Origin of the sequence: Streptomyces sp. BBFR2 (assembly GCF_044497305.1) — a bacterium.
GTDB lineage: Bacteria > Actinomycetota > Actinomycetes > Streptomycetales > Streptomycetaceae > Streptomyces.
In genome coordinates, this window is record NZ_CP172415.1 from 5,824,446 (window position 1) to 5,882,116 (window position 57,671).

38 protein-coding genes (1 of these 38 only partly in view) are annotated in these 57,671 nt (G+C 72.5%); 20 read left to right on the forward strand and 18 right to left on the reverse strand.

Translation table 11 applies throughout. The annotated features are described in order from the left end of the window. Positions 1-497 precede the first annotated feature (497 nt). The 3 genes from ACGH2B_RS23790 to ACGH2B_RS23800 all read left to right on the forward strand — a co-directional run bounded on the left by ACGH2B_RS23790 (position 498) and on the right by ACGH2B_RS23800 (position 3,466). Complete coding sequence (locus ACGH2B_RS23790) at positions 498-1,628, forward strand: hypothetical protein (RefSeq protein ID WP_399093481.1); 1,131 nt, start codon at positions 498-500, stop codon at positions 1,626-1,628. Beyond that, a complete protein-coding gene (gene mycP / locus ACGH2B_RS23795; RefSeq protein WP_399093484.1) occupies positions 1,625-2,809 on the forward strand; it encodes a type VII secretion-associated serine protease mycosin in 1,185 nt (394 codons plus the stop codon). The genes ACGH2B_RS23790 and mycP overlap by 4 nt, the downstream gene beginning before the upstream one ends. 135 nt (positions 2,810-2,944) lie before the next feature. Further along, positions 2,945-3,466 (forward strand): cupin domain-containing protein, encoded by a 522-nt coding sequence (locus ACGH2B_RS23800; protein ID WP_399093487.1) that lies wholly within the window; start codon positions 2,945-2,947, stop codon positions 3,464-3,466. 100 nt (positions 3,467-3,566) lie between these two features. Here the strand turns inward: ACGH2B_RS23800 and ACGH2B_RS23805 are convergent, their stop codons facing one another. Further along, positions 3,567-4,007, reverse strand: a complete 441-nt coding sequence (locus tag ACGH2B_RS23805; protein ID WP_399093490.1) for a PPOX class F420-dependent oxidoreductase — start codon at positions 4,005-4,007, stop codon at positions 3,567-3,569. 167 nt (positions 4,008-4,174) lie between these two features. On the opposite strand from ACGH2B_RS23805, the gene ACGH2B_RS23810 reads away from it, so the two are divergent. Beyond that, positions 4,175-4,909, forward strand: a complete 735-nt coding sequence (locus ACGH2B_RS23810) for an SseB family protein (RefSeq protein WP_399093493.1) — start codon at positions 4,175-4,177, stop codon at positions 4,907-4,909. 114 nt (positions 4,910-5,023) lie between these two features. Continuing rightward, on the forward strand, positions 5,024-5,761 hold the full coding sequence (locus ACGH2B_RS23815; RefSeq protein ID WP_399093496.1) for an MIP family channel protein: 738 nt from the start codon (positions 5,024-5,026) through the stop codon (positions 5,759-5,761). 87 nt (positions 5,762-5,848) lie between these two features. Here ACGH2B_RS23815 and ACGH2B_RS23820 read toward each other — a convergent pair whose 3' ends face one another. Further along, positions 5,849-6,229, reverse strand: coding sequence for a DUF1844 domain-containing protein (locus ACGH2B_RS23820; RefSeq protein WP_384600618.1), 381 nt, complete (start codon positions 6,227-6,229; stop codon positions 5,849-5,851). Positions 6,230-6,809: 580 nt separating this feature from the next. On the opposite strand from ACGH2B_RS23820, the gene infC reads away from it, so the two are divergent. From infC to ACGH2B_RS23870, 10 genes are all read left to right on the forward strand, one after another. Further along, on the forward strand, positions 6,810-7,493 hold the full coding sequence (gene infC, locus ACGH2B_RS23825; protein ID WP_399093500.1) for a translation initiation factor IF-3: 684 nt from the start codon (positions 6,810-6,812) through the stop codon (positions 7,491-7,493). 118 nt (positions 7,494-7,611) lie between these two features. Beyond that, on the forward strand, positions 7,612-7,806 hold the full coding sequence (rpmI, locus tag ACGH2B_RS23830) for a 50S ribosomal protein L35 (protein ID WP_040254989.1): 195 nt from the start codon (positions 7,612-7,614) through the stop codon (positions 7,804-7,806). A gap of 99 nt (positions 7,807-7,905) precedes the next feature. Beyond that, a complete protein-coding gene (gene rplT / locus ACGH2B_RS23835) occupies positions 7,906-8,289 on the forward strand; it encodes a 50S ribosomal protein L20 (RefSeq protein WP_143942134.1) in 384 nt (127 codons plus the stop codon). 117 nt (positions 8,290-8,406) lie between these two features. Further along, positions 8,407-9,261, forward strand: a complete 855-nt coding sequence (locus ACGH2B_RS23840; RefSeq protein ID WP_399093504.1) for a TrmH family RNA methyltransferase — start codon at positions 8,407-8,409, stop codon at positions 9,259-9,261. An 86-nt stretch (positions 9,262-9,347) separates the two neighbouring features. Then, the gene (locus tag ACGH2B_RS23845) at positions 9,348-10,463 is read left to right on the forward strand and encodes an ATP-binding protein (RefSeq protein WP_399093507.1); all 1,116 of its coding nucleotides are present in this window, start codon (positions 9,348-9,350) and stop codon (positions 10,461-10,463) included. A gap of 181 nt (positions 10,464-10,644) precedes the next feature. Further along, positions 10,645-11,769: a phenylalanine--tRNA ligase subunit alpha gene (pheS, locus tag ACGH2B_RS23850; RefSeq protein ID WP_399093510.1), complete on the forward strand. Its 1,125-nt coding sequence runs from the start codon at positions 10,645-10,647 to the stop codon at positions 11,767-11,769. A 1-nt stretch (position 11,770) separates the two neighbouring features. Then, a complete protein-coding gene (gene pheT, locus ACGH2B_RS23855) occupies positions 11,771-14,296 on the forward strand; it encodes a phenylalanine--tRNA ligase subunit beta (protein WP_399093513.1) in 2,526 nt (841 codons plus the stop codon). Between the two features lie 457 nt (positions 14,297-14,753). Continuing rightward, positions 14,754-16,031 (forward strand): PP2C family protein-serine/threonine phosphatase, encoded by a 1,278-nt coding sequence (locus ACGH2B_RS23860; RefSeq protein ID WP_399093516.1) that lies wholly within the window; start codon positions 14,754-14,756, stop codon positions 16,029-16,031. 123 nt (positions 16,032-16,154) lie between these two features. Then, a complete protein-coding gene (locus ACGH2B_RS23865) occupies positions 16,155-17,492 on the forward strand; it encodes a transcriptional regulator (RefSeq protein ID WP_399093519.1) in 1,338 nt (445 codons plus the stop codon). Between the two features lie 57 nt (positions 17,493-17,549). After that, positions 17,550-18,080 carry an NUDIX domain-containing protein gene (locus ACGH2B_RS23870; RefSeq protein ID WP_399093522.1) on the forward strand — a complete coding sequence of 177 codons (531 nt, stop codon included), beginning with the start codon at positions 17,550-17,552 and terminating at the stop codon, positions 18,078-18,080. Between the two features lie 126 nt (positions 18,081-18,206). On the opposite strand, the gene ACGH2B_RS23875 is transcribed toward ACGH2B_RS23870, so the two are convergent. The 7 genes from ACGH2B_RS23875 to ACGH2B_RS23905 all read right to left on the reverse strand — a co-directional run bounded on the left by ACGH2B_RS23875 (position 18,207) and on the right by ACGH2B_RS23905 (position 26,426). Beyond that, the gene (locus ACGH2B_RS23875) at positions 18,207-18,464 is read right to left on the reverse strand and encodes a hypothetical protein (RefSeq protein ID WP_399093525.1); all 258 of its coding nucleotides are present in this window, start codon (positions 18,462-18,464) and stop codon (positions 18,207-18,209) included. A gap of 376 nt (positions 18,465-18,840) precedes the next feature. Continuing rightward, positions 18,841-19,467 (reverse strand): hypothetical protein, encoded by a 627-nt coding sequence (locus ACGH2B_RS23880; protein WP_399093528.1) that lies wholly within the window; start codon positions 19,465-19,467, stop codon positions 18,841-18,843. Positions 19,468-19,774: 307 nt separating this feature from the next. Beyond that, positions 19,775-22,510 (reverse strand): EF-hand domain-containing protein, encoded by a 2,736-nt coding sequence (locus ACGH2B_RS23885; RefSeq protein WP_399093531.1) that lies wholly within the window; start codon positions 22,508-22,510, stop codon positions 19,775-19,777. Beyond that, entirely contained in the window at positions 22,507-22,917 is a 411-nt protein-coding gene (locus tag ACGH2B_RS23890) for a hypothetical protein (RefSeq protein ID WP_399093534.1), read from the reverse strand. The genes ACGH2B_RS23885 and ACGH2B_RS23890 overlap by 4 nt, the downstream gene beginning before the upstream one ends. Before the next feature lie 129 nt (positions 22,918-23,046). Further along, positions 23,047-24,384, reverse strand: coding sequence for a DUF6801 domain-containing protein (locus ACGH2B_RS23895; RefSeq protein ID WP_399093537.1), 1,338 nt, complete (start codon positions 24,382-24,384; stop codon positions 23,047-23,049). A gap of 501 nt (positions 24,385-24,885) precedes the next feature. Continuing rightward, positions 24,886-25,074 (reverse strand): hypothetical protein, encoded by a 189-nt coding sequence (locus ACGH2B_RS23900; RefSeq protein WP_399093540.1) that lies wholly within the window; start codon positions 25,072-25,074, stop codon positions 24,886-24,888. 482 nt (positions 25,075-25,556) lie between these two features. After that, positions 25,557-26,426: a 3-hydroxybutyryl-CoA dehydrogenase gene (locus tag ACGH2B_RS23905; RefSeq protein WP_399093543.1), complete on the reverse strand. Its 870-nt coding sequence runs from the start codon at positions 26,424-26,426 to the stop codon at positions 25,557-25,559. Between the two features lie 163 nt (positions 26,427-26,589). Here ACGH2B_RS23905 and ACGH2B_RS23910 point away from each other — a divergent pair, with 163 nt between their 5' ends. Further along, complete coding sequence (locus tag ACGH2B_RS23910; RefSeq protein WP_399093546.1) at positions 26,590-27,846, forward strand: glycoside hydrolase family 10 protein; 1,257 nt, start codon at positions 26,590-26,592, stop codon at positions 27,844-27,846. Positions 27,847-28,043: 197 nt separating this feature from the next. Here the strand turns inward: ACGH2B_RS23910 and ACGH2B_RS23915 are convergent, their stop codons facing one another. Further along, complete coding sequence (locus ACGH2B_RS23915; RefSeq protein ID WP_399093549.1) at positions 28,044-28,244, reverse strand: DUF1918 domain-containing protein; 201 nt, start codon at positions 28,242-28,244, stop codon at positions 28,044-28,046. A 568-nt stretch (positions 28,245-28,812) separates the two neighbouring features. Next, complete coding sequence (locus tag ACGH2B_RS23920; protein ID WP_399093552.1) at positions 28,813-29,943, reverse strand: EamA family transporter; 1,131 nt, start codon at positions 29,941-29,943, stop codon at positions 28,813-28,815. Between ACGH2B_RS23920 and ACGH2B_RS23925 the strand changes: the two genes are divergently transcribed. From ACGH2B_RS23925 to ACGH2B_RS23940, 4 genes are all read left to right on the forward strand, one after another. Next, positions 29,942-31,405, forward strand: a complete 1,464-nt coding sequence (locus ACGH2B_RS23925; RefSeq protein WP_399093555.1) for a PLP-dependent aminotransferase family protein — start codon at positions 29,942-29,944, stop codon at positions 31,403-31,405. The genes ACGH2B_RS23920 and ACGH2B_RS23925 overlap by 2 nt on opposite strands. A gap of 64 nt (positions 31,406-31,469) precedes the next feature. Then, a complete protein-coding gene (locus ACGH2B_RS23930; protein ID WP_399093558.1) occupies positions 31,470-31,922 on the forward strand; it encodes a GNAT family N-acetyltransferase in 453 nt (150 codons plus the stop codon). A gap of 146 nt (positions 31,923-32,068) precedes the next feature. Then, complete coding sequence (locus ACGH2B_RS23935) at positions 32,069-33,184, forward strand: hypothetical protein (protein ID WP_399093561.1); 1,116 nt, start codon at positions 32,069-32,071, stop codon at positions 33,182-33,184. 80 nt (positions 33,185-33,264) lie between these two features. Continuing rightward, positions 33,265-33,456: a DUF1059 domain-containing protein gene (locus ACGH2B_RS23940; protein WP_399093564.1), complete on the forward strand. Its 192-nt coding sequence runs from the start codon at positions 33,265-33,267 to the stop codon at positions 33,454-33,456. 480 nt (positions 33,457-33,936) lie between these two features. On the opposite strand, the gene ACGH2B_RS23945 is transcribed toward ACGH2B_RS23940, so the two are convergent. The 7 genes from ACGH2B_RS23945 to ACGH2B_RS23975 all read right to left on the reverse strand — a co-directional run. Then, the gene (locus ACGH2B_RS23945; protein WP_399093567.1) at positions 33,937-37,401 is read right to left on the reverse strand and encodes a right-handed parallel beta-helix repeat-containing protein; all 3,465 of its coding nucleotides are present in this window, start codon (positions 37,399-37,401) and stop codon (positions 33,937-33,939) included. Positions 37,402-37,456: 55 nt separating this feature from the next. After that, positions 37,457-38,983 (reverse strand): hypothetical protein, encoded by a 1,527-nt coding sequence (locus tag ACGH2B_RS23950; RefSeq protein ID WP_399093570.1) that lies wholly within the window; start codon positions 38,981-38,983, stop codon positions 37,457-37,459. A gap of 94 nt (positions 38,984-39,077) precedes the next feature. Then, on the reverse strand, positions 39,078-54,248 hold the full coding sequence (locus tag ACGH2B_RS23955; protein ID WP_399093573.1) for a hypothetical protein: 15,171 nt from the start codon (positions 54,246-54,248) through the stop codon (positions 39,078-39,080). Beyond that, positions 54,245-54,577: a hypothetical protein gene (locus tag ACGH2B_RS23960; protein WP_399093576.1), complete on the reverse strand. Its 333-nt coding sequence runs from the start codon at positions 54,575-54,577 to the stop codon at positions 54,245-54,247. The genes ACGH2B_RS23955 and ACGH2B_RS23960 overlap by 4 nt, the downstream gene beginning before the upstream one ends. 117 nt (positions 54,578-54,694) lie before the next feature. Then, positions 54,695-54,994, reverse strand: coding sequence for a YbaB/EbfC family nucleoid-associated protein (locus ACGH2B_RS23965; protein WP_399093579.1), 300 nt, complete (start codon positions 54,992-54,994; stop codon positions 54,695-54,697). Further along, positions 54,951-57,083 (reverse strand): WXG100 family type VII secretion target, encoded by a 2,133-nt coding sequence (locus ACGH2B_RS23970; protein WP_399093582.1) that lies wholly within the window; start codon positions 57,081-57,083, stop codon positions 54,951-54,953. The genes ACGH2B_RS23965 and ACGH2B_RS23970 overlap by 44 nt, the downstream gene beginning before the upstream one ends. A gap of 74 nt (positions 57,084-57,157) precedes the next feature. Then, a protein-coding gene (locus ACGH2B_RS23975) for a hypothetical protein (RefSeq protein ID WP_399093585.1) crosses the window boundary here: on the reverse strand, positions 57,158-57,671 show its 3' portion. 29 nt of this gene lie beyond the right edge of the window; 514 of the gene's 543 nt are visible here — the last part of the coding sequence; the start codon falls outside the window, past its right edge; its stop codon occupies positions 57,158-57,160.

Here is a 57,671-nt window from a genome sequence, read left to right on the forward strand (position 1 = left end):
CAGCCGCGGCGCCCGGTTCCACCGGCCCGTCGGGCTCCGCCTCCGGACCGGCCCACGCCCCCGACCAGCCATCCGCCCCGTCCACCCCGCCCCCGGCGCCCGCCTCCCCGCCCCCGTCCGACGACCCGTCCGACGGCCCCCGCCCCTCCGGCACCCGTATCCCGTCGCAGCCGCAGCCGTCCGCGCCCGGCCCCGTGCCTCCCGGTGAGGACGAGGAGACGGCCGTGCTGCGCCGGGTGCCCGCCGGGCCTGTTGGCGGGCCGGGCGGCGGGGACGGAGCGGGGCCGGACTCCGCCCCGGTACCCGCGCCCGCGGCGACGTCCGCCTCGGTCTTCTCGGCCTCGGCGGAGGCGGAACCGGCGTCCGCGCCGCCCCGGCCGTCGCCCGCACCCGTACGGACCTCGGCCTCGGCGACCCCGGCGCCGGATCCGGCGATCCCGGTGCGCGGGCCGGACGGTGCCCTTCCGGTGCCGCCGCGGCCGAAGGCGCCGCCCGTCATGCCCCCGGCGGACACCGCCCCGCGCCCGGGGCGCACGGACGCCACCGCGCGCCCCGCCGCCGCGCCCACCGCACCGGCGCAACCCACCGTGCCGCCCGCCCCCACCGCGCCTCCGCGCCCGGCGGCCGCGCCCGCCGCCGCACCGGGTTTCCGGGACACCGCCGCCTACCACCTGGCCCGCAGCCAGGGCCTGTGGGCGCCCCGCGAGGGCGCCGCGCACCGAGCCCGCGCGGCCACCCCGGCCCCGGCCCCGGGCGCCGCCCCGCCCCCGGGGCGCTCCGGCGGCCCGTTCCGTCCGCGTACCCCGCTGCCGCCGCAGGCCGCCACGCCGCTGCGCCCCGCCCGCCCGCTGTCCGCGCCGCGCCGCCCCGTCTCCCGGGCGTTCGCCGCCGCGGCCTGTCTCGTCCTGGGCACCGGGCTCATCTGCGGCGCGGTGGCCGGAAGCTGGCTCACCGAGGGCGCCGACACCCGTACCGCCGCCCAGATCGCGTACGACAACGGCCGCGACGCCTGGCACAACGCCTCCGTCGACGCCCTCTTCCCGCCGGTCGTCGACGGTCTCGGCGCCGGGCCGGGCGGCTCCGACCGGCGCTGGACCCGCGTCGCCGTCGCCCCGGACAGCTCCTGCCGGGGCGCCGAGAACCCGGAGCTGACCAAGGCCCTCGCCCCGGCCGGATGCGTACGCCAACTGCGCGCCACCTACCTCGACGCGACCCGCACCGACCTCATCACCGTGGGCGTCCGGACCGCCAAGGCCGACCAGGACACCATGAAGGCGCTGCGCCACCGCTTCGCCGCCAGGAGCCGCACCGGCGACGCGGACCTCATGCCCCGCACCTACGCACCCGAGGGCACCCCGGCCGCCCTCTTCGGCGCCGACCAGCGCGCCACCTGGACCGTGCGGGTGCTCACCGACATCCCCGTCGTCGTCACCGCCGTCGCCGGGTTCGCCGACGGCCGCACCGTCCCGACGCCGCAGCCCGCCGCGGACGCCGTCCGCCCCGGCACCACCACCGTGGCCGCCGAGGCAGGACTCGGCCACGACGCCAAGGGCCTCGCCGACCGTATCGAGGCCACCTTCCGCGCCGCGGCCGGCAGCACCACCCGCACCACGGAGGCATCCCCGTGACCCGAGCCCCGCGCCGCGCCGCCGCCGCGCTGACCGCCCTGACCGCCTCCCTGACCCCGCTGCTGACCGCCGCCCCGGCCCGCGCCGACGGCATCCGCGCCCAGGAGTGGGCGCTGGAGGCCCTCCACGCCCAGGACGCCTGGAGGACCACCAAGGGCAAGGGCGTCACCGTCGCCGTCCTCGACACCGGCGTCGACACCGACCACCCCGACCTGCGCGGCTCGGTCGACCCCGAGAAGGACCTCATCGGCTTCGGCGCCGGTCCCGGCGACCCCCAGTGGGCCGTCCACGGCACCGGAATGGCCGGGATCATCGCAGGTCACGGCCATGGCCCGGAGAAGAGTGACGGAGTGCTCGGCATCGCCCCTCAGTCCCGGATACTCCCGGTCCGGGTGATCCTGGAGGACGACGACCCGGCCCGGAAACGCGCCCGCGCCGAACGCGCCGGGGCCCTCGCCGACGGCATCCGCTACGCCGCCGACCACGGCGCCGACGTCATCAACCTCTCCCTGGGCGACGACAGCGTCTCCGCCCACCCCGAACCCCGCGAGGACGCCGCCGTCCAGTACGCGCTCGGCAAGGGCATACCCGTCATCGCCTCCGCGGGCAACGGCGGCGAGGAGGGCAACCGCGCCTCGTACCCCGCCGCCTATCCGGGCGTCATCGCCGTCACCGCCGTCGACCGCTACGGCAACCGCGCCGACTTCTCCACCCGTCACTGGTACGCCACCGTCGCCGCCCCGGGCGACGAGGTCGCCACCGCCAACCCGGACCGCACCTACTACGAGGGGTGGGGCACCAGCCCCGCCGCCGCCTTCGTCTCCGGCTCCGTCGCCCTCATCCGCGCCGCGCACCCCCGCCTGAGCCCCGCGCAGATCCGGCAGCTCCTCATGGACACCGCGCGGGACCGCCCCGACGGCGGCCGTGACGACGACCGCGGCGCGGGCACCGTCGACCCGGCCGCCGCCCTCGAAGCCGCCGCCGACCTGGAGCCCACCGCCCAGAAGCCGGTCCCCGCCGCCCACACGGCGCGCCACTTCGGCCCCGGCCCCACCCCCGAGAGCCACGGCACCGCCCCCGCGGGCTGGTTCCCCTGGACCGCCGCGGCCGCGGGCACCGCCCTCCTCGCCGCCGCCGCGGCCCTCTGGCGCGACCGCCACCCCACCCGCCTCTTCCGCTAGCCGCCACGCCCTCCCGGCCCGCCGCCTAGGTCTCCGGACCTCCTCCGGTGGCCCGCGGTGATCGTCCGCGGGCCCGATGCCGCGCCCCGCCGCGCAGATCACCCTTGTGGTGTACCTGCCGATAAGGAGCGCACGATGACGTACATCGAGAACATGCGGTACCCCGAGCCCCGCTACCACGGCGCCGAGGGCGAGGTGAGCGCCTCCTTCCGCCCGGCCACCGCCCCGCCGGAGGTCTCCTCGCCCGGCGGATCCACCAGCTACCTCGCCACCCAGGAGTCCACCGGCGGCGAATTCGGGCTCTACAAGGGGGTGCTGGGCCCGCGCTCCGCCGGAGCCAAGACCCACTTCCACCGGGCGATGTCGGAGTCCTTCTACGTCCTCTCCGGCGAACTGGAGCTGTTCAACGGCGACACATGGGTCACGGGCCGTGAGGGCGACTTCCTGTACGTCCCCGCCGGCGGCCTGCACGCGTTCAAGAACGTCACCGACGAACCCGTCTCCCTGCTCATGCTCTTCGCCCCGGGCGCCCCGCGCGAGGAGTACTTCGAACGGGTCGCGGAGATGTCGCAGCGCAGCCCCGAGCAGCTCAAGGAGTTCCGCCTCCGGCACGACAGCTACTTCACGGAGGACTTCAGGACGGACCACACCCGGTAGCCGCCGACCGGGCCCGGACCTCCCGCCGGGGACGGAAAGGGACCCGGCCCCGTACGGAACGACGGGCCCGGACCCCTGCGGGACGCCCCGGAGATGTCCCCTACCTCCGCGCCCCCGGAGCCCCCGCGGGCAGCGGTTCGACGCCCGCGACGCGGCGCGCCCGGTCCGGCTCGATCAGCACCATCACGCGCCGTTCGCCGGGGACCAGCCACTCGTACCGCTCGGTGCCCCGGTACACGCGCGCCAGCCGGTCCATGTTCCGGTCCGCCTCCGGGCCTTCGACGAAGCGGACGGCACGGCCGCGGATCTGCACCCGGTCGTAGAGGTCGGCCGGGTCCGCGTGGGAGAGGCAGATCCGGGGGTCGCGGCGGAGATTGCGCTCCTTGACCCGGCCCACGGAGGTGTTGATCAGCAGCAGGTCTCCGTCCAGCCCCACCCACATGGGGCTCACATGCGGCGCCCCGTCGCCGCCCACCGTCCCGACGTACCAGATGTGCGCCGCCTCGACCCGCCGGCGGATGTCCTGCGAAAGCTTGATCATGCCGCCCATCCTGCCCGGGCACATCCGGCATACGGGGCGTGAGCGACACGATCGATACCTCCCGAATTGGTGTGCCCCGTCCCGCGCGGCCAGGGGGCCGCCCACCCGGGAAGCGCGGCCCCGCACCCGCCCCCGGCCGCCCGCTCCCGTGCCGCTAGGCTCGCCCCGTGGCGCAGAAGAACATCCCGGACCCCGGTTTCTCCGACGACGACGGCTCCGCCGACCCGGCCCTCGCGGCCGCGCTGGCCGCCTACGACCGTGACCGGAGCGCCGAACCGCGGCTCCTCGCGGCCCTCTCCGGTGCCCGCGTACTGGTACCCGTCGTCGCCGTCCTCGGCGAGAGCGAGACCGGCCCCGACGGGCTGCGCCGCGAGAAGACCAGCGATATGGCCGTCCCCACCCTCCAGGCACCCGACGGCCGCCGCGCGCTGCCCGCCTTCACCTCCACGGCCACCCTCCAGCGCTGGCGCGCCGACGCCCGTCCGGTGGCCGTCCCGCTCCGCCAGGCGCTGCTGGCCGCCTCCCACGAACAGGCCGACACCGTCGTCGTCGACCTCGCCGGGCCCGTCACCTACCAGCTCACCGGCCCCGCGCTCCGCGCCCTCGCCGAGGGCCGCCAGGACGCCGACCCGCGCACCGACCCGGCCGTCCTCGACGCGCTGCGCGCCCTTCTCGCCGCCGAGCCCGCCGTCCGCCTCGCCCACCTCGCGCCCTCCGCCGAGACCGACGCGACCCTCGCCCTGGGACTCGACCCGGACGCCTCCGCCCCCGGCATCGCCCACCGACTGGCCCAGTCCCTCGCCGCCGACGAGGAACTGCGGGCCCGGCTCGTCCGCGGCCTCGACCTGGCACTGCTGCCGCCCGGCGCGGACGCGCCCGAGGAGCCCTTCTACCGCCGCTGACCCCGGCGGCCGGCCCCTCCGCCCGGCCCCGGGCCGCGTCCGCCCGACGGGCGCGCCGCTCTCCCCGGCCGCACAATGCGAGGACAGCTCGGGAGTCACGCGAGGAGAGCCTCCATGGAGACCACGCAGACCCGCACGATCCTGTCCGAATTCCTCGGCACCCTGCTCCTGGTGTTCTTCGGCGTGGGCGCCGTGGTCCTGGCCGGTGAGTACATCGGGACCTTCGGCATCGCGCTGAGCTTCGGCTTCGTCATGCTGGCCATGGCCTACTCACTCGGCCCGATCTCCGGCAGCCACATCAACCCGGCGGTGACCCTGGGCATGCTGCTCTCCCGCCGTATCGACCTGCGGACGGCCGTCGAGTACTGGATCGCGCAGGTGCTGGGCGCCATCGTGGGCGCGGCGGTGCTCTTCCTCGTCGCGAAGCAGATCCCGGGCCTGAAGACGAGCGAGTCCTTCGGCTCCAACGGCTGGGGCGACCGCTCCGCCGTCCACCTCAACACCGGCGGCGCCTTCGTCGCCGAGATCGTGTTGACCTTCGCCTTCGTCTTCGTGGTGCTGGCCGTCACACACAAGGTCGCGGTCGTCGGCTTCGCCGGTCTGCCCATCGGCCTGGCGCTGGCCATGGTCCACCTCGTCGGCATCCCGCTCACCGGGACGTCGGTCAACCCGGCGCGCAGCATCGGCCCGGCGCTCTTCGCCGGCGGTGCCGCCATCACCCAGCTCTGGCTGTTCATCGTCGCCCCGCTGATCGGCGGCGCCCTCGCCGCAGCGGTGCACCGCTGCACCCACCCGCCCTACGCCCCCGCCCTCGTCGCCGACGAGGTCGCCGCGACCCCGGACAAGGACTGACGGCGCGGGTACGAAGAGGCCCGTACGCGAGGAGCCCCGGACCGCGGTGCGCGGTCCGGGGCTCCTCGCGTACGGCGGGCGGCCCGGTCAGCCGTAGACCGGCCCGGTGAACTTCTCGCCCGGCCCCTGACCCGGCTCGTCCGGGACGACCGACGCCTCACGGAAGGCGAGCTGCAGCGACTTCAGCCCGTCCCGCAGCGGCGCCGCGTGGTACGAGCCGATCTCGGTGGCGCTGGCCGTCACCAGACCCGCCAGCGCGTGGATGAGCTTGCGCGCCTCGTCGAGGTCCTTGTGCGCGTCGCCCTCCTCGGCGAGCCCGAGGTTGACCGCGGCGGAGCTCATCAGATGCACGGCGACGGTGGTGATCACCTCGACCGCCGGGACGTCCGCGATGTCGCGGGTCATCGCGTCGAAGTCCGGTTCCGACGCGTGCGGGGCGTCGGGCTGCTGCGGGGTCTGGTCACTCATGTCGGGGCGCTTCGCTTCCTGCTGGGACGGGATCGGGTCCAGCCTAAGTGGTCGGCCCCGGACGCCCTCCGGGGGCCGTCCCGGGCCCGAGCGTCCCGGACCGGTCGGCCGTAGCGGGCTCCTGGGGCAGAGCGCCGCAGCCGCCGGAGCCTCCCCGGGCCTGGTGCTGCACCACTTCGGCTCGAAGGCAGGACGGGCTCCGGGAGGAGGCGGACCGGTGCCGCGCGGTCGGACGCCATCTGCCCTTCGTGCGCCTCGGCCCGCGCCGGACGTGAAGTCCGGGGCCCCGGCCCACCGGGGCGGCCGGCCGCCCCCACGGGCACGCCCGCCTTCCGCACGGATGTCCGCATCCGCCTGGGGGTCACCTCTTGACTCGTGTATTCTGGTGTTCCGACCGGCCGGACACCCAGGTGACCGGCCCACAAGTGGAGGCTCCGATCTCCCACCCGGCCGACCTCACGGTTGGCGGGTCAACGGTCCGGCTGCGCCCCGCGGAGACCTTCGCGGCGGTGCTCCTGAACCCTTTCACGGAGCCCCGCCTTGTGTCCCGTCCGGGGCGTTTTTCGATGCACCGGCGCGGTTGGTCACACCGAAACAGAACGCGGCAGTCCGCCAGGCCGTCGCGTGGTGCTACCGAGGAGGATCCATCAGCGCCGAGCCCCGCATCAACGACCGGATTCGCGTCCCCGAGGTGCGACTCGTCGGTCCCAGCGGCGAGCAGGTCGGCATCGTGCCGCTTGCCAAGGCCCTGGAGCTTGCGCAGGAGTACGACCTCGACCTGGTCGAGGTGGCCGCGAACGCACGTCCGCCGGTCTGCAAGCTCATGGACTACGGAAAGTTCAAGTACGAGTCGGCCATGAAGGCCCGTGAGGCGCGCAAGAACCAGGCGCACACGGTCATCAAGGAGATGAAGCTCCGGCCGAAGATCGACCCGCACGACTACGACACCAAGAAGGGTCACGTCGTTCGGTTCCTCAAGCAGGGTGACAAGGTCAAGATCACGATCATGTTCCGTGGTCGCGAGCAGTCCCGCCCCGAGCTGGGCTTCCGACTGCTGCAGCGGCTCGCGGCCGATGTGGAGGACCTCGGCTTCATCGAGTCGAATCCGAAGCAGGACGGCCGGAACATGATCATGGTCCTCGGTCCGCACAAGAAGAAGACCGAGGCGATGGCCGAGGCCCGTGAGGCGCAGGCCGCCCGCAAGGCGGAGCGCCAGGGTGGAACTCCCGCCGAGGAGTCCCACGAGGAGCCCGCCGAGGCGTGATTCCCGGGCGAGTCCCGGACGTCGCGCCGGGCACCCGTCCCGGACACCAACCGATACATCTGACGCTCCCGTGCCGGCCCGGCCAGCGGGAGCGCCACTGACGAGGAGAGAACGGCGCATGCCGAAGAACAAGACCCACAGCGGTTCCAAGAAGCGCTTCAAGATCACCGGCTCCGGCAAGGTGCTCCGCGAGCGCGCCGGCAAGCGCCACCTGCTCGAGCACAAGTCGTCCCGCGTGACGCGTCGCCTCACCGGCAACGCCGAGATGGCCCCGGGCGACGCCGCGAAGATCAAGAAGCTTCTCGGCAAGTGAGTCGTCGCGCCCCCGCCGGGTGGCGCGCGACCAGGACCGGGACTAAATCGAACCGGGCCGTGTGACGACCTCCACGGCCCCGCTACAAGGAGTTAAGAAGTGGCACGCGTCAAGCGGGCGGTCAACGCCCACAAGAAGCGCCGGGCGATCCTGGAGCAGGCCAGCGGTTACCGTGGTCAGCGCTCGCGCCTGTACCGCAAGGCCAAGGAGCAGGTGACCCACTCCTTCGTCTACAACTACAACGACCGCAAGAAGCGCAAGGGCGACTTCCGTCAGCTGTGGATCCAGCGCATCAACGCCGCTGCCCGCGCCAACGGCATGACCTACAACCGCTTCATCCAGGGTCTGAAGGCCGCCAGCATCGAGGTCGACCGCAAGATCCTCGCGGACCTGGCTGTCAACGACGCGAACGCGTTCGCCGCGCTCGTCGAGGTTGCCCAGAAGGCGCTCCCGAGCGACGTCAACGCCCCGAAGGCCGCCTGAACACCGGCCTGACGACGTGACGAGCGGACCCGCAGGCACCGGCCTGCGGGTCCGCCGCCTTTTCACCGGACGCCCCCGCCCGTCCCCGCACCGAACCATAGAAGCGAGCCGCCGCCCATGGGCACTCCCGAGCTGATCTCCCCGCGCTCCCCGCGCGTCTCCGCCGCCCGGCGGCTGGCGCGCCGCGCCTTCCGGGCCCGGGAGCGCCGGTTCATCGCCGAGGGCCCGCAGGCCGTACGCGAGGCCATCGCGCACCGCACCGGCGGCGAGCCCACCCTCGTCGAGCTGTTCGCGACCGTCGAGGCGGCGGAGCGGCACGCCGAGATCATCGCCGCCGCGCACGCCGCGGGTGTCCGCGTCCACCACGCCGACGACCGCACCGTCGCCGACATCTCCCAGACGGTCACCCCGCAGGGCCTGGTCGGCGTCTGCCGTTTCCTCGACTCGCCGTTCGACGCGGTCCTCGCCGCCCGCCCGAAGCTGATCGCCGTCCTCGCCCACGTCCGCGACCCCGGTAACGCCGGTACGGTCCTGCGCTGCGCCGACGCCGCGGGGGCCGACGCGGTGGTCCTCACGGACGCCTCCGTCGACCTCTACAACCCCAAGTCCGTCCGCGCGTCGGTCGGCTCGCTCTTCCATCTGCCGGTCGCCGTCGGCGTCCCCGTCGAGCAGGTGATGGCCGGGCTGCGCGGCGCCGGGGCGCGGCTGCTGGCCGCCGACGGCGCGGGCGACCGCGACCTCGACGCCGAACTGGACGCCGGCGCCATGGGCGGCCCCACCGCCTGGGTCTTCGGCAACGAGGCGTGGGGCCTGCCGGAGGAGACCCGCGCCCTGGCCGACGCGGTCGTACGGGTGCCCATCCACGGCAAGGCCGAGAGCCTCAACCTCGCCACCGCCGCCGCCGTCTGCCTCTACGCCTCGGCCCGCGCCCAGCGCACCGCGGGCGGCTGCCGCGCCGTCCCGTCCGCCTGATCCCGTCCGCGGCCCGGCGCAACCCCCGGCCGCCCGCCGGTGTTGTCAGTAGGGTGACGGGCCGGGGCCGGAGGGGGCTGGTGGAGATGGACACGTGGACAGCGGGCGGGACGGGCGGCGGGCCGCCGGGGCAGGGGCCGCGCGAGGCGGCGGACGGGCCGCTGGTGGCGCCGGACGAGTTGCCGGACGGGCTGGTCGTCGCCGATGCCGGGGCCACCGTCATCTGCTTCAACGCCGCCGCCGCGAAGATCACCGGCATCCCGGCGGCCGAGGCCCTCGGCCGCCCCCTGGACGAGGCGTTGCCGCTCCAGGACATCGAGGGCCGCCGCTGGTGGCGGCTGACCGATCCGTACGGCGGTCTCGCCATCCGGCGCGGGCAGCCGGAGCGCAATCTGCTGCTCGGCGGGCGTGAGGTGCTGGTCTCGGCCCGTTACCTGCGCGACGGGCGGACCGGGCCGGTCCGCCGGCTCGTCGTCTCGCTGCGCGGTACCGAGGCCCGGCGGCGTACGGAGGTCAGCCATGCCGAGCTGATCGCGACCGTCGCCCATGAACTGCGCTCGCCGCTGACCTCGGTGAAGGGGTTCACCGCCACCCTGCTGCGGAAGTGGGAGCGGTTCACCGACGACCAGAAGCGGCTGATGCTGGAGACCGTCGACGCCGACGCGCACCGGGTGACCCGGCTCATCGCCGAGTTGCTGGACATCTCCCGGATCGACTCCGGGCGGCTGGAGGTGCGCCGCCAGCGGATCGACATGGTCGCGGCGGTGCGGCGCCACGTCCAGGCGCAGATCACCGCGGGGCGCGACCCCGGCCGTTTCATGATGCGGGTCCGCGGGGCGCTGCCCGACCTCTGGGCCGATCCGGACAAGGTCGACCAGGTGCTGAGCAACCTGCTGGAAAACGCGGTGCGGCACGGCGAGGGAACCGTCACCATCGACGTGACGGCGGCCACGGTGACCAGCGGGGAGGGGACGGCGGTGACGGTGAGCGACGAGGGGGCCGGGATCCCGGAGGACTCCATGGGCCGGGTCTTCACCCGCTTCTGGCGCGGCAGCAAACGCGGCGGCACCGGCCTCGGCCTCTACATCGTCAAGGGCATCGTCGAGGCGCACGGCGGCACCATCACCGTCGGGCGGGCCCCCGCGGGCGGTGCCGAGTTCCGATTCGTCCTGCCCGCCGCCACCCCGGCCTTCATGGCCTGACCGCGCGGCGGCGGGCGCCCGCCCGGGGCACGGACCGGCGCTGTCGGCCCGTCCCCTTAGACTTGCCCTTTGGCACCTTTGGCGCACAAGCATCGCGGGCACAGCGCGGGCTCGGCATCCGAAGTTTGTGATCGAAGAGGCGAAGTGAAGCCAAGCCAGACCACCGGAAGCACGGGAAGAGATGTCCGCACCCAATAAGTCGTACGACCCTGTCGAGGTCGAAGCCCTGAAACCGGAAGAGATCGCCGCCCGGCTGGACGAGGCGCTGGCCGCCATCGCCGCCGCGGGCGACCTCGAAGCGCTCGCCCAGGCGAAGATCGCGCACACCGGTGGCACCTCGCCGCTCGCCCTCGCCAACCGCGAGATCGGCGCCCTGCCCCCGCAGGCCAAGGCGGAGGCCGGCAAGCGCGTCGGCCAGGCCCGCGGCCGGGTGAACCAGGCGCTCAAGGCCCGCCAGGAGGAGCTGGAGGCGGAGCGCGACGCCCGCGTGCTGGTCGAGGAGGCGGTGGACGTCACCCTGCCGTACGACCGCACGCCCGCCGGCGCCCGCCACCCGCTGACCACTTTCATGGAGCGGGTCGCCGACGTCTTCGTCGCGATGGGCTACGAGGTCGCCGAGGGCCCCGAGGTCGAGGCGGAGTGGTTCAACTTCGACGCGCTCAACTTCGTGCCGGACCACCCCGCGCGCCAGATGCAGGACACCTTCTTCGTCCAGGGCGAGGGCACCAAGGGCGACGAGTCCGGGGTCGTGCTGCGCACCCACACCTCGCCGGTCCAGGCCCGTACGCTGGTCGACCGTGAGCCGCCGGTCTACGTCGTCTGCCCCGGGCGCGTCTACCGCACCGACGAGCTGGACGCCACGCACTCCCCGGTCTTCCACCAGATCGAGCTGCTCGCCGTCGACGAGGGCCTGACCATGGCGGACCTCAAGGGCACCCTCGACCACATGGTCAAGGCGCTCTTCGGCCCGGACATGACCACCCGCCTGCGGCCGAACTACTTCCCGTTCACCGAGCCGTCCGCCGAGATGGACATGGTCTGCTACGTCTGCCGCGGCGCCTCCGTCGGCAACCCGGACCGCCCCTGCCGCACCTGCTCCAGCGAGGGCTGGATCGAGCTGGGCGGCTGCGGGATGGTCAACCCCCGGGTGCTGACCGCCTGCGGTGTGGACCCGGAGAAGTACAGCGGGTTCGCGTTCGGCTTCGGCATCGACCGGATGCTGATGTTCCGGCACAACGTGGAAGACATGCGCGACATGTTCGAGGGCGACGTCCGGTTCACCCGGCCGTTCGGGATGGAGATCTGAGATGCGTGTCCCGCTTTCCTGGCTGCGGGAGTACGTCGACCTGCCGGCGTCCGAGACCGGCCGTGACGTACAGAAGAAGCTGATCGCCGTCGGCCTGGAGGTCGAGACGGTCGAGAAGCTCGGCGAGGGGCTGACCGGCCCGCTGGTGGTCGGCCAGGTGCTGACCATCGAGGAGCTGGAGGGCTTCAAGAAGCCGATCCGCTTCTGCACCGTCGACGTCGGCGACGCCAACGGCACCGGCGAGCCGCAGGAGATCGTCTGCGGCGCCCGTAACTTCGCCGTCGGCGACAAGGTCGTCGTGGTCCTGCCCGGCGCCGTCCTCCCCGGCGACTTCAAGATCTCCGCGCGCAAGACGTACGGCAAGAAGTCCCACGGCATGATCTGCTCCGGCGACGAGCTGGGCATGGGGGACGACGGCAGCGGCGGCATCATCGTGCTGCCCCCGGAGACCGAGGTCGGCACCGACGCCATCGCGCTGCTGGAGCTGGTCGACGAGGTGCTGGACATCGCCGTCACCCCCGACCGCGGCTACTGCCTGTCGCTGCGCGGCGTGGCCCGCGAGGCCGCCACCGCGTACGGCCTGCCGCTGCGCGACCCGGCGCTGCTGGACGTCCCGCCGCCGAACTCCGGCGGGTACGCCGTGAAGGTCTCCGACCCGATCGGCTGCGGCCGCTTCACCGCCCGTACGGTCAGTGGTCTGAGCCCCGAGGCGCGCTCGCCGATCTGGCTCCAGCGCCGGCTGCAGAAGGCCGGGATGCGCCCGGTCTCGCTCGCCGTCGACATCACCAACTACGTGATGCTGGAGCTGGGCCAGCCGCTGCACGCCTACGACCGCGCCACGGTCCAGGGCCCGATCGGCGTCCGCCGCGCCACCGGCGGCGAGGAGATCACCACCCTCGACGGCGTCAAGCGTGTGCTGGACACCGAGGACCTCGTCATCACCGACGACCGCGGTCCGATCGGCCTGGCCGGTGTCATGGGCGGTGCCAACACCGAGATTGCCCGGGGCGTCAGCGACCCGGAGACCGGTGAGGTGCGCGGCACCACCGATGTCGTGATCGAGGCGGCGCACTTCGACGCGCTCTCCATCGCCCGTACGGCCCGGCGGCACAAGCTGTCGTCGGAGGCGTCGCGGCGCTTCGAGCGCGGGGTGGACCCGCAGGCGGCCTCCGCCGCGGCGCAGCGCACCGTCGATCTGCTGGTGCTGCTGGCCGGCGGCACCGCCGACCCGGGCGTCACCGAGATCGTCTCGCCCAGCGCCCCGCGCACCCTCACCATCCCCGCCTCGCACCCGGACGAGGTCGCCGGTGTCACCTACGGCCGGGAGACCGTCGTCCGCCGCCTCCAGCAGGTCGGCTGCGACGTCTACGGCCAGGATGAGCTGGTCGTCACCGTGCCGTCGTGGCGTCCCGACCTCACCGACCCGAACGACCTCGCCGAAGAGGTCATCCGGCTGGAGGGCTACGAGAACCTGCCCGCCACGCTCCCGCTGCCGCCCGCCGGCCGCGGGCTGACCGAGCGGCAGCGGCTGCACCGCCGCGTCGGCCGGGCGCTGGCCGGCGCCGGGTACACCGAGGCGCTGAACTACCCGTTCATGGGGGCGGCCGTCCTCGACCAGCTCGGCATCGAGCCGGGCGACGCCCGCCGCCGCACCGTCACCCTCGTCAATCCGCTCTCCGACGAGGAGCCCGATCTGCGTACGACGCTGCTTCCGGGCCTCCTCGGCGCGCTGCGGCGCAACGACGGCCGGGGCACGCACGACCTCGCGCTCTTCGAGACCGGCCAGGTGTTCCTGCCGACCGGTGCGGAGAAGCCCGCGGTCCGGCTGCCCGTGGACCGCCGTCCGACCGACGCGGAGATCGCGGAGCTCAACGCCGCGCTCCCGGCGCAGCCGCGCCGCGCCGCCGTGGTGCTGGCCGGCGCCCGCGAGCAGGCCGGCTGGTGGGGCAAGGGCCACCCGGCGACGTGGGCGGACGCCGTCGAGGCGGGCCGGAGCGTCGCCCGGGAGGCCGGTGTCGAGCTGACCGTCCGTCAGGACCAGTTGGCTCCGTGGCACCCCGGCCGCTGCGCCGCGCTCGTGGTGAGCGTCGGCGGTACGGAGGAGACCGTCGGCCACGCCGGTGAGCTGCACCCGCGGGTCATCAAGGCGCTGGGCCTGCCGGAGCGCACCTGCGCGATGGAGATCGACCTGGACCGCGTCGAGGCCGCCGCCGATGGCCCGCTGCGGGCCCCGCGGATCTCGTCGTTCCCGGTGGCCACGCAGGATGTCGCGCTGATCGTCGACGCGTCGGTGCCGTCCGCCGCCGTCGAGGCCGCGCTGCGCTCCGGCGCGGGCGAACTCCTGGAGTCGCTGCGGCTGTTCGACGTCTTCAGCGGCGAGCAGGTGGGCGCCGGGAAGAAGTCGCTGGCGTACGCGCTGCGCTTCCGCGCCGCCGACCGCACGCTGACCGCCGAGGAGGCGTCGGCCGCCCGTGACGCGGCGGTCGCGGCCGCCGCCGAGCACACCGGGGCGGTGCTGCGGGGCTGACGGTGGACCGTGCCGTTGACGGCACGGGACACACGAAGGAGTGAGGGCGCGACCGGCTTCATCGCCGGTCGCGCCCTCTCCTTTTCCCGGGGTGCGCGGCGCCCTCCCGCAGGCCCGTGCGCAGGGCCCGGAAAGGCTCGCGCCGGGCGGTGACACCTCCCGCGCGGCAGGTGGTGTACCGGTTCTTCAGCCACCCCGCGCCACCCCGCTCCGGGCGCCTCGCGCACCGCCGCGGGGCGCATCCGCGCAGGTCCGGACGCGCCCGTGCGCGCGCCCTGTACCACCTCACCCGATGGAGTGATACAGATGCGCACCGTGGGGGCCCGAGCACGTAACGTCGACACAATCGTTGCGGCCGACACGGCCCGCCGCCCGCGCGGCGGGGGTGGTGCGGCCGCCGCGCTGCCCGCTGTGGGATCCACAGGCAAGGGGGACCAACGGCATGATCCGTAGTCGGGTGAATGACGGAGCGCGCGCGGATGCCACACGCGTCCGGTGGACCTTCGTCCTCGCCCTGCCCGGCCTGTGGGTGTTCGCGGTGCTGGCCTGGGAGCTGTCCTGGCCCAGCAGCGGACAACTGCTCCAACTGCTCGCCGCCGCCCCGGCCATCGCCTGCGCCGCCACCGGCCGCCGGCTCTGCGTGGTGATGGGCGGCGCCTGCGCCCTCCTCGCGCTCGTCCCGTTCGACGGCGCCCCGCCGATCGGCCCCGGACTGCCCGCCCGCGCCGTCAACTGCGCCGCGATCCTGGCGGTGGTGGGCGCCAGCTATCTGATGGCCGGGCGGCGGCTGCGGCTGCTGCGGGAGCTGGAGCGCGCCCGGGAGGTGGCGGCCACCGCACAGCGGGCGCTGCTGCCCCCGCTGCCGCCGCGCATCGGCACCGTGATCCCCGCCGCCGTCCACCTCTCCGCCGACGAGGGCGCCTCCATGGGCGGCGACCTCTACGACGTGGTGGCCACCCGGCACGGCGTCCGGGCGGTGATCGGCGATGTGCGCGGCCACGGTCTGGCGGCCCTCGCGACGGTCGCCGCGATGCTCGGCTGCTTCCGCGAGGCCGCCCATGACGAGCCCGAACTGGACGGTGTGCTGCGGCGGTTGGAGCGCGCCCACGCCCGTCATCTGGCGGGCCGCGACCCGGCGGTGGCGCCCGGTCCGTTCGCCCCGGACGCCGAGGAGTTCGTGACCGTCCTGCTGCTGGAGATCGCGCCGGACGGGTCGGTCCGGGCGCTCAACTGCGGGCACCCGTGGCCGTACCGCGTCGCGCCCGGGGTGGTGGAGCCCGCGGCCTGCGGTGAGCCGTTGCCGCCGCTGGGTCTGTTCCCGCTGCCGTGCGCGCTGGAGACGGTGGCGTGCGGGCGGCTGACGCCCGGTCACGGGCTGCTGCTCCACACCGACGGCGCGCACGACGCGCGGGGCGTGGACGGCGGGTTCTTCCCGCTGGTCGAGACGGTGCGGCAGTTCTCCGGGGCGCGGGCGGACGCGGTGGTCGGCGGGGTGCACGACGCTCTGCTGCGGCACGCCCGGGGCCGGCTCACCGACGATGTGGCGCTGGTGATGCTGAGCGCCGCGCCGCCGCGCCCGGACGGCCCGGCGCCGGCTGGGCCGGGCCGCCCTCCGGCCCCCGGCGCGGAGCCACGCCCGCGTACCCAGCCGCCCGCCCGCCGGCTCCCGGCCCCGGTGACCGCGGTGCCCGACCCGGCCCGCGTCCCCGAGAGCCGTCCCGCGCACGGCTGCTGACGAGGCGTCTTCACACCCCGTGTGAAGCGCGGTTCACTACCGTTGACGTACGGAGCCTGTACGGCGACGAGGTAGGAGCCAGCGGCCCGTGGGCGGGCCCGGCGTACCGGGAGGCCGGTTCATATGGAGCCCAACACCCTGCTCGACGCGATCCTCGACGAGGCGGGCATCTCGCACGCCGGTCTCGCGGCACGCATCAACCAACTCGGCCGCCACCGCGGTCTGGCGCTGCGTTACGAACACACCGCCGTCGCCCGCTGGCTCAAGGGCCAGCGCCCGCGCGGCCAGGTACCCGACCTGATCTGCGACATCCTCACGGCGCGGCTGCACCGCCAGATCGGCCTCGACGACATCGGTCTCGGCCGTCCGGGCGCCCGTCACTCCGCCACCACCCCGCTGTCCGGTTTCGTCGACCGGGCCACCGCCCTGTGGCGCTCCGACGAACAGCAGCGCGCCCACGTCGTCGACGCCCCCGCCCTCACCGGGACGTCCGCGGTCATGCCCGTATGGGAGTGGGAGAACCCGCCCGAGGACTCCGACGTCTCGCGGGACGGGCAGGCGCGGGTCGGCATGGACGACATCGAGATGCTGCGTGCGGCCCGTACCCACTACGAGCATCTGTACCGCAAGGCCGGCGGGGTGGCGACGCGGGCGCGGATCGTGGGGTTTCTCAACACCGAGGCCGCGCCGCTGCTGCGCGGCAGCTACAGCGACGCGACGGGCCGTCAGCTCCACCGCGCGACCGGCGGTCTGGTCGCCGTCGCGGGCATCTGCGCCTACGACTCCGACGCCCTGGGCCTCGCGCAGCGCTACTTCCACCAGGCGTTACGCCTCGCCAAGGCGAGCGGCGACCGGGGGCTCGGCGCGTACATCATCGCGTTGCTGGTCAACCAGTCGCTGTTCGTGCGGGAGTACCGCCAGGCGGTGGCGTTCGCGGAGGCGGCGCTGCGGACCGCGGGCCCGCAGATCACCCCGGCGCTCGCCGCCGATCTCTACGCGATGCAGGCCAAGTCCTACGCCCGGCTCGGCGACGGTGCGGGCGCGCTCACCTGCATCCGGCGGGCGGAGGCGGCGGCGGAGCGCATCCGGCCGGGCCTGGAGCCGGCCGAGACCGGTTACGTCCAGCCGGGTCTGGTGAATGTGCAGGTCGCGGAGGCGTTGCTGAGCCTCGGTGACCTGCGGGCCGCACGGGAGCAGGCGGACGCCGCCGTGGACACTCCCGCGCACGACCGGGGCCGGGTCCACCGGCTGGCGATGCTCACCCACATCGAGCTGCGCCAGGGCGACGCGGACCGGGCGGCGGCGAACGCGGCGCAGATGACCGAACGGGCCAGGGGCGTGGAGTCCCAGCGCTTACGCGACCGGCTCCGGGCGGTGCGCGAACATCTGGCTGAGACCGGTAGCTCCGCGACCGACGCGGCGGCCGATCTCATCGACGAGGTGCTGCGCATACCGCTGTAGGGCGATCCCGCACCGGGCCCGTGTCACCTTGCCGGACTACGCGGAAGGTGGCAGACAGTGCGCTGGGACAATCTCGCGGAAGAGACCGTGTACGAGAACCGCTGGTTCCGGGTGAATCTCGCCGATGTGCGGATCCCCGACGGCCGGCACCTCGACCACTACCTCATCAGGATGCGGCCGGTGGCCGTGGCCACGGTGGTCAACGAGGCCAATGAGGTGCTGCTGCTCTGGCGGCACCGCTTCATCACCGACTCCTGGGGCTGGGAACTGGCCGCGGGCGTCGTCGAGGACGGCGAGGACATCGCGGCGGCCGCCGCCCGGGAGATGGAGGAGGAGACCGGGTGGAGGCCCGGCCCGCTCACCCATCTGATGTCGGTGGAGCCGTCCAACGGCCTGACCGATGCCCGGCACCACATCTACTGGTCCGACGAGGGCACCTACACGGGCCCGCCGGAGGACGGCTTCGAGTCCGACCGCCGGGAGTGGGTGCCGCTGAAGCTGGTGCCCGACATGGTGGCCAGGGGCGAGGTACCGGCGGCGAACATGGCCGCCGCACTACTGATGCTCCATCAACTCCGCCTCGGATGAGGCACGTTGAGGGAAAAGGGGCCGGGCCTGGGCGAGTCGCGGCTGAGGCTCGCTGAGGCATGAGAGACCGGCTGTGGCCGGTCGAGGTTCGGCGCCGCCACCTCCGGGCGGCGGCGCCGGGACCGGTCACCGGGCCAGCACCTGCCAGACGCTCACCACCACCGCCGCCACGGAGGCGAGCGCGGCCACCGAAGGCAGCGGCCAGCGCCCCTGCTCCAACTGGGCGATGCGGGCGTTCAGCTCGTCCGCGTCCCGCTCGTACTGCGCGTTCCGCTGGGCGAGCAGCGCCAGTTCGCCGTCCACACGGGCGCTGCGCACATCCAGACACCGCCTCAACTCCGCCACATCGGTGGCTACCAGCTTGCGTTCAGGGTGGGCGGTCACTTTCCGTTCCTCTTTTCCGCTGTCGCGACATCCGTCGTCCTGGGTACGGGAACCAGTCAACTGCCGCGAAGCCGAAGGCGGGAGCGTGTGCGCCGCACTTCTGTGGGTCAGTGGCGCACACCCCGTGTGAAGTGACGGAGAGTGAGGAAGCGGGGAGGTGGGGGAGGTGGGTGGGGTGTGTGGGGCGGGGGATGGGGCGGCGGTTCGTCTTCCGGGGGCGGGGCGTCAACCGTGCGCGGGCGCGGATCAATGAGTACGGCGAGAAGCCGGAACCGCTCCGACACCCACCCTCGCCACCACTGCCTGCCTCGCACCGGACGGCTCCCCGTCCGGTGCTGCTCCCCGCAGCCCGGAGAAACGCCCGGCACTCCGGAACTCACGTGGTGGATCGAGGCCCGGACCCCGGGGAACGAGTACGTCGAGCGCGCCACCAACTCCAGATCGTGTGACCTACCAGAGCGAGCGCGACGGCAACTGCGAGGAACCGAACGGTATTCCAGGTGTTCATGACGACCGCTTCTCGCCCACGCGACTCGCCAGCCAGGCGATTTGAGGTCTCATAAAAGGCCGCGAGCGGGATGAGCAGCCGGAAGAAAAGGCCGCCGATGCCCGGCGCTCGCGCGAGGTTTCCCAGGAACCCAAGGGGTATCCCGAAGGTAAACGCCAGCACTCCCCACACCCCAATTTTGGATCCCGCGTCCGAGGTGCCGAATTGTGATCCGTCCGGAGTGGCAAGGACCGAGTCCTTCAACAGGTAGTAAGTGACCACTCCGATGGCCAGCCCGAAGGGGGCAAGGAGAACTGATTCGATTTTTGACCGGCGGAAATAACCTATCAGGAACGCGTAACAGGCCCATGACCATCCGCCGGAGAAAATGGCATCCGCGACCATGTCGACGGGACTGTCCCAATTGCCAGCGATAGGCCCTGCCAGGCCAAGCAGGAATCCCACACCAAGTGGCGTGGCCAGTGACGCGGCATGAGTGCCCGCAAATTTGAGCATTTCTCTTCCTCGTCCGTTAATCCTGGCGGAGGCGGCAACGCCTTGGGGCTACCACCCCGCTCGGAGGGGGCGCCATTTCCGCTCTCGGTGCGGGTGGCTTCGAGGGCGTCCTCCGTGTTCAGGGCGGTTCGTGCACGGTGAAGTGCCGGTCACCTCGCCCTCGCCGGGAATTTCTGCCGTCTGTGTTGCTCCCCCCTCATGCCTTCGCAGTCTCCGTTGACCTGCTGCGCCGTCTGACGCGCCGCTACACGACGCCCGGGTAGCCGAGAGGCACGGAGCTGCCGCCCGACGCGCCTCCGGGCGGGGGCTACGCGACGCCGAAGAACACACTGCCTGCTCCCCCCAGGCGGGGGGAGCGGACGTACGCATCGATCGCGCGGATCAGATCGGCCTCGCTGATGCGGCCGTCGCCGTCGCCGTCCAGCCGGCCCAGCACACGTGAGACGTCTCCGGCGAGGTCCCATATTTCGAGGTACCGCCTCAGCGTCTGCTCACCGATGGAGCCGTCGCGGTTCACATCGATGACCTTGAACATCGCCGCTCCGAAGGCCGCGACGGACTTGTACAGATCTGGGTCCGTGGCGATCATGCCGGCAGCGGTGCGGTGCTGTTCGCGGGACAGCCTGCCGTCGGCCTTCGCATGGCGCCGCAGACCGGCCCAGTACTCCCGGTAGAAGCGCTCCAGAGCCTTCGCCTCGTCGGAGTCCGCGTCGAGTCCGTAGGCGGCGCGGCAGCGACCGGCGATCTGCAGGTAGTCGTCCTCGCTGACGTAGCCGTCGCCATCGGCGTCGGCGGCGTCGAACAGGCGGTCCAGGTTGCCGATGCGGTGGAGGATGCGCTCGGGCGGGGCGCCGACGGTCGCGGCCAGGTGCTCCCGGAGCTGCGCGTGGCGGAACTGGTAGACCGCTCCGACCTTGCGCAGGATATTGCGCTCCCAGGCGTCCTGCAGGAACGCGTCCAGGTCCTTCGGCAACCATCCCGACCGGGGCAGCCAGATCTGGGCCAGCACCACCCACCGCCCCCAGGCGGTCATGGTGCCGACCCCGAGCGCGATCATGGATCCGGCCACCAGCCCGGCCCCGACACCGGCCAGGGCGCTGTCCGACGCGGATCCGAACAGGGTGCCCCACCCGATCCCGATCACCAGCCCGACGGTGAGCAGCTGCTTGAGCACGGTGGCGCGGTTCGTTTTCAACAGGTCCGGCGGGTGGGTGCTTTTCTCCCGCGGGATGGCGGTTTCGAACCCGGCCCCGAGCGCGGCGACGAGTCCCAGCACACCCCCCAGGCCGATTCCTGCCGCGAGCAGCATCGCCGAATTCAGGGCGATCAGGGGGCCGGGATAACGCAGGGAGGCCGTCACCGCCGCACTTCCGAGTGCCCACAGGATTCCGAACAGGAGACCACCGGCGAGCCCGCCCGTGACTCTGGGGCGGAGGCTCTCCCGCAGTCTTTTCCCCGTCCCGTTCCTCTTCCAGCCGTGAAGCCTGATCTCCATGAGCGACGGTTCGAACTGAGGGCCGCCGACCTTCATCCTCGTGACGAACCCGTGCATGAGAGCAAAGGTGAGACCCATCGCGAGCCCGTTCGCCGGGCCGGTGATGCCGACTGCCACGAGCCCGTGCAAGGGCCCGTACAGGAGCAGGCCCTCGGCCCCGTAGACGAGCCCGGCCACGAGTCCGCAGACTGTTCCGACCGTGATCCCGACCCGCAGCATGAGCCAGCGCAGCTGCACGGTGGTCCCCAGCCGCCACCATTCGATGTCGGGCGTTTTGAGTTCCGTCAGATGTGCGGCGAGGTAGCCGAGCCAGTGTCGGGCGCGTTCGGAGTCCCAGCGCCGTGCCGAATCTTTGTCGAGAAATCGCTCGTAGGCGGTGGGGATGAAGGTGTCCAAGAGGTGCTTCTCAAGGTCTTCCCGGGTGCCGAATGTCTCGACGTTCAGCAGGTCCGCGGGGTCGAGACCGGATTTGTAGACGAACCGGGCAAGCGTGACCATCAAGGGGGTGGTCAGTACGGCGGCGAGGTTGGCGCCGGCCGGTGTGTGCTGCCGGCTGCGCAACTCACGCAGAACGGGGGCCCACCCGGTCTCGGTCTCGGGGAAGGCGTCCGTATCGTCGGGGAGAGTGGTACCGGTGGTCTTCTGCAGATAACTGACGGCGTCGTCCGAGGTGACGTCGGTCAATTCGACAGCGACGACGTAGGGAACAACATGGGTTTCTTCCCTGGCGGCTTCGATTTCGGCGCGGCGACTGGTCACGATCCGCGGCAAGAGGAGGCTGTTGAGTTCCTTCAGCGCTTTTTCGCGCAAACCGATGGCGATCTCGTCGAAACCGTCCAGGATCGGCAGCACGTAGCCCTCACTCACCAGCGCCTCGGCCCGCGTGATGTCGCCGGGGCCTTTCTCGGCGAGAAAGGCGTGGTCCCGCTCCAGTCGGCCGATCAACCATTTCCGCAGCGATAGGACGCCGGGATCCCAGGACCCGAGACTGAAGATCACCGGCACCGGCTCTGACGCCTTGCGTGTGGTCAGACGGGCCAGTGCGAAACGCAGTGCCAGGGCGGTCTTCCCTGAGCCTTCCCGCCCCAGTATCACGAGCCAACGGGAATCCGACTGCTCAAGGACGTCCGCGAGATCCACCGGGGGAGCAGGTGTCTCCTCGGTCTGGTCGTCGGGGTTGCCTTCGTGGCCGGGCGCTTTCTCCAGCACCAGCCGCCAGCGCAAAGGCAACCCCCCGTCCATCAGGTGTAGTTGCTCCACCTCAGGCTTTAGGCGCGTACGGACAGCAAGTGCGAGTGCATCGGCATTGCCGGCCAGCTCGCCACCAACGGATTGTTGCTCGGCGCGCACCGCAGGTACGAGCCGTTCGACCAAACTGGCGAGTGCTTCCTCGGCGGGGAACTCCGCAGGGAATTGCACGATGACATTGCCGTCACCCTGGGCGACAATGCCCGAGTTGACCCCGATCTGGATCAGCGCTTGACCGTCCGGCGGGTGAGCCGCAGGGCCGGCGGGCTCCGGCTCCTGCGGATCCGGCGTGATGTTCACCGATACTGGATGATCATCGAGTTGTCGCCCATGGAGATGATCCCGGCATTGTCCGTGACGGAAACGCTGCGCGCCCCGGGGACCTGTGTGTCCGGGGGCTTGGGCAGCATCCGTGACAATTCATCGGCGAACTTCGGGTTGTCCCTCAGCGCCTTTCCGATCTGCTCGCGCAGTGCGGCCTGCGCGTTCGGGTCCTCGCCCCTCCCCGCCAGGTCGGTGACGGCGCCCTTGACCGACCCCGTGTCGGTGTCGCGGTGCAGAATCCGGGCGAGCAGCCGCTGTCCCAGCCGTACCGTCGCTCCGGCCGCCTCGTCCTCGGCCCTGGTCAGCACGCCGACGCCGTATGCGCCCACTGCCGCTTCCACTGCAGGTACGACCTGGCCGAGCAGAGTGTCGATCTCCGTCACCCGAGGCACCTCCCTCTTCGCGTGAACAGTCAGCTTTCCGTGGTGGTTCCCACCGCCCGGCAGGTCGGCACCTGCTGTCCTACCTGCCGCCTTGCTCGACCCTCCGTCACGCAGACGGTGGCCGTTTCACTACGACTGCCGAACGTATGCGGTGCCGGACTGCTCGTCGGTCACGGCACCGATGTCTTCACCCTCCAGCAGGCCCGGGAGTTGGCTGTTCACATCGGCGCCACCGCAGGCCCGCGCACCGACACCCTGATGGCCGGCCTGGTGTGGAACATGGCGCCCCATCAGCAGGTTCTGGCCCTCTGCGACCCAGCGATCCGCGCTGCCGTGCGATGCGGCCCTGCCGCCGTGCCCCCGACGCGGAGGGACGGCAGCAGCCAAGCCCCTCCTGTGGTGACCGACATGGGCGCTTCCGTCCTTGACGCCTTCGATGAGCAGGCCCCGCTGCGGGACGGGAGGACGCTGCTCTTCTCCGCCGTCGCTGCTGGGACGGCCGTTGTTCCTCCGCCGCGCACCGAGGCCGAAGGCGGCGGCGCATGCCGCGAGCACACCCACGGCCAGCAGGATGAGATCTCTGGTGTCCTGCCCGCCGGCCGAGGTCTTGCCGGCGGGTGGGGGCTCAGCCGACCCCGGCGCCGCATGGGTGGGGGCCGCCATCGTCGGGACGCCGGGCATGCCGGGGCTCGGCTCGCCGGGCGTGGACACGCCGTGGGTTGCGGGGGCGGCGCCCACCGAGCCGGTCGTCGGCCGGGGAGCGGCAGCACCCACAGAGCCGGTCGTCGGCCCGGGAACCGGCGCGCCCGCCGATCCGGTCGTCGGCCGCGGAGTTACGGAGGTCCCCGATCCGGTCGAAGGGTGCGGAGTGGCGGAGGCGCCCGAGCCCGGCTTCGTGACGTCGAAGGACGTCACGACATTACTCTGGCCGGTGTTCAGTGTGCACGGCGCGTCGGCCGTCAGCCACAGATTGCCGTTCCTCGCGGCGAGGTGGAGCATGAGGTCGCCTGCGGTGACCGTGCCCTTGCCGGGATGGCGGAAGGTGGGGGCGGTCGCGCCGGCGGTTGCGTTGATGCTGAAGGGGCCGGACGCGGGGGCGTTGGTCGTGCTCAGCCGGAAGGGCACCGTGAGGTCGAAGTCATTCTGCGGCGCGGCCACATGGGCCCTCGCGTCCGCCGTGCCCCCGATGGACTTCATGCCGGCCTTGGCGAGCCACTGCGTGAAGCTCGCGTCGACCTTTGCCACCGCCTTGACGGCGATGGTCCTGCTGGGCGCTCCTACTGCGACCGATTTCGGAATGTCCGAGGTAATCTTCACCGTCATCGGCTGATTGCCGATCATCTGGGCCGAGCACGTATAGGCGAACGTGCGCGTAAGCGGTTGCGCGGAAGCCTCTCCGGCTCCGATAACGCCCACCATCCCGCTTGTTGCTGCCGAAATCACGGCGACCGCAAGGATGATCTTCACCCTTGGCCTGCCGCACCTGACGTTCATGAGCAATCCCCCGTTCACTGTGCGGGTGTGCGATTACGGAACGACTCTCCCTTTCTTCGAAACGGAGCATGCTGTTCGGATTGTGTGTGCCCGTGCCGGATGTTCGGCACCCGGCCGATTCCGATCAACAGGGCATACAAGGTTACTTGGAAGACGCGATGTGCGCGGCTCTGGTTGCGTGAGAACTTAGCGCACCACTCGGATCGCTCCAAAACGCCTTGATGGGGGCATCTCCAGGGATCTTCTTCCTGCTGAATAGAGATCAGAAACCGCGAAGCCCGTGCTTGTCGATGGATACTGGTCAGTATTTCTTCAGTCGCAGCGGAGAGCTGGCGGTCAATTAGGGGGGCGGAATCTGTCCTGTACCGGCGGCCCGTGGGCCGGGCCACCGGTACAGGGAGCGTCAGCGACGCCGTCGCGGGCGAGGCAACGGGCGGGCCGCGACGGGCCGGAATTCCGCCGTCCCGGGGTGGCTCATGCGGGCGCCTCGTGCCGGTCGTCCTCGCCACGCACCGTGTCGGAGGCGATCTGGCCGGCCGGCAAATCCAGGAACAGGCTTTCCGGCTCGGTGAGTTGCTCGTAGGTACCCTCCCGGGCGATCCGGCCCGCGTCGAGGACGACGGTCCGCTCGGCCACGGCCAGGTTGGCGAGCCGGTTCGCCACCGCGCCAACCGTGATCAACGATCACGGCATCGACGCGCCATCGCCCCCCGCTTCGGCGCCCGGTCCGGGAACAACGGCTCGGTCCTCGCCCATTGGGCGTCAGCCAACGGCAGACATCAACCAACGATCAGATGATCCGAAGCAAACGCCCTGGTCGGGGCCGATCGGAAGTCAGGCGCTCCTGGGGATTTTTCAGGGAGCTCCAGCTCTGTCCCAGGGACTCTTCAGGGACTTTCCGCTGTGCAGGCGGGCAAGGGCCTGACAGCTCTGAAAGGATCAAAGTGCCAGGTCAAGACAGGTTTCTGGTCGGCCGACCGCGTTTTGCGAGGCCGAGAAACGATACTGACCGCGCTAGCTGCGCTACTGGTGGGAGGAGGGCCCTCCGTAGGTGGCGAAAGCATCAGGAGGCAGTGCCGCGAATGGCACTGCCTCCTGGTGAAACTGCCTTTGTGCGACGGCAGTTGACGGCGCCGCCGACCTGCTCAGTACGCGTAGAACCCCGACCCGCTCTTGCGCCCCAGCCGCCCCGCGTCGACCATGCGGGCGAGGAGCGGGGGAGCGGCGTAGAGGGGCTCCTTGTATTCCTCGTACATGGAGGCGGCCACCGAGGCGACGGTGTCGAGGCCGATGAGGTCGGAGAGCTTTAGGGGGCCCATGGGGTGGGCGCAGCCCAGTTCCATGCCGTTGTCGATGTCCTCGCGGCTGGCCATGCCCGACTCGAACATCCGGATCGCGGAGAGGAGGTACGGGATGAGCAGGGCGTTCACCACGAAGCCTGAGCGGTCCTGGGCGCGGATGGCGTGCTTGCCCAGGACGTTCTGGACCAGCGCCTCGGCGCGCGCGATCGTCTCGTCGCCGGTGGTCAGCGCGGGGATCAGCTCGACGAGCTTCTGCACCGGCGCCGGGTTGAAGAAGTGGATCCCGATGACCTGGTCGGGGCGGGAGGTGGCGACGGCCAGCTTCACCAGCGGGATGGAGGAGGTGTTGGACGCGAGGATCGCGTCCGGGCGGGTCACGACCTGGTCGAGAACCTGGAAGATCTCGGTCTTGACCTGCTCGTTCTCCACGACCGCCTCTATGACGAGATCGCGGTCGGCGAACTCCCCGAGGTCCGTCGTGAAGCTCAGGCGGGCGAGCGCGGCGTCCCGTTCGGCGGGCGTGATCTTGCCTCGGTCGGCGGCCTTGCCGAGGGAGTTGGTCAGACGGGTGCGCCCCAGCTCCAGGGCTTCGCCGGTGGTCTCGGCGACCATGACCTCCAGCCCGGAGCGTGCGCACACCTCGGCGATTCCGGCGCCCATCTGACCGCAGCCGACCACGCCGACGCGTGCGATGTCGGTGAAAGTGTCCGTCACCTCGTGCCTTTCGCTGATCTACGGGACCGGGCGGGGCTCCGTAGGGGTGCCGGACCCGCCTCGGCCACCCAAGTTACTCGTACGGGTACCGGGCTCCCGGCGCCGGGGCGGGCATTCTGACCTCCAAGAATGCGACCAAAAATGGACAAGTTGGGGGTATTTGATGAGACGGATCACACGCCGGGGCTTCGCTGTCGCGGCGCTCGGGGCCGCCGCGTGGTGCACCGGCGGGCCCGGGACGGCCGCCGCGGCGCCGCGCGGGCGCCCGGCGCCGGAACCGGCCGCCGGGCGGCGGCATCCGCACCGCGCGCTGCGCGGGATGTGGCTGGCGACCGTCGCGGGCCGCGACTGGCCGTCCCGCCCGGGGCTGCCGCCCGCCGAGGCGCGCCGCGAACTCCTCACCCTGCTCGACGCCGCCGCGGACCGCCGTCTGACCGCGGTCTTCTTCCAGGTGCGGCCCACCGCCGACGCGCTGTGGCCGTCCCCGTACGAACCGTGGTCGGAGTACCTCACCGGACACCAGGGCCGCGATCCCGGCTGGGACCCGCTGGGCTGCGCGGTCCATGAGGCGCACCGCCGGGGGCTGGAGCTGCACGCCTGGTGCAACCCGTACCGCGTCGCCCTCCACGACGACCCCGGGCGGCTGGTCCCGTCCCATCCGGCGCGCCGCCACCCGCACTGGGTGGTGCGCCACGGCGGGAAGCTCTACTACGACCCCGGGCTGCCGGAGGTCCGGCGTTTCGTCCAGGACGCGTTCCTCGACGCGGTGCGCCGCTACCGCGTCGACGGGCTCCACTTCGACGACTACTTCTATCCGTATCCGGTCGCGGGGGAGGCGTTCGGCGACGACGCCTCCTACGCCGCGTACGGTGCGGGCTTCCCCGACCGGGCGGCGTGGCGGCGGCACAACACCGAGCTGCTGGTGCGGGAGACGGCGGCGCGGGTCGCGGCGGTGCGCGGGGCGACCGGGCGGCGGGTGCGGTTCGGGGTCAGCCCCTTCGCGGTCTGGCGCAACCGCGCCACCGACCCGGCGGGCTCGGACACCCGCGCCGGGGTGCAGTCCTACGACGACCTGTACGCCGACACCCGGCGCTGGGTACGGCGGGGACTGCTCGACTACCTGGCCCCGCAGGTGTACTGGCCTCTCGGTTTCGAGGCGGCGGACTACGCGCGGATCGTGCCGTGGTGGGCGCGGACGGCGGCCGGTACCGGCGTGGACCTCTACCTCGGGGAGGCGCTGTACAAGGCGGGCGACCCGGCGCAGCCCGTGCCCTGGCAGGACCCGGCCGAACTCTCCCGCCACCTCACCTTCGCGCGCAGGTATCCGCAGGTGGGCGGCCATATCTTCTTCTCCGCGAAGGAGGTGGCCACCGATCCGTCGGGGGCGATGGCGCGGGTGGTCGCGGACCACTACCGGTAGCGGTGCAGCGGTACGGAGGCCGGTGATACCGGTTGATGCCGGTTGGCGCCGGTGACGGCACGGTGCCCGGCGTGCGTGTGCGGCGTCGCCCGGTGCGGGGTGGCGCCGCACAGGCCGACGCGGGGCCGGGGCGGCCCCGCGTCGCGGTGGTGCCGTCCGGGGCGCGGCGGTGGGGCGCGCCCCGGGGCCGGTGCGGGCTAGCGGGGGTGGGGGGTCGGTTCGTGGCGGACGACGGCGTCGGGGCCGGGCGACAGGATCGCCTCGTGCCCGTCCTCGTCGCGGACGCGGAACGGCGGATCGCCGTGGTCGCCCAGCACTTCGATGATCTCGACGACGTGGTCGCCGTGCCCGACGGTCCTGCCGTGCACCAGCAGCCGGTCGCCCTTGGTCGCATGCATCAGGGGTCCTCCCGCCTGGAGGCCGTACGGCTGCTCGGCCGGGCGGCCTGGCCAACGGATCACGGGCCGGGACGGCCCGGATGGCGGTACATGCCGTTGCGGCCAGTTTACGTCGGGGGGCGTGCGGCGCATCCGGCGCGCGGGGGCGGGGCGGACGCTGCGGGTGGGGGCCGGGGGCCTGGTCGTGGCGGGGAGCGGGGCCTTCCGCAGGGCCGTGGGCTCGGCTTTCCGTGGGTCGCGGGTCGCGGGTCGCGGGCCGGGGGCCGAGTCGCGGGTCGTGGGTCGTGGGCCATTTCCCGCGTGTTGCCGTGCCGTCCTCCCGTAGCGCGGGGGCCGGTGGTGCGTCCGTCCGGCGTGCGGGCCCTCCTCTCCGGCGGGGCCGGTGCCTTCCGTAGTTGGCGCCGTCCTCCGGCGGTCCGCGCGCGGTCCTCCCGTAGCGCGTCGGGTGGCCGGTCCGCCTGCGCGGGAGGGGCTGGGGCGCCGCCGGGCCCCGGCCCCCGATGACCGCTGCCTCCGGCCCCGGCCCTCGGCCTCGGGGCGGCTCGTCACGTCGTCCGCCCCGGGGTGCTCAGCTTCGGCTGCGCTGGGTGACCACGATGCAGGCGAGTACCGCGAGTGCCGCCAGGGGGGCGGCGGGCGGGAGGTGTTCGCCGAGCAGGGTGACCGACCAGAACAGGGTCAGCAGCGGCTGCGCCAGTTGGATCTGGCTGGCGCGGGGGACGCCGATGGCGGCCATCCCGCGGTACCAGACGACCATTCCGGCGAAGGTCGAACCGGCGGCCAGCCACAGCAGCCCGGCCACCGCGTGCGGGGTCGGGTGCAGGGGTTCGGCGGACAGGGCGAGGGCCGAGCCCGTCACCGTCACCGGAAGCGCCAGGACCAGCGCCCAGCCGATCACCTCCCACCCCGGCATCGAGCGGGCCAGCCGCCCGCCCTCGGCGTAGCCCGCGGCGCAGACCAGCAGCGCCCCGAAGAGGTAGAGGTCACCGGCGCTCGGACGGCCGCCGCTCTGCTGCAGGGCGAACGCGATGACCACGACCGCGCCGGTCAGCGCCGCGGCCCAGAACGTCCGCGACGGCCGCGTCCCGGTGCGCAGCGCGGCGAACGCGGCGGTGGTCAGCGGCAGCAGACCGACGACCACCGCCGCGTGCGAGGTGGTCGTCGTCTCCAGCGCGAGCGTGGTCAGCAGCGGGAAGCCGAGGACGATGCCGCCGGCGACGACGGCGATACCGGGCCAGTGGCGCCGGGCGGGCAGCGGGGTGCGGCGCGCCGCGAAGCAGCCACCGGCGACGGCGGCGGCCAGGACGCTGCGCAGCATGACCACCGTCCACGGCCCCATCCCCTCCAGCGCCCAGGCGGTCGCCGGAAAGGTGAGCGAGAAGGCGGCGACACCGAGCACGGCCAGGAGGACCCCGCGGCGGCGGGGGTCGGAAGGGGCGTCGGGGGCGGAGGGAGCGGCGCCGGACCCGGTGCCGGTGGGCGCGGCATCGGGCCGGGCGCCGTGCGTGGCGGTGCCGGACGCGACGCCGGTGGGCGCGGCCGTACCGGGGCGGGCGCCGGGTGCGTCGGCGGCGGCCTCTCCCCGGGTGGTGGGGTCCGTGCGGGGCTCCGGGGCCGACTCCGGTGGGGCGCTGGAGGCGGGCGGAGCGGTCTCGACCGTTATCCCCGACGAAGCGGTAGCGCTATCGTGTGCTCTCATGCATGAGCGTAGCAGCGTCGCCGAACTGGCCGCAGCCCTGCGGGAAGAGGTCAACCGCTACTCACCGGGGGAGAAACTGCCGTCGAGCCGGGCGCTGCGGGAGCGGTTCCGGGTCAGCCCGGTGACGGTCTCCCGGGCGCTCGCCGAGCTGGCCGCCGAGGGGCTGGTCGTCACCCGGCCCGGGGCGGGGGTCTTCCGCGCCGCGCCGCCCGCCCGCGCCGCGCGTCCGGTCGACACCTCCTGGCAGGAGATCGCGCTGAGCGCGGAGGGCGCCGCCGACCAGGTGCCGCGCAGTGTCGACGCCTCCGGGGTGCTCGCCACCCTCGCGGGGCCCGCGCCCGGCGTCGTCGAGCTGAGCGGCGGCTACCTCCACTCCGACCTCCAGCCCGAACGTGCCCTGGCCGCCGCGCTGGCCCGGGCCGGCCGCCGTCCGGGGGCCTGGCGGCGGCCGCCGCTGGAGGGGGTGCACGAGCTGCGGGCGTGGTTCGCGCGGGAGATCGGCGGACCGGGCGGCACGCTGGCCCCGAACGACGTACTGATCACGGCGGGCGGTCAGAGCGCCCTGACCGCCGCGGTGCGGGCGCTCGCCCCGCCCGGCGCGCCGGTGCTCGTCGAGTCGCCGACCTACCCCGGTGTGCTGGCCGTCGCCCGCGCGTCCGGGCTGCGGCCCGTACCGGTGCCGGTCGACGCGGACGGGGTCCGTACCGATCTGCTCGCCGACGCGTTCCGGGCCAGCGGCGCCCGGCTCTTCGTCTGCCAGCCGCTGTTCCAGAACCCGACGGGCGCGGTGCTCGCGGACGGGCGGCGGCGCGAGGTGCTGCGGGTGGCGCGGGCGGCCGGTGCGTTCGTGATCGAGGACGATTTCGCGCGCCGGCTGGCCCACGCGTCCGCGCCCGCGCTGCCGCCGACGCTGATCGCCGACGACGAGCACGGCACCGTCGTGCACGTCGGCTCGCTGACGAAGGTGACGTCCCCGAGCCTGCGGGTGGGGGCGCTCGCCGCCCGCGGGCCCGTCCTCGACCGGCTGCGCGCCATCCAGGTCGTCGACAGTTTCTTCGTCCCGGGGCCGCTCCAGGAAACCGCGCTGGAGCTGGTGGGTTCACCGTCCTGGCCGCGTCATCTCCGGCTGATATCACGGGAGTTGGAGACGCGGCGGGACGCGCTCCTCGCCGCGCTGCACACCCGGCTGCCCGGCCCGGCGGCAGCGGACGGCGGTACGGCGCTGACGGCGCCCCGCGGCGGCTGCTACCTCTGGCTGCGGCTGCCGGACGGCACCTCGGAGGAGGCGCTGGCCGGTGCGGCGCTGCGCGCCGGGGTCTCCGTGGCCCGGGGCCGCCCGTACTTCCCCGCCGAGCCGCCCGCGGCCCATCTGCGCCTCGGCTTCGCCTCCGCCTCCGGCGCCGCCGAACTCGCCGAGGGCGTCCGCCGCCTGGCCGCCGCCTGGCACGAGGCCGCGCCCTGAGCCCCGTACCGGGAGGGCCGGGAAGGGGTCGACGCACGCCGTGCCGGTCTGCGACGCTCCGGCCATGACCACACCGCTGCCCACCGGCTACGAGCTGTCCACCGACCCCGAGCGGCTGGAGCGCGCCCGGGTGCACCGCTGGCTGTCCGAGGACACCTACTGGGCGGCCGGCCGCTCCCGGGAGCGGCACGAGCGCGCGATGGCCGGCTCCCTCAACTTCGGCCTGTACGTACGGGATCCGGCCCGCCAGGTGGCGTACGCGCGGGTGGTCACCGACCACGCCACCTTCGCCTGGCTCTGCGACGTCTACGTCGATCCGGGCCATCGCGGCAAGGGTCTGGGCACCGCCCTCGTCGAGGCGGTCGCCGCCGATCTCACGGCGCGCGGGCTGCCGCGGCTCGTCCTCGCCACCCGGGACGCGCACGGCGTCTACGAGAAGGCCGGTTTCCGGCCGCTGCCGGTGCCCGGGGAGTGGCTGGCGCGGCCGCTCACCGCACCGGACGAGTCCGGCCGCTGACCGCCCGGACCCGTCCGGCCCAGCCGCCACCCGGTCGGCGTAGCGCCGCCGGTGACCTGCGCGGATGACGGTCTGCGGGGCCCTGGCGGGGCCGGCGGGCCCGGTATCGAGGTGCGGGCGGCGGGCCGCCGGGGTCTGCTCGGTGCATGGTTCTACGGCACGTCCTGCGACACGCACCGGCCACCGGCGCCCTCGCCGTCTCGCTGGCCCTGACCGGCGCCGGGCCGGTCCTCGCCGCGGGCGAGGCGCACCGGGCGGTCGTCCAGCCCGATCCGGTCGCCCCCGGCGAGGAGTTCTCGGTCTCCGACGGCGGCGGCTGCCGCGGCAGGACCGGCGAGGCGACCTTCGACGGCGCGGGCATCCCGGCACTGAAACTCTCGGCACTGCGCGACCAGGTGGGCGGCACCGGGCGGGTCCCCGAGTCCACCGAACCCGGTACGTACAAGGTGACCGTCGTCTGCGGGGCGGGGGACGAGGGGGGCGGCCGGGAGGGCGGGGCGAGCGGCCACCGGCCCGGGGCGGGGCAAGGACAGGGACACGGTTCCGGTGGCGTGCCGTCGCCTTCGGCGGGGGAAGGCGGCCCGGCGCGGCAGAGCGCTCCCGGTGCGGAGGGCGGTGCGGACCTCGGGGTGGACGGCGGTGCGGACGGGGATGCCCCGGCGGCGGACGGGGGGCTGCCGGAGGGGACGTTCCCCGGCAGCGGCGCTTCGTCCGGTGCGGGGCTGTCCGGGGAGGGGTTGCCCGTGCCTGGTGAAGGCGGTGCGGGTGTGCCGGGTGACGGTGGGGTGCCCGGGGCCGGTGATCCGGGTGCGTCCGGCGGTGCTCTGCTGCCCGGGGACGGGGCGGCGGGCGGCGCGTCCGGGGGTGGTGCGGACGGTTCGGCCGGTGCTGGTGCTGGTGCTGGTGCTGGTGCCGGTGCCGGGGCGGCCGCGGGTCCGGCGGGTGGCGGTCCGGCGGGTGCGGCGGCGGGTGCCCGGACGGTGACCCCCGTGCGGTCGGGCCACGGTGCCGTACCGGGCTCCGGAGGCGGGAGCGGTGGCGGTGGCGGGCACGGGTCGGGGAAGACCACGCTGACCGGCACTTTGACGGTCGTCGCCGCCGACCACGGACGGCTGCCCAAGGGCGGCTCCGACACCGGTCTCGGCGGTGCCGCGGGCACCGGTCTGGGCACCACGGCGCTCGGCGGCGCCCTGCTGGCCGGGGCGATCGGCTGGGGAATCGTCGATCACCGGCGCCGTGCCCGGGAGGAGGGCGAGGACTGAGCGGGGACCGGGAGGCGGTGCGGCCGCGCAGGCGCCCGGTGGGTGGTGGGGCGGACACTGGAGGGGTGAGGAGGTACGTCATGCGCAAGGTGATCGACTGCCGGGACTACCCCAGCGAATCGCGGTGCACGCTCACCATCTCCGGCGAGGAGGAGGAAGTGGTACGCGCCGCGAGTGAACACGCCGTATCCGTCCACGGGCACGCGCCCGGCCCCGAACTGCGGGAGCAGATCCGGGCCGCGCTCAAGAACGAGATACCGCAGCACGCCTGAGTCCGCGCCCCCGCGACGCCCGTCGCGGGGGCGGCGTGCGCCCCGCGCCGCCCCCGACGACCGGCGCGCCGCGCGCGGCGATGCCCGGCGACGGCGGGCCCGCGGGAGCGATGCCCGCCCTGGTGCGGCCGCCGCCCACACCGCGGTGTACGCCACCGGCCACGTACGCCACAGGCCCGGACAACCGTTGGCGCCTCGGACCACCCCCCCGGCCACGTACGCCACGCTTTCGGGGCCACCGGCCGGTCCTGGGCCACTGCCGGTTCAGGGGCACCGCGCACCCGGACCTCGCCGACCCCGGACCGCGCCGACCCCGGACCTCGCGGGCCCGGCCCCCGCCGGCCCGGCCCCGCACGACCCGGAACGCCCCGCACGACCCGGAACGCCCCGCCGCCCCGCCGCCCCGCCGGCCCTGCGCACGGGCTCCCGCAGGACAGCCCCGCGGCACAGGCACCCCGCGGCACAGCCCCGCCCCGCCCGTCAGGTCAGCGACGTCTCCTGGAAGTCCTCGGGGACGAGTTGCAGCAGCTCCTCGCGGCTGGGGGAGGTCTGGCGGCTGAGGCGGCCCGCCTGGCGGGTGACCAGGGATTCGAAGACCTTCCGGGCGTAGCGGGCGTTGCCGAAGTTGCGGTCCCGCGGGACCGTGGCGAAGTGGGCGCGCAGCAGCGCCTCCAGCTCCGGGGCGCAGGTGTAGCCGCCCGCCTCGGCCTGCCGGTTCACGATGATCACCAGTTCGTCGGCGTCGTAGTTGCCGAACTCCACCCGCTGCGAGAAACGCGAGGTCAGACCGGGGTTGGAGGCGAGGAACGAGCCCATCTCCGCCTCGTAGCCGGCGGCGATGACGACGACGTCGTCGCGGTGGTCCTCCATCAGTTTGACGAGGGTGTCCACCGCCTCCTGCCCGAAGTCGGTGCCGCCCCGCTCGGACGGGGTGAGGGTGTACGCCTCGTCGATGAAGAGCACTCCGCCGCGCGCCTTGTTGAACGCCTCGGTGGTCATCTGCGCGGTGTGGCCGACGTACCGGCCGACGAGATCGGCGCGCGCCACCTCCACCACCTGGCCGCCGGCGAGCACGCCCAGCGCCTTGAGCAGCTTGGCGTAGAGGCGGGCCACGGTGGTCTTGCCGGTGCCGGGCGGGCCGACGAAGACCAGATGCCGGCTGAGCGACGGTGACGGCAGCCCGGCCGCCTCCCGCTGCTTGGCGTTGGCCAGCAGATGCACCAGGTCCGAGACCTGCCGCTTGGCCTCCGCCAGCCCCACCATCTGCTCCAGCTCGCCCAGCAGCGACTCCAGTTGGCCCTCGTCGCCACCGGCCGCGCCCGCGCCGACACCGGAGCCGGGGGCCTCGCCGAGGTCCTGCGGCAGCAGCCGGACCATGTCGGCGGGGGTGGCGTTCACCTCGTTCGCCAGGCGGAACGCCTGCCGGTCCACCATCTCCTCGAACACCCCGCGGGCGGCCCGTCCGTTGCCGAACGTCTCGTCCCGCGTCATCTGCCGGAAGAGCTTGTCCAGACCGGTCCGGGCGGCCGGGTCGAGGGCGTACTCGTGCCGTTCGCAGATGCTCTCGACGATGGTCACCAGCTCCTCCACCGTGTAGTTGGGGAACTCCACGGTGCGGTTGAACCGCGAGGCCATGCCCGGGTTCGACGACAGGAAGCTGCGCATCTGCGAGGAGTACCCGGCGGCGATGACGACGACGTCGTCGCGGTGGTCCTCCATCAGTTTGACGAGGGTGTCCACCGCCTCCTGCCCGAAGTCGGGGCCGCCGGAGCCGCCCTGGGCGGTGAGGGTGTACGCCTCGTCGATGAAGAGCACCCCGCCGAGCGCCTTGTTGAACGCCTCCGTCGTCTTGATCGCCGTACCGCCGACGACCTGCGCCACCAGATCCTGGCGCGCCACCTCCACCAGATGCCCGTACCGCAGCACCTCCAGCTCGGCGAGGATCGTGCCGTAGAGGCGGGCCACGGTGGTCTTGCCGGTGCCCGGCGGCCCGGCGAAGACCAGGTGCCGGCTCATCGGCGGCACCGTCATGCCCATCTCCTCACGGCGCCGCGCCATGCGGTTGAGGCTGACCAGCGTGGTCACCTCGTGCTTGACGGACGCCAGCCCGACCAGTTGGTCCAGCTCCTCCAGCGGGGAGGCGGGCGCCTTCTTCTTGGGCTTGGCGTCCTTGGCGGCCTCGGTGTCCTTCTCCGGGGCCGGCGCGGTGTCCTCGCGGGCGGGCCCGGCGGCGTTGTCCGTCGCGCCGGTCGCCGCCTCCCAGGCGGCGCTGCCCGCGGCCGGGACGTCCGGGGCGCCGCCCGCGGGCCTGCCGCGCTCCGCCGCCGGGGCGGTGGCCGCCGTGTCGCCGTGGATGTCGGCCATGCCGTTGCCGCGTGACATGACCTCCTCCAGCAGGGCGTTCTCGCTGACCACCGTGCGGTGCACCCCGGCGCCGCCGTTCTCCCAGGTGGAGACGGACCGCAGGGCGAACTGCCCGTCGGTGTGGGTCAGGACGCCGTCGCCGCGGTTGCCGAAGACCTCGCAGCCGGTGAAGGTGCCCGAACCGCCGGCCGCGACGAGGATGCCGTTGCGCTCCCCGTCGTGGAAGCGCGACTGCGTCGCCACGACGTTGGCGCCCGCGCCGACCGACAGTCCGTCGCCGGTGGTCCCGGCCACGTCGCAGTCCCGCAGCCGCGCCGACGCGGTGCCGGACACGGCTATCCCGGCCGCGCCGCTCTGCCGGACGACCAGCATGGTCAGCCGGGCCCGGGACTCGCCGCCGATCTGGACGCCGGTGCGCCGGACGCCGGTGATCTCCAGGTCCTCGAACCGGCCCTGGCTGGTGTCGCACACCTCCAGTCCGTGCGCTCCGCCGCCGGTCAGCACCGTGCGCCGCAGCGTCGGCCGGGCGTCCTCGGCCACCCGCACCGCGATGCCCCGCGGCTCCGTCACCGTCAGCCGGTCCAGCTCCGGTACGCAGTCCTGCGTCAGCTCCACGCCGGTGCCCCGGACGTCCGTCACCCGCAGGTCGACGAGGACCGGCCGGGCCGCGCCGCCCACCCACAGACCGGTGTCCTCACTCGCCTCGACGGCGCAGTCCTCGAACCGGCCGCGCGCCGAGTCGTACATCCGCAGGCCCTGCCCGGCGGTCCGGGTCACCCGCAGCCGCCGCACCAGCGGATCGGCGTGCTCGGCGACCGTCACCCCCTCCTTGCCGGTCTCCTCGACGCGGCAGTCCTCGATCAGGACCTGGTTACGGCTGGCCAGGTGCAGGCCGACGCCCTTCGTCCGGTGGATGCGGCAGCGCACCATACGGGTGGAGCTGTCGTCCTCCAGCGCGACGCCGGGCTGCGCCGTCCCGGAGAAGTCGCAGTCCTCGACGGTGCCCTGACCGTGGCCGCTGACGTACAGGCCGTTGCCGCGCGCGTCGCGGACCGTGCAGCGGCGCACCAGCGGGTCGCCGTGGGCGCCGATGACGATGCCGGACGCGCCCAGGTCGGCGAGCCGGCAGTCCTCGATGACGCTCTCGGCCTCGCTGGTGACGACGATCCCGGCGCCCTTGGGGTTGGTCACATCGCAGTCGCGCATGGCGAGGGTGCCGGTGTCGCGGGCGAGGACGGTGGCCCACGCCGCGCCGGCGACCTCGCAGCCGTCCAGCTCCAGTTGGCCGTCGGCCACGTCCACGGCGGGGTGCTCCGGGTCGCTGCCGTGCACCACCAGGCCGGTCAGCTTCACCGCCTCGGCGGCCACCGTGACGGCGGATCCGGTGCGCGGCGTGATCCGTACCGTGCCGCGGCCCTCCGCCGCGACGACGGTCACGATGCGGGTGAAGACCAGCGCCTCGGCGTACCGGCCCGGGGCCACGGTGATCAGCGCGCCGCTCGGCGCCGCCTGCACCGCCTCCGCGAGCGTCGCGAACTCCCCGGACCCGTCTGGCCCCACGGCCAGCACCTGACGGCTCATCGCCGCTAACTCCCTCCAGGACCCGGCGCCGTGACAGCGCCGGGCCCGAACGTGCTCACTCTGCGCGGCATTCGGCCTTCACCTGGGCGGCGGCGACGTGCGCCAGCGTCGAGGTGTCGCCCTCCCAGTCCTGCCCGGCGTTGTTCACCCGGAGGGTGAACCGGCCGCCCTCCACATGGACCGTGGTGCCGAGTACCCAGCTTCCCTTGTTGCGGGGCTGGTCGATGTGGAAGCCGCCCAGGTCCCCGCCGTACCACTTGGTGCCCTTGTGCACCGAGTATCGCGCGGGGGCCCCGCCCACCTCCACCGGGCTCTCCCCCTGGGGGATGTAGACCGAGATGCGGCAACTTGCCGACTTCATCCCGGAATTGAACGCCCAGTACGCGGTCACGTCGGAGTCCGGCGAGTCCGCGTCGCCGGACATCGGTATCGCCCGGGAGCCGCCCCCGCAGCCCCCGGCCCTCGACCCGCCGGTCCGCGTCAGCCACCCCTCCTTGCCGTCGCCGTACGCGCCGATCTCGTGGTACCCGGCGCTCGCGGTGTTCGCGCAGGTCGGACCGGCGAGCGCGGTGAAGGTACGGGTCGCCAGCGTCCGGGCGTGCGCGTCGGAGCCCGTGTCGTCCGCGCCGGCCTTGTCGCCGTGGTCGGCGGTGCCGGCGGTGGGGTCGGTGCGATGGCCGGTGTCGCCGTCGGTGTGCGGGCCGGAGCCGGTGTCGCCGGTGCTGCCGTTTCCGGGGGCGTTGCCGTCGCCGGCGGGCGCCCGGCCGTCCGACCGGGGGGCCGTGCCGCCGTCGTTGCGGACGCCGCCCGGGACGGGCACGAAGCCCTTGCCGCCGTCGCTCCCGGCGTCCGGCAGCGGCTGCGTCAGATCACCGGCGGCGTTCGTGGGGGACGCGGCGAAGGTCTTGCTCAGCGCGGAGATCGCGAACGGCGCGCCCAGCAGCACCACACCGGCCAGCGCCGCGCCCGCCACCACACCGGGGGAGACCCGGCCGCCGCTCTCCGCCCTGGCACCCGCGCCCACAGCACCGGCCGCCGCGCCCGCCGCCGCGTCGGTGCGGCGGAAGAGGCCGAGGCCGCGCCGCCCGGCGGACGCCTTCTTCCCGTCGGCCGCGCCCGCCGCCTCGGTGGCGGTGGTGGCGGCCGGCTCTTCGGTCTCCGGCGCGGCCGCGCCGTCGGCCGCGGTCGCCGCGCCGGAGCCGTCCCCGGAGCCGTCCGTGGCGCCGTCCGCACCCGGTCCGTCGCCCTCCGTGTCCTCCGCCTGAGCCGTCCCGGGCAGGGGCGCGCCGGGCCGCAGCACGGTCGCGCCGGTGGCGGCTCCGGTGGTGGCCGGGGGCGCGTCGGCGGCGTCCGCCGGGGCGTCCGGCCGCTGCTCCCGCTCCGGGCGGAGGGCCGCCCCGCCGGCCGGTGTCTTCGTGGTGCCCGCCGACGTGGTGGGGGTGTCCGTGGACGGGGTGGGCGTGGCGCCGGCCGGTCCGTTCCGCTCCGGCCGGGGCTGCGGCGCGTCGGTGGACGTGTCGCCGGTGGCTCCGGCGGCACCGGCCTCTTTCGCGCTGCGGGAGTTCGCCGTCTCGTCGGTCATGGTGAGTTCCGCTTCACTCGTCGGGTGTTGGGGGGTGTGGGGCGCCGCCGTGCGGGACGCGGGGCGTTCCGTGCGGCGGTGGCCCGGGTGCGGGTCAGTAGTTCTTCATCGCCTCGCCCAGTGACGTGTTGAGCGCGGCGGCCCAGACCGCCAGGCCGTCCGGGGGCTCGGACAGCGTCAGCGGGCCGGAGGTCTCCGGTACCGGGCGCGGCCCGTGGACACCGAGGGCGTCGCCCGGCAGGTCGAGGTGGAGCAGGAGCGGTGCGCCCGCCCCGCCTTCCCACTGGGCCAACTCTTCCAGTCTCGCCGCCTGTTCGGGCGTCAGGTGGGGTTTCACATAACGATCGAGGAAATGCTCGCGGCTCATCCGCTCGCCGCCGACCAGCACATCCGTGCCGTCCGCGGCCGTCAGATGCACCGTCTGCCGGTCGCCTGCCGGTGTCTGCTGGGCCGTCAGCAACGCGTCCAGCAGCGCCTCGCGCTGCGCGTCGTCGGCGTCCCCGTAGGGGCGGGCGGGCAGATGCCAGCCGGAGTCCACCCGGATCGCGCTCTGCTGCACCCCGCCGGTGCCGCGCAGCACCGCCTCGGGGCTGTACCGCAGTTGCAGCGCGTCGTCCAGGGTGAAGGTCCGCTCGAAGACGTTCTTGTCGGAGAGGTCCGGCAGCCCGAACACGTCGAACGTGTCGTACGTGGCCACCTTCACCACCACGTTCACGGAGGTCGGGGTGTGCCGCTGCCAGTGCACGGTGCGGTCGACGGAGTTCTTCTGCACCGAGAGCTGGCCGCCGGAGTCGTGCTCCAGGGTGTTCGTCACCGTCGAGGACCCGGCGAAGCCCTGCTTGGCACCGGCGAAGCTGCCGGTGACGGAGCCGCCCAGCTTCGTGCCGACGGCGTCGGTGTGCGCGTCGATGTCGTTCTGGAAGTCGTAGTCGGACCGCTCGCCGGTGCCCTGGTGCCAGCCCTGCGACAGGCCCAGGACGCCGGGCCGGAACTCGACGGTGACCTCGGCGTGGGTGTAGGTGGCGACCCCGCCCTCCGCGGTGAGGCGCGTCGAGAACGTCGCGGTCCGCGTCGGCGGCGTGCCCAGACCGGTCCGCGCCATGTGGCGGGCCAGCTCCCGGGCGCCGATCAGTTGCTGGAGCTGGCCGTTGTTCCGGGGTTCGGCGAAGACCTTGGCGGCGCCGGGGTGTGCGGCCAGCTCCGTCATCAGCCGGGTGAACAGCGTCCTCCCGGCCCTCTCGTCCATGTCGACCAGCACGTCGTGGTTCAAGAACTCCTGGGCCGTGATGGGGGACATCGGGACGGGCGTGCCGGTCACCGGGCCGGGGAGCTCGGACCGGGGGACGAGGACCTCCTCCCGGACCGGGAGGGTGATCTCGTGCGGCGTGTTCCGGTCGGGCGAGAACCAGTCGGCGACCTTGTCGATGCCCTCCCCGAAATTGCGCGCCTTGCCGAGCAGCAGGGCGTTGAGCAGTTGCGAGGCGTGCGAGGAGGTCGCCACCGACAGTGTCAGGGTCGCGTCCGTCTCGTAGACGAACAGCTCCTCCGGGACGGTCGTGTACGCGTCGTGGCGGCGGATCATCACGCTGCTGTTGTTCGCGACGCCGTTCGCGGCCGAGCGGGTCCCGGACAGCGACACCGTGGCGCCGCCCCCGGGGTTCTTCCCCCCGGCGCCGAGCGTGACGGCCCGGCTGTGCTTCTTGGTGGTGCTGAACTGTTCCTCGACGCGGGTGTTGGACTGGATGTAGCGGGACAGGACGCCGTGCGCCGTCTTCCCGGTGAAGCGGGCGTCCGTGGTGTCCCGGTCCAGCCGCAGGTGGACGTCGACGTAGGTGTGGTGGCCGATGCCGTCGGTGCGCACCCGCAGGGTCAGTCCGGTGTCGCGCAGCAGGCTCGACAGGCGCCGCAGTGACGCGCCGTCGAGGATGCTGTCGGCCCTGCTCTTCATGACGCCGGCCGGTTCGTCGAGGGTGTGCAGCGGGCCGAGGACCTGCGGCGCCGCCTTGGCCAGCAGCGGGACGAGCGCGCTGAGCACCCGCTGCGAGAGCGTCCGGTCCAGCTCGGTCTGCCGCTCGTCCGACACCTGCGTCAGATCGAGCGGCCCGTCCTCGTGGTGCTCCTCGTGGTTCTCCCGCCGACCGGCGTCCTGCTGTTCCCGCGGCGTCCGGCTGTGCTCCTGTTCCTGGTGCGGGGCGTTCGCGGTGGCGTCCGGCGGGGTGGGGTGCGGGGCGGGGGCGGGGAAGAGCCCGGTGGTCATCGACATGATCGGCAGCTTGGCCAGCGCCTGAGGCACCTGGGCCTCCTGAGCCGACTTCTCGGCCAGCACCGGACGCTGCATGGTCACGCCGCCCGGCACGTACAGGGTGGAGCTGAGCCCGCCCCCCTTCCAGGTGCCCCACATGTTGTTCCGGGTGACGGCGATGTCCAGCTCGAAGACGATGTCCAGGCTGTGGTGCTCGTGCGGTACGTCGAGGGAGGAGAACTCGCCGGGGTGGGTGTCGTCGATCTCGATGGCGGTCCGCGCCTTGGAACCCGTCCACGTCTCCGAGTAGCCGACGGACCCGTTGCCGCTGTTCTCGCCCTGCTTGCCCTCGTACGCCACGCTGCCGCCAGACGTCCAGGCGTTGCCGCCGGAGACTTGCGTCTTCCGGGTGTGGCGGAGCATGTACTCGCTGAGGCTGAACGCGGACAGGTCCTGCGTCTGCTCGCTGAGCGCCCGCCTGTTGCCGGTGACCGCCCGCACCAGCAGATACACATGCGAGTCGGCGAACTGCTTGCCCACCACGAACCGCCCCGGCAGCGACTGCGCGTCGCTGCTCAGCATCCCCTTCAACTGATCGGTGGTGATCATGTGCTGGAGGTACGAGACGACGTACGGCGGTACGTGCAGCTCGGCCAGCATCTCCGCGGCGGCCTCCCGCAGCGCGCGGGCGTGCCGGACGTGGTCGATACGGTCGTTGGGGTGCAGCCGCTCCGGCGTGAAACCGTCGGGCAGCAAAACGTCGGCGAAGGTCACCGTCTTGCCGTTCCACACCGGCTTCGGCGCCCGTCGCACGACCGGCGGCGGGCCGTCGTCCCCGCCGTCGCCGTGCTCGGTGACCGGCAGCTCGGTGAGGGACTTCGGCACCAGGTACTGCACCCCGCCGGACGAGGTGGTCACGTGCGGATCGGACGTCTCGGAGGTGACGCCGGTGACCTTCTCGGCGCGGACCGACACCTGGTAGCGCGCCGGGTAGTACTCGTGCCACATCTCCCCGGTCGCGTTGGTGCCGTGGTGGCCGAAGGCGTACGTCGTGACGCCGTTGGTCAGCGAGACGTCACGGGAGCGCCCGAAGGTCAGGCCGGGCGGGGTGACCGTCAGCCCGCCGCCGCTCCCGGAAAACGAGGAGCCCAGCGAGAGGGTCTGACCGTTGCCGACGGTGCCCGTGGTGGCCAGCCAGTTCCAGAGGGTGTGCCAGTTCTGGGCGACGCCCTCCTTGACCGGCAGCCGCCAGGGGTGGTCGGTGCCGTCGCCCTCGTGGCGTTCGCCCTTCACCTCGAAGTGCAGCAGCAACTGCGTCCCGTTGTCGCCGCGCGGCCCGAGGAACGTCAGGTGCAGCCCGTCGCCGAACACCTCCACGGTATGGCGGGAGAGTTCGTTCACATGGAGCCGGAGTTCCAGGAAGCGGTTGAGCTGGTCGAGGTGGCGGGCGCGGTGCTCCGGCGTCAGATGGGAGAAGCCGACGTCCTTCTCCGCCTGGATGGCCCGCTCCCGGAAGTGGCCGACCAGGTGCGAGAGACCGGAGACGCCGAACCCTTCGTACAGACCGAACTTCGGCGGGCTCGGCGGCGGCGTCATCAGCCCCGGCGGCGGGTGCGCCTCCTCGCCCGCGGCCTGCGCCAGCCGGTACTCGAACAGCTCCGTCAGATGCTCCGGGATGTGCACGACCAGCCGCACCGGGACGGACCGCGACGGCATCGGCGGGAACGCGCCCGCCTCGGTGAGCGACGCCTCCATCGTCAGGTTCACCTCGTACGGGACGCTCTTGCCGTTGAAGCGGACGGTGCTCAGCGTGCCGCCGGTGTTGCCCTCCATCAGGGACGAGGAGTCGGTGCTGCTCAGCCCGAAGGAGAACGGGAACGACAGCGACGGGTCGTGCTCGGAGAGCTTCGGTCCGACGGTGAGGTCCACGCCGAGACTCTTGCCGCCGCCCTGGGACGTGGTGTGGAACAGCGAGTCCCAGGCGCGCACATTGCTCGCCAGCCCGGCGTCGAACGCGTCGCCGACCCGCTTGACGGACCGGATCTCCGTCCGGACGTCCGAGACGTAGTGGCGCCCGCCGCTGTGGACGGAGGGCAGCCGGGTGGTGCTCAGCATCCGGGAGAAGTTGGCGAGGGTGCCCATCTCGCCGAACCAGTTGTTCAGGAACTCGCGCGCCCGCGACCCCGGCTCCATGTGCGCATACGGTGCGGTCAGCAGCGGGACGAGCTGTTCTTGCCCGCTGCTCTCCCGGACCAGGAAGAACGAGTCCTGGAGCGCGCGGGTGACGCGGCGGCGGTCTTCGGGGGTCCGCGGGGTGACCTCCCAGTCGTGGCTGGTGTGGTTGGCCTCGTGGCCGGTCAGCTCACGGGGGAAGGCCACCTCGACCGGCAGGTGGCGCTGGAGCGGCGTCGGATCCGGCGCGGCCTTGGGCACGCCGTGCAGTTCGACGTGGACGGTGGCGTGGTTGAAGGCGAAGTGTTCCTGCTCGCCGCTGAACACGAGCTCCGGGCGGTCGTAGGAGTTGTGCAGGAAGCTCTGCCCGGCGGAGGCGCTGGACGAGCCGGTGAGGTTGAGGCCGAGGCTGAGCACCGCGTGTTCGTCGCCGGGCGCGTACGAGGTGGTGCTGGTCATCGACCGCGAGTTGCTCACGGTGTGGGTGCCGCCGCCCTGCCGGTTGACGATCGCCTCGCGCTGCCCGACGACCTTCGCGCCGTGCGGCAGCCGCCCGGTGGCCTCTTGGCCGGGCAGGTGGCGCGCCCCGTGCCGGGACATCCCGTCGAGCTTGAGCGTCAGCCGGTACTTCGACTGCCGGTCGTCGTACAGGGGGAGCGTGAGCCCGTTCTTCCCCAGCGCCTGCCGTACGAGAAGGGGGCCGTCGGGGCTGGAGAGCTTCTGCCACACATCGTGGGAGACCTTCTCGACCAGGGCGTTCTTGTGCCCGGACGACAGGGTCGTCCCGGTCTGCTCGACGGCGGACCGGATGAGCGAGGTGAGCGACGCGGGACGCTCCCCAGGAACGCCGACAGGGATGTCCCCGATCCGCACGACCGACCCGAACTGCCCGAGCCGATGCTGCCCGTCCTCCCCGAACCCCCGCGGCGGCTCCGGCTGCCGGACGGGCGGCTGCGGCTCGGCGGGGGTGGCCGCCGGGTCGTGGTCCGGGTTGTCGTGGTGCGGGTCGTGGTGCGGTTCGTCGTCCGGGGTGTGGGCCGGGGGCTCGTGGGGGTGCTCTTCCTGGGTGTCCTGCGGGGTTTCGGTCGGATCCTCGGTCGGTGTGTGCTGTGGGTCTTCGTGCGGAGTTTCGGTCGGGGTGTTGTTCCGGCTGTCGTCCTGGTTGTCGTTCCGGGGCTCGTCCTGGCTTTCGTTCCGGTTGTCGTCCCGCTCGTCGTCCCGGCTGTTCTCCCGGGGCTCGTCCTGGTTCGCGGTCGGGTCGTTCTCCGGGGCCTCGTTCTGGTTCGCCTGCCGGTCCTCGTCCTGGTCGTTCTCCCGGGGCTCGTCCTGGTTCTCGGTCCGGTCCTCCTCCCGGTCCTTGTCCTGCTCCTCGTCCCGGGACTCGTTCCTGCTGCGGTCCTCGTCCGTACGGTCCGTACGGTCCGTGTGCTCCGACTGTTCTGACTGCTCCGTGTGCTCCGTGTGCTCCGAACGGTCAGAGCGGTCCGAACGGTCCGTGTCGTCCGGCCCGTCCGTGGAGTTCGGGCTCGTCGGATGGTGGCTGGCCGGGTCCCGGTCCGTGGAGTTCTGGTTCTCCGGGGGGTGGGGGGCGTCGGTGGGCGGTTGGGCCGGGGTGTCGATGTGGAGGCGGCGGGGGGCGCCGGGGGTGCCGGGGCCGTCCCAGTGCATGAGGCGGTGCAAGTCGGCGTTCTGCTCGGGGGTGAGGTGCGGGCGGACGTACCGGTCGAGGAAGTCCTGCTCGCTCAGGTGCTCGTCACGGACGAGGACGGTGCCGTCGTCGCCCGCGGTGACGTGCCAGGTGGTGCGGCCCTCGGTGACGTCCGTGTCCTGGGCGGTGCGCAGCGCGTCGAGCATGGTGGCGGTCCGCTGCTCGCTGCCGGCGTGGTGCGGGGCGAGGTACCAGCCGGATTCGACCCGGACCGCCGCCTCGGTGACGCCGCCCACCTCGCGGACCACCGCCTCCGGCGAGTAGCGCAGTTGCAGCATGTCGTCGAGTTCGAAGCTGCCCCGGTAGATGTCGTCGCGGGTGACGGCTCCGAAGTCGATGACGTCGGCGGAGCTGTCCGCGGCCAGTTCGACCGTGACCTTGAGCTTGGTGGGGCTGTGGCGCAGCCAGTGCACGGTGCGGTCGATCGACTCGGTGGGCATGGAGGTGAACGCGCCGCTGTCGTGCGTCTCGGTACGGCTCTGCTTGACCTTGCCCGCGAGGTTCTGGGTCATCTTTCCGGTGGCCGCGGCGAAGTTGGCGGTGGCGGAGGAGCCGATGCTGCGGTCCTTGCCGAGCCCGGACGACTGGGTGTTGTACTGGTACTGGTAGTCGGAGCGCTCCGAGGTGCCCTTGACCCAGCCCTCCGACGTGCCGAACTCCGGCTGGCTGAAGGTGAGTCTCAGGTGTCCGTAGGTGAGCGTCGTGACACCGGCCTCGCTGGTCAGGCGCGCGCCGAAGGTGCTGTCCTCGGTGGTGGCCGCGCCCAGGCCCGAGCGGTGCAGATGCCAGGCCAGCTCACGGGAGTTGAGAAGCTGGCGGAGCTGTTCGCGGCCCTTCTGGCCCTTCTGCGCGAACTTCTTCGGGGCGCCGGGGTGCGCGCCCAGTTCCTTCATCAGATCGGTGAAGAGCTTCCGCGACGACGACTCGTTCATGTCCAGCAGGACGGTGTGGTTGCGGAACTCGTCCTTGCCGATCGGAAGCGGGGGCGTCTGCGGCGGAGGCTGCTGCGACGGGTGCGCCTGTGATTCCTGCTGTCCGGTCCCGTGTGATTCCTGCTGTCCGGCCCCGTCCCCGGTCTCGTTCCCGGGCTGCTGCCCGGTCTGCCGCTCGGCCTGCGCGAGCTGCTCCGGGGAGAGTTCGGAGCGGGCGACGATGACCTCTTCCCGGACGGGGACGGAGAGGGTGTGGGTGCCGTCCTCGTGCCGGGTGATGTGCTGCCACAGCGCTTCGGCGCCGCCCTTGATCGTGCCGGCCTGACCGAGGAGCAGCGCGTTGACCAACTGGGACGCGTGGCTGACGCTCTCGACGGTCAGATCGATCGTGCCGTCGACCTCGTAGACGTACAGCTCTTCCTCGGAGGTCGCGTACGCGTCGTGGCGGCGGATCATGATCGCGTCGCTGCCGGAGAGCGTGGTGCTCCGGCCGAAGCCGAGGGAGATCCCCGGCGCGAGGCCGTTGCCGCCCTTGTCGACGGAGGGGCCGGCGCCGAGCGACTCGGAGTGCTTGACGGTGTGGGCGACGGCTTCCTCGGTGCGGAGGTGGGACTGCGTGTACCGGGAGAGCACGCCCTTGGAGACCTTGCCGGTGAAGTGCGCGCCGTCGGTGCCCCGGGTGAGCTGGGCGACGATGTTGGTGTACGTGTGGTGGCCGACGCCGTCCGTCCGCATCCGGATGTGCAGGCCCGTACCGCGCAGCACGCTGCCGGCGCTCTGGAGGGAGCGGGCGTCGAGGATGCTGTCGCCCCCGGACTCCGTCAGGGTGCCCGGCTTGTTGTAGTCGTGGTTCTTGCCCAGCGCGTCCGGTGCGTGCTTCTGGAGCAGCTCCTCGACCGTCTTCAGGATCGAGGACGACACCGGGGGCGGCGATCCGGCGTCGTCGCCGGCCTCGTCGTGGTTCGCCGCCGTCGGGTCGGTGCCGCGGGGCGCCAGGTCCACGGTCATCGCCGTCAGCGGCAGCTTCGCCAGATGCTCGGGGACCTTCGCCTCGGCCGCCGTCATCGTGGTGTGCTCCGGGCGCAGGTACGACACACCGCCCTCGACGTGCACATCCTTGACCAGGACCTGCGGCGTTCCCCACGTACCGAGCAGGTTGGTGTCGCGCTGGACGACGCTCAGCCGCCAGATGACGTCGGCCTCGTGCTGGCGGTGCGGCAGCGTCTGCTCGACGAACTGGCCGGGGTGGATGCTGGTGACCTTGACGGTGGAGTTGCCGGTCGAGGTGGCCTTGGAAGCGGAGGCGTCGCCGGACGCGCCGCCGGTCACGTCGCCGTTCTCCCGGGAGCCGCTGAGGGCCGCTCCCAGCCCGAGGGAGTTGGTGATCACGGTCTTGTCGGTGCTGGTGAAGCGGCTCATCGCCTCGTCCAGCGTGAAGTTCGCCAGCTCCTGCGTCTGGTCGAAGCTCTTGTCGTTGACGGTGATGGCCTCGACGACGAACTGCACGTTGTTGTCGGTGAACGTCTTCTCCCGCACCAGCCGCCCGGCCGACGACTGCGCGTCGCGGTTGAGGATGCCCTTGAGCTGGTCGGCGGTGAGCAGCTTCTCGACGTAGGGGATGGCGTCCTGCCGGGGGATGCCCGCGTCCTCGAAGAGCTTCGCGGCCGCGCGCTGGAGGTCCCGGGCGCCGTGTACGTGGTCGATGCGGTCCTGGGTGCCGATCCGGTTCTCGGTCATCCCCTCCGGCGTCTTCAGCGGCGGGTAACTCTTCTTCTTGCCGATGGAGTTCGGCTCGACGTCGGTGACGGTGACCTGATGCCGCCGCGGGGACGCGGGGGGCTGGTGCGCGGTGGAGTCCTCGCCGGTGGGCGTCTCTTCGGCGGCCGGGTGGTCCTCGGCCGGCAGCGACTTCGGCACCATGTAGTCGGCACGGCCGTTGACGGTCTTTCGCACCACCGGCGCCCGCCCCTCGTTCAGGACCTTCGTCCCGGAGACGTGCTCGGCCTCCACGGACACCTCGAAGACGACCGGGTACGAGACGTGCCACATCTCCCCGGTGACGTTGGCGCCCATGTGCGAGAAGCCGTACGTGGTGGTGCCGTCGGACTCGGAGTGGTCGCGGCCCCGGGAGAAGACCGCGTCGGCGGGGGTCAGCGAGAACTGGTCGGTGACCGCTTCGGAGAAGGTGCCGCCGATGTTGAACGACTGGCTGGTGGTGTGGGACTGGGAGTCCTGGAGCCAGGACCAGATCGTCGGCCACTTCTGGACGGTGACGTCGTCGACCGGCCACCAGGCGTGCGCCTCCTCGCCGGGCCGGGCGGGGCGGGCCGAGACGCCGAAGTGCATCAGGAGCCGGCCGTTTTCGCCCTTCGGGCTGCGGAACGTCCGCTGCACACCGCCGTTCAGCACGTCGGACGCCATGTGGGAGAGCTGGTCGGCGTGGAAGTGCGTGGTCAGGAACTCGTTGAGGGCATGCCGGTACTCCTTCTCCCGGGCGATGCTCTTGTGCCGGAACTCCGTGCGCGTCTCGACGCGGCGCGCGTCGTGCAGGAAGGTCTTCGGCAGATCGGCGAGCCCCTGGAGCCCGAAGACGCTGAAGAACCCGCGGGTCGGGGGCCGCTCCGGCGGTCTGAGCTGCTCCCCGGCGCTGTTCCGGCCGTCCGTGGTGTCGTCCCGCGGCGCCTCGGTGATCTCGTCGGGGTTCTCCTCGGGACGCTCCTCGGTGTGCTCGTCGGGGCGCACCTCGGAGTGTGCGCCGGTGTGCTCGTCGTCGGTGAGGGCGGTGTCGTCGTGGTCGCGCGGGGTGGGGGCACCGGCGTCGGACGTGGTGTGGCCGGTGGGCTGTTCCTGCGCGGAGTGGTGGCCGCCGTCCTGGACGGCGATGTGCGCGAGCTGCTCCTCGAAGTGGCCGGTGAGGTGCTCGGGGACGCGGATGATCACGGTCACGTCCTGGGCGCTGGAGAAGTCCGCGCTGCCCACAGGGTTGAGCCCCGCCTCGACGTGCAGCGTCATCTCGTACGGGACGCTGGGGCCGTTGAAGCGGGTGGTGTCGGAGGTGCCGCCGGTGTACCCCTCGGTCAGTGACGTCGAGTTGCTGGTGCCGAGGCTGAAGCCGATCGGGAAGGACAGCATCGGCAGCGCGTCCGGGCCGATGACGACGGTCCCGTCGACGGATTTGCCGCCGCCCTTGGACGCGGTGTGGAACACCGAGTTCCAGTCGCGGGTGTTGCCGGCCAGTCCCACCTGCGTCGCGTCACCGACCCGGCGCACGGAGCTGACCCCGGCGCGCACCTCGGCGGCGTAGTGGGTCCCCTTGTGGACGGTGGACGGCAGCAAGGTGGAGCTGAGCATCCGGTGGACGCTCCACAGCGTGCCGTGTTCGCTGAACCAGTTGTCCAGCATCCGGCGCGGCGCGGAGTCCGGCCCCATCGACGCGAACGGCCTGGTCAGGGCGGAGGCGAGCGAGGACTGGCCGTGGCTCTCCTGGGCGATGAAGAACATGCCCTGCACCGCCCGCGCGAGCCTTTGCCGCGCCCCGTCCGAGTCGGCGCTGCGAACCTCCCACGGGTGCTCGGTGTGGTTGGCCTTCGGGTCGGTCAGCTCGGTCGGGAAGGTCACCTCCAGGGTGTCCCGCGCCGTGGACTCCCAGTGCAGGCCACCACCGTCGCGGCGGATGTCCGCGGAGAGCGTGACGCCCTCGAAACCGAAGTGCTCCCGCGTACCGGAGATCTTCAGCTCCGGGCGGACGTAGGTGTTGGTGAGGTTGCTGTGGCCCTTCGACGCGCTGGAGGAGCCGGTCAGCGTCACCTTCGGCTTCACGCCCACCTCGTTCACGGTCGTGGCGTGCGAGGTGGTGGCCGACAGGCTGCGGCTGTTGCTCACCGTCGAACTGTCGCTGACGTTGTAGTTGACCGCCGCTTCCCGCTGCCCGGTGTCCTTCTCGCCGTACAGGAGCTGCCCGGTCGCCTTGGCGCCGTACGCGCCGCCGTGGGCCGTGACCGTGGCAGCGCCGGGCGCGGACGTGGCGCCGGGCGCCGGGACGGGTCCGGGCGGCGGCGCGTTGAGGTGCTGCGCCGTGTCGCGGTCCACGCCGTTCAGCTTGAGCGTGACGGTGTACGTGTTCTGGAACCGGCCCACCGGGACGCGCAGTCGCAGCCCGTCCTCGTCGAAGAGTTTCCGGGCCAGGTACTGCCCGTTGGTACCGGAGAGTTCCTGCCACAGGTGGTCGGTGAGCTTGTCCGCCAGCCGGTCGCGGTTGGCGGGCTTCAGCGGACCGCCGCGCAGGAAGCCGTGGGAGCCGTGGGCGTTGTCGAGGGCCGACCGGATCAGCGTGCGGAGCCCGGTGGGACGCTCCCCGCCCGCCCCGAAGGAGACGTCCCCGAACCGCTGGACCCGCCCGAACTGGCCCAGCCCGTACCGCCCGTCCTTCCCGAAACCCTGCGGGACCTCGACCGCGACGGGGCGGGGCGGGGTCTCCTCCGGAGCGGGGCGGTGGGTGTCCGGCTGATCGTCGGCCGGGTGCTCGCTTCCGTGCTCGTTCTCCTGCTCGTCGCCTTGCTCGTCCCGGTGCTCGTCCCGGTTCTCGTCCCCGTCGTGCCGCGGGTCGTCGTCCTGCCGGCCGTGGTGCCGCTCGTCGTTCCGGTCGCCGTTCCGACCTGCGTCGTTCTGCTGCTGGTCGTGCTGGTCGCGGTCCTGCTGCTGGTCCCGGTCCTCGTGCTGCTCCTGCTCGTGCTCGTGGTGCTGCTCCTGCTCGTGGGCCGGGTCGTGCTGTGCGGTCTTGGGGCGGGACGGGCCGGGGGTGGGGGTGGGGGTGTCGAGTGGCAGGTCGGACGCGGTCTTGGTCACGGCCTGGTAGTGCGCGTTGCCGGGTTCGTGGAACACGTGGAGGGGAGTGTGGCCGGCGGTGTCGTCGAGCGGGTACGGGTGGAGCACCGGGTCCTTGTCGGTCTCCGAGCGCGGCCCCACGGTGAGCAGGGTGAGGCCGGCGCCCCGCATCACGGGGGTGGTGGCGAGGAGGTGCGGGAGGTAGTCGGCGAACGGCGAGTTCCACAGGCCGTTCCCGCCCTCGGCCGCCGCGAGGATCAGGCCCGTGGTCTTCAGCTTCTGGGCCTTCTGCGGGGTCGGTGCGACGGTCAGCAGATCCGCGTAGCGGCTCTCCCGGACCAGCGTCCGCCACGCCTCGTGCTGTTCCGCCTCGGTGCCTCCGTTCAGCCCCTGGTCGATGCGTTCCTTCAACTGCTGGATCTCGTCCGGCGTGCGGAGGCCGGGGGAGCGGGTCAGGGTGTCGAAGACGTCGTTCCGCACGATCTCGACGGGGCCGACGGCATCGTGCTCCGCCAGAATCTCCGAGTTCGCCTTGATGTGCGCGGTCAGGTGGTCGCGCAACTGCCGCACGTTCATGCCGCGAAGCTGCGGCAGCACGTTCTGCTGATGGGCGCCGACCAGCACGGAGGTGAACAGGCAGTCGCCGTCCCCCGCGACGTTCAGCACCTGGTATTCCTCGTTGCTGTCGCGCAGGGGGTACGTGGCGACGGTGGAACGGTGCCGGGTGACGAACTCCGGCGGTGTCACCGTGACCGCCTCGTCGTTCTTCGGGACGCTCGGATCGGTCTGATCGGTCTGATCGGTCTGACCGGTGTGGTTCTGATCGGTGTGGTTCTGACCGGTGTGGGGCTGGTCCGCCGGATTCTCGTCCGAGTGGGTCCGGTCCGTCTCGTTCTGGTCCGAGTGGGTCTGATCCGTGTGCTCTTGGCCCTGATCCGTGTGCTCTTGGCCCTGATCCGTGTGCTCTTGGCCCTGATCGGTGTGGCTCCGGTCCGTGGAGGTCAGGGTGGTCAGATCGCCCCACTTGCCGCCGGACGGTTCCGGCACCGGCTGCTTCTGCTGCTCCTGTTCCTGCTTCTGCTGCTGGTTCTGCTCCGGCACCGGGTGTTCGTCGGTGATCTTCTCGGACGAGGTCGGGGTGGGCTGCGGCTGCTGCTGGACGCCGTCGGACTGGTCCCCGGAGGTGCCGGTGGAGTGCTCGGTGGACGTGGTCGGGCCGGTGGACGTGGTCGGGCCGGTGGCGACGGCATCGTTGTCGTCCGAGGACGTCGCGATCTTCTGTGTGCCGTTGTCCTGGGGCGGCGGGGTGTTGTCGGACGAGGTGCCCGTCTCCGTGTCCGTCTGCCGCTGTCCGTGCTCCGTGGGCGCGGTGTGCTGCGTGCCGTCCGTGGGGTGGCCGCCGGCCGGCGGGGTGGCGCCGTCCTTCGGGGTCTCCTGCTTCGGCGTCTGCGCGGTGGGGGAGGGTGCGGTGTTGCTCTGCGAGGTGTGGGCGGGCGGGGACTGCTGCTGGCCGGTCAGGGCGGCGGCGCCCGCGTGGACCGCCGCCGTGTTCCGCAGGTCGTTCTCGTGCGTGCCCCGCGACGGATCGTCGTCCGTCGTGCGGACGTTGCCGTCGGCCGGAGCGGTGTGCGCCGGGTCGGTGACGTCGCCCTGAGAGGGCGTGGCGGTGTGGTCCTCCACGGTGACCTGGTCCGTCTCCGTGAGGGACTCCTGGTCGGTGACCGGCTCCTGCTCCGTGACGCTGGGCGCGTCCTGGTAGTGCCCGGGCGGCGGGAGGCGGCGGTCGCCCCCGTCGCCGCCGCTGCCGCCGCTCGCGGTGTTCTGCTGGGACGAGGAGGACGCGGAAGCCGTCGAAGAGGTGCCCGGACCGCCGCCGGAGGGCTGGTGGTCGGTGGTCTGCTGCCCGCCGCCCGTGGACGTGGTGTCCGTCGCCGGGTTCTGCTGCCCGTCGCTGGAGGTCACCGGCGGGGTGTACGCGTTCGGCTCGGTGGGCGGCAGACCCCGGTCGTCCCCGCCGGCGGTGGGCAGCGGCGCCGGTGAGTGCTTGAGGGCGTCGGTCAGCGCGGCGGCACCGGCGATGCCGCCGACGGTGCCGAGGTGGGTGACCGCCTGGCCCGCCGCCGCCGAGGCGCCGGACATCGCGGTGACGTTGAAGCTCTTGTCGTCGGAGAACAGCAGGTTGTAGAAGCCCTCGGACAGATACGCCTGACCGGCCACCGCGCCGGTCATCCCGGCGAAGGCGCTGCTCTTGGCGGCGATGTGGTTGTTCCGGTCCGCGATCGTCTTGAGCACGGTGTCGGGCAGGTGGGTCAGCGTCTGGTGCACGGCGGGGGCGAGATGCTGGCCGCCGCCGTTGTCGAGGGTCTCCTTCAGCGCGGGCCGGCTCTCGTTGCCCCAGCTCTTGGCGAAGGCGTTCCCGTACTGCTTGCCGAGGTCGCGGGCGGCCTGCTCGCCCAGCGTGTCCTTGAAGGTGTGGCTGAAGAGGTCGCCGAAGTCGTCGCTGATCTTCTTCGTCGCGGTCTCGCCCATGCCCTTGCCCGCGGCGGAGCCGCCGAGGGGACGGAGCAGGTCGTCGGCGTTCTTGGTGATGATGTTCTGGACGCCGCCGGCCAGGTTCTTGGTGGTGACGTCGGCGACGGTGTCGATGGCGAACGACAGCTCGTGGGTGATCTCGTTGGCGACGTTCTTGGCCACCGGCCCGGCGAACAGGTCGGACAGCTTCTGCCCCGCCTTCCCGCCGAGCAGCGACAGCGGCCCCTCCAGCAGACCGTCGAGCAGCCCGCCCAGCGCCGCGTCCTTGGTCAGGCTCATGTCCCAGTCGTCGCGGTGGCCCTTCGCCATCTGGATGCGCTGCGCCAGCCCGTCCAGCGCGGTGCCGATGGACTCGTTGATGATGACGTGCAGGGCGAGATGGTCCAGGAGCGAGCGGAGCAGACGCTGAAGGAACGACGCGGTCTTGATCTTGATCTCGGGGATCTGCTCGTACCGGAACGTCGCGATGGCGATGGCGATCTCGATCAGCATCTCGGTGATCTGGAGGATCGCCAGGATCTTCATGTACTCGATGTTGAGCGAGGAGGTCTTGGACATCTTCGCCAGACCGCCGGTGACCTCCTGACCGGCCCGGACGTAGTTGCGGTCGCCCGAGGTGAACTCCGAGAGCGACGCCGCGTACGCGTTGGCGGTGTCCCCGTCGATGCTGTTGCGCATCGTGCCGACGATGTGGGTGATCCGGTCCGGCAGTTGCTGCAACTGCATGCTGACCTTCTCGTACCCCTCGCCCATCTCCCACAGCGTGCCCTCGTTGGCATTGCTGATGGACTGTCCGGTCAGGATGATGAAGATGACGTTGACCTGCGGTGGTACCTGGATACTGCCGCGGCTCACCGGGTCATCCGCTGCTTGAGGTGGTGGGTGAGGGAGGCGTTGAGGTCTTCGGCGTTGGCGAAGGACTTCTGGGTGCCGAGAGTGCGCTCGGCCGTGTCCTCGAAGGCGGTCGCGAGGTTCTTCAGCAGTTCGCTGCAGGCGTCGGTCGCGGGCAGGATCGTCTTCCGCAACTGCTCGGACGTCTCATCGCCGTGGCCGCACGCCTCATCCGCCAGGCGGGAGACGGTCAGGGCCTGCGCGAAGATCTCCCGGGCGATGGCGGACAACTCGTCCGTCTGGGACGCCCCGTGGTTTATCCCGCTCAGATCGGCAGCCAGATTCTCGGCCACGGCCGTCTCCCTTCGTCCCCATCACATCCGTCGCACACCGGCGGCCCGGTCGGTGCCGCCGTACCGCAGTGCCGTACGGGAACCCGTACGGCACTGCGCGTTCATCCCGTTGCCCCGTCAACCCTGCTGCTGACCGGGGAGCGTGCCCCGGGTGAAGGCGCTCAGGAGGTCGTCCAGCGAGGAACGCCCCTCGGACATCGCCTTCATGTCGAACCCCTCGGGCAGGTGCGGCGCCATCGTCCGCTCCTTCGCCTCGGCGGCGTCCTCCTGCGCCCGCTGCACCGTCTCCAGCAGCGCCTTCGCCAGCTCCGCCGCGGCCATCGAGCGGTAGCGGGTGCTGTGCAGCTTGATGCCGGTCACCCGGCCCTGGGCGTCAGCCGTGACGCTGAGCAGATGATCCTTGGCCGTAGCCGTCACGCTGACCCTGTCGAGACTCTCCCGCGCCGCCCTGGCCTGCGCGTGAGCCTCCTCCAGACGTTCCAGGGCGTCCTCCATACGGCCCATCAGCGGGTTGCCATTCATCGGTCTCTCCCAGGTATGCGGTGTCGGCGAAGAGTGCGGTGCCCGGACGGCCCAGCACGGTGGGCGCCAGCTCCGGGTCGGTGCCCCACACGGCGGCGTCCTCGGCCAGCCAGGTGGTGCGCTCACGCTCCTGATTCTCCTGCCCCTTGCCGCCGCCCATTCCGTTGGCCATCGGCGGGAACAGCGGTACCCCCGAACCGTTCTTGCCGCCGGACGACGAGGTGGAGATCGGGCCGCGCACACCGCCGGTGCCGTTGGACCCGGAGGTGCCGGACGTCCCGCTCGTCCCGCTCTGGCCGTTGGACGAGATGGGGATGTTGCCGGAGCCGGTGCTCGTGCCGGGACGGAAACGGCTGGAGGAGGTCGGCGGCGGTGTGTACTTCTTCGAATCGTCCGGCGACCAGTGCCGCAGGTCGGACCGGCCCGGGCGTGGCGGCTTGTAGGTGATGTCCTTGCCACCCGTCAGATCCCGGCTGCTGCCCGGGTTCTGGTACGGGTTACGGCGGTTCCCGGTCGTGCCCGGCGGCGGCACGCTGCCCGGGTGGCGCAGGTACGGCGGGATGTTCCCGTCGCCCTTGCCGTCGCCGGTGTTGCCGGGGTTCAGGTCGCTGCCGAGGCCGTTGCCATTGCCGGTGTTGCCCGGGTTGAGGTCGCTGCCCAGGCCGTTCTTGTCGCCGTTGAGGCCGGTCCCCAGGCCGTTGCCGTTGCCGGTGTTCCCTGGGTTGAGGTCGCTGCCCAGGCCGTTCTTGTCGCCGTTGAGGTCGCTGCCCAGACCGTTGCCGTCCCCGGTGTTGCCCGGGTCGAGGTCGCTGCCGAGCCCGTTCTTGTCGCCGTTGAGGTCGCTGCCGAGGCCGTTGCCGTCGCCGGTGTTGCCCGGGTCGAGGTCCCCGGTACCGCCGTCGCCTTCGCCGGTACCCGGCGGGAGGTCCTTGTCGGTGTCCTTGTCGGTGTCGGGCAGGTTCTTGTCGAGGTCCTTGTCCGGGTCCTTGTCGCTCGTGCCCGGCGGGGGCGTCGCATTGCCGCCGTAACCACCGCCGTTGATCGCGTTCTCGATGCTCGGCGGTACGGGAACGAGATCCAGCGCCGACTGGGTGTACGCCGCCTTCAGCTTGGTGTTGATGTCGGGGACCTTGGCGTTGAGGTGCTGCTGGGCGGTCTGCAGCCAGAGTTCCTTGGCCTTCGCCTCGACCTGCTGCCAGGCGGACTCCTGGTCGATGTACCCGATCGTCTGCCCGTTGAGGACGAGTTGGGTGGTGCCGTGGCCGCCGCCCGGGTCATCCTTGTGGTTCACGTCCAGGCCCGACAGCACCTGCTGCAGCGCCCCGGCCGGCGTCCACGTCGGCTGCTGCCGCCAGGTGGTCAGGCTCTGCCGCATCTCGTCCACCGCGGTCCGCAGCGCCTGCCCCGCCTGGTTGATCGCGCCCAGATAGCCGCCGGACCCGCCGGGTCCGCCGGTCAGGTGGTCGATCTCCTCGAACGCCCGGGACAGCCGCATCAGCACGTCCGCGAACGAGGCGGACGCCGACCCCTTCCAGCCGCTCTCGGGGGAGTCCAGCTTGGCCCGCCACTGGTCGAGACCGATGTGGAAGTTGTTGAAGTACTGGATGGCGCCCGTGAGCTGTTCCTGGGCGGAGGTGAAGCTGGGCACCGACGTGACATCCGTGCCGGCGCCGCCCAGCGCGTCGACCACCTTCGTGGATCCCGCGCTGAGCTGGTACCAGGGGGACTTCTCGTCGTCCAGGCCCTCCTGCCCCTCCAGCATGGCGATACCGGCGGTCCGCGACAGCCCGCGCCCGTCGTCGTACCGCGTGACCCACTGGCCCTTCCACGGGTCCTGCCCGAGGGCGTAGTTCCAGTACGCGTGGGTCCAACTGACCGCGGTGACCGACTCCAGAGTGGGGATGAGGGTCAGCGCGGCGCCGCCCGCCGTCCCCTTCTGGAAGAAGGAGTTCAGCAGTTGGGACCAGTTCGTGGGGTCGGCCATGGGTCTGCTCCTGCGTGGGGTGCGGTCGGGGGCGGAGGGCGGCCGGGCCCCTCATGGAGCCGCCGCCACCCCGATCAGGCGGTGGTGTTCTGTTCGCCCTCGGTGTTCTGGGACCCGCCGCCGTTCTGGGTCCCGCCGTTCTCGTTGCCTCCGCCGTTCTGGTTGTCGGTGGTCGAGCCCGTCGGCTGGGTACCGCCGGAGCCCCCGCTGCCACCGCTGCCGCCGGAGCCACCGCTGCCACCGGAGCCCTTGCCGCCCGCCGACAGCGCGCCGCCGATGATGCTCTGGAGCTGCTGGGACGTCAGTTGGGTGTTCTCTTCCTCGATGTTGCTCATGGCGGTGCTGGTCTCAAGAAGCTGGACGATCATCTGCTCCGAGAGGTTGTACGCGGTGTCCAACTCCTTGAGCAGCGCCGTCGCCGCCGCCTTGAAGCGGCTCTGCAGATCGACGGCCGGCTGGTAGTTGGGGCCGCCCGGAAGCAGCTTGTCGGGGCCCTGGAAATGCCCGAGCGTCAGACGGGCCCGGTCGGCCGCGTCCCGCAGGTTGGTCAGCTCGTTCTCCCGGAAACCCTCCAGGGTCGCCTTCGTG

Excerpts from the sequence above, each read along its gene's own strand:
- ACGH2B_RS23940 (WP_399093564.1), top strand. The coding sequence starts at position 33,265 with ATGCGCAAGGTGATCGACTGCCGGGACTACCCCAGCGAATCGCGGTGC.
- ACGH2B_RS23805 (WP_399093490.1), bottom strand. The coding sequence starts at position 4,007 with ATGATCAAGCTTTCGCAGGACATCCGCCGGCGGGTCGAGGCGGCGCAC.
- ACGH2B_RS23910 (WP_399093546.1), top strand. The coding sequence starts at position 26,590 with ATGAGACGGATCACACGCCGGGGCTTCGCTGTCGCGGCGCTCGGGGCC.
- pheS (WP_399093510.1), top strand. The coding sequence starts at position 10,645 with ATGTCCGCACCCAATAAGTCGTACGACCCTGTCGAGGTCGAAGCCCTG.
- ACGH2B_RS23815 (WP_399093496.1), top strand. The coding sequence starts at position 5,024 with ATGGAGACCACGCAGACCCGCACGATCCTGTCCGAATTCCTCGGCACC.
- ACGH2B_RS23790 (WP_399093481.1), top strand. The coding sequence starts at position 498 with ATGCCCCCGGCGGACACCGCCCCGCGCCCGGGGCGCACGGACGCCACC.
- ACGH2B_RS23920 (WP_399093552.1), bottom strand. The coding sequence starts at position 29,943 with ATGAGAGCACACGATAGCGCTACCGCTTCGTCGGGGATAACGGTCGAG.
- ACGH2B_RS23845 (WP_399093507.1), top strand. The coding sequence starts at position 9,348 with ATGGACACGTGGACAGCGGGCGGGACGGGCGGCGGGCCGCCGGGGCAG.
- rpmI (WP_040254989.1), top strand. The coding sequence starts at position 7,612 with ATGCCGAAGAACAAGACCCACAGCGGTTCCAAGAAGCGCTTCAAGATC.
- ACGH2B_RS23970 (WP_399093582.1), bottom strand. The coding sequence starts at position 57,083 with ATGGCCGACCCCACGAACTGGTCCCAACTGCTGAACTCCTTCTTCCAG.
- ACGH2B_RS23820 (WP_384600618.1), bottom strand. The coding sequence starts at position 6,229 with ATGAGTGACCAGACCCCGCAGCAGCCCGACGCCCCGCACGCGTCGGAA.
- ACGH2B_RS23925 (WP_399093555.1), top strand. The coding sequence starts at position 29,942 with ATGCATGAGCGTAGCAGCGTCGCCGAACTGGCCGCAGCCCTGCGGGAA.
- pheT (WP_399093513.1), top strand. The coding sequence starts at position 11,771 with ATGCGTGTCCCGCTTTCCTGGCTGCGGGAGTACGTCGACCTGCCGGCG.
- ACGH2B_RS23945 (WP_399093567.1), bottom strand. The coding sequence starts at position 37,401 with ATGAGCCGTCAGGTGCTGGCCGTGGGGCCAGACGGGTCCGGGGAGTTC.
- ACGH2B_RS23840 (WP_399093504.1), top strand. The coding sequence starts at position 8,407 with ATGGGCACTCCCGAGCTGATCTCCCCGCGCTCCCCGCGCGTCTCCGCC.
- ACGH2B_RS23880 (WP_399093528.1), bottom strand. The coding sequence starts at position 19,467 with ATGCTCAAATTTGCGGGCACTCATGCCGCGTCACTGGCCACGCCACTT.
- ACGH2B_RS23930 (WP_399093558.1), top strand. The coding sequence starts at position 31,470 with ATGACCACACCGCTGCCCACCGGCTACGAGCTGTCCACCGACCCCGAG.
- ACGH2B_RS23800 (WP_399093487.1), top strand. The coding sequence starts at position 2,945 with ATGACGTACATCGAGAACATGCGGTACCCCGAGCCCCGCTACCACGGC.
- ACGH2B_RS23865 (WP_399093519.1), top strand. The coding sequence starts at position 16,155 with ATGGAGCCCAACACCCTGCTCGACGCGATCCTCGACGAGGCGGGCATC.
- ACGH2B_RS23950 (WP_399093570.1), bottom strand. The coding sequence starts at position 38,983 with ATGACCGACGAGACGGCGAACTCCCGCAGCGCGAAAGAGGCCGGTGCC.
- ACGH2B_RS23915 (WP_399093549.1), bottom strand. The coding sequence starts at position 28,244 with ATGCATGCGACCAAGGGCGACCGGCTGCTGGTGCACGGCAGGACCGTC.
- ACGH2B_RS23935 (WP_399093561.1), top strand. The coding sequence starts at position 32,069 with ATGGTTCTACGGCACGTCCTGCGACACGCACCGGCCACCGGCGCCCTC.